This is a genomic window from Desulforamulus aquiferis, assembly GCF_030577015.1.
Classification (GTDB): Bacteria; Bacillota; Desulfotomaculia; order Desulfotomaculales; family Desulfotomaculaceae; genus Desulfotomaculum; species Desulfotomaculum aquiferis.
Genome location: NZ_JARPTC010000010.1, coordinates 1 through 57,671, shown reverse-complemented (window position 1 = coordinate 57,671; position 57,671 = coordinate 1). Strand labels below are relative to the sequence as shown.

Here is a 57,671-nt window from a genome sequence, read left to right as displayed (position 1 = left end):
AAAATCATTTTCCCTATGTGGATATCGAAAAAATGTCATCTGTAATTGGGTATCTGGCAAATAATGCCTCTATTCCGGTGGGATTGCATCTGGATAACGGGCAAAGCATTGCAGCTATAATGAAGGCTATAAGAAGGGGTTTTACCTCTGTTATGTTTGACGGTTCCAGACTGCCCTTGGCAGAAAATATGGCCAGGACAGCTGAAATAGTTAGATTTGCCCATGCGGCGGGTGTAGCTGTGGAGGGCCATATAGGCAAAATTTCTGAAGTTGGTAATGAGAATCTGGAACAAACTGATCCATCGAAGGCAGCTATGTTTGTTCAAGCAACGGGGATAGACGCCCTGGCCTTGGATTTTCAAGCCTCTGGCAGTGTTATCTTTCCAAAGATTAATATAAACCTAGAGTTAATTAAAGAAATCTACGACTCAACAGGAATTCCCCTTGTACTAACAGAAGGGTCTGGGTTAGGAGACAACGACATTAAGGCTGCAATTAGACATGGAGTTAGGAAGATTAATATTTATACAGACCTCTCGCGCCAAGCCAACAAAGCCATACGACAAGAGCTGGCAGAGGATCCTGAGCTTCCTTATGTGGAGATCAAAACGGTGGCCCGTATGGGCATGGAGAAGGTGGTTATGGATAAAATAAAAGTATTTGGTAGCTGTAGAGTTTTGAACTAATTAAAAATTTCAAAACAACAACCCGTTGTTAAATTGACAACGGGTTGTGCTAGTTCAAATATTAATTTGGCTTGTTATCATGCATATATCTAATTGCTAACTTTAGATGGTGAAGTTCCTCCTCAGACAATTGGCAGCCACAATTATTACAAAAGATAGTTTCTTTTTCAAGGATGTCACTTGTACCGATGGAAAAAGTTTTATCGCAATCAGGGCAAGTAAACTCTACATTGATTTCGTTCAAAGATTACACCTCCGCGGAACTATTAACATGCTTTGGCCTTAGATTTTTTGGAGCTGGTTTTTTGTTTATTTGGGCTCAGTCTTATGAATCTACAATATAGTGAAAAACAAAATCCAAATACTCCCACTGACAATATTAAGGGCTCCCATTGATAATGGGTTGAATCCAATAGGATTCTATCTAGGAAGACAATTGTTGATACGATTAAAATACAAGCGGACCAACCCATTAGGATAACAGGTAAATTGCTTTTTGGCGGTTTATATATCTTAATACCCAATAAAAATATGACTGTTACAAGACTCCAAATCCAAGGGGCTAGCATAATAAGTTTCTCCTGCATTCAAATGTACTATGTTAATTATAGCCCGCCTGTCAAACTTTGCAAGTCTGCAAATGATATAATCACCTTGAGAAGGATTTCTATAGGGGATCAAAGAATCTAATTAAGTATAATGATTACTGTTGTACGAGGAGATTTACCTATGGATTTTTTTGATCCTGAAAAAGTATTAGCAAACATAAAAATTAAGTCTAACGTTGATACAAATCTTAGGGAGAATACTAACCAGCACTTGGTTAAATGTAAAAAATGTAATGACTGCGGTATCTACATGGAAGGTGAATTTGCCGTTCCATGCACCTGCATTGCTCAAAGTTCCCTGGATAAAAAGTTTAAAAACTGCCAAATTCCCAGGTCTATGCTGGCACATTCCTTCGAAAATTTTAACTTCAAATATTACTCAGCCCAAATTAAAGAACCAAATTCAAAGAGAAGCTACCTGGAGATTGCCAAAAAGACTTATAGGTATGCCCAGGAGTTTGCCTTTGATTTTGTCAAAGGTGAAATCAAGGAGGGCCTGTTCATTCAAGGACCCATTGGCTCGGGGAAAACCTTCTTAGCCTGCTGCATAGCAAACCACATTATCCGTCGCAGTAATAAGGCGGTGCTCTTTGTTGTGGTACCAGATTTACTGGAGAAAATAAAGGCCAGTTATTCTAATGCAAGTAATTATACTGAATATAGTTTGGTTGAGGCGGCCAGTGAAGTACCTCTTTTAATTATGGATGATTTAGGCGCACATAACTATACTGAGTGGACAAAAAATAAAATCTACAATATTATTAATTATCGCGTAAATAACGAACTCCCAACCATTATTACCACAAACCTTGATTTATCAGGTGAATTATCTAAATTACTGGGCGAGAGAACTGTATCCCGTATAGAGCAAATGTGCTATCCCCTTTGGTTAATACGTGAATTTGATATTAGGGAAGTAATTAGACAAGAAAAGATTAACCAACATATTTCTGGATTACGCAATGGAAGTTAGAAATATTTTCAGCATTACTCAAAAAATGTAAAGGAAAATGAAAATGAAAGAACAAGGGTAAAAAGCTGTGAAATAAAGAACTATTGAAAAAAAACGAAAATCTATTGACCTTTGTTTGGTTTCCGGTATAATGAATACAACAACGGTGGGGGTTATTAACTGCATATGTTGCGGTTTAGCTCTTGCCTACACACAACTTTAAAAAAGCCCACATTTATGTGGGCTTTTTGTTTTTAGTTGAAAGGTATCATTCTTGAGATATTTTCCTGTTATGCTATAATTACCTTTTAGGAAAGCAAATCAGGAGGAATGACAGTATGACCGAAGCAGCAGCTTTAAAAACAAGTGATAAGGTAATTGTTGGGGAAATCATTTCCACCGAAAGGCATCCCGATGCGGAAAAACTCACTGTATGTACTGTTAATGTTGGACAGGAGGAACCTTTACAAATAATATGCGGGGCCAGCAATGTTGCCCCTGGAATTAAGGTGCCGGTGGCCCTGCACGGGGCAAAATTGCCTGGTGGTAAAAAGATAAAAAAAGGAAAACTAAGGGGCGTTCTAAGTAACGGCATGATTTGCGCCCAGGATGAGTTGGGCTTTGACGGGGAGATTGAAGGCATATGGATACTTGACCCTGAAGCTCAGATAGGAACTGCGGTCCCCTATAGAGAAATTGAAAATGAAGGGGAAGCTGACAAATAAAACCCCCAACGGGGGTTTTCAGATTGTCGAGAAACTACCTATATTCGGGTTTAAATAATCCCTCACGACTCCTCTCTCCGCAGTGGACAGCGCTAATCCCTTGCTTCGGGCGAAAATGGGCCGCCTTCGAGTAAACATCGTGTTTACCTCAGGCTTTCACGGACATCCATGTCCGCTCACCCATTTTCGCATCCTCAGCTTCGCGAAGCGCTGTTTCCACTGCTTCGAATGTCGCTGTTCGGGATTATTAAAACCCAGTTGAATCTTTTTCAACAGGCTGAAAACCCCCAATGGGGGTTTTAAAATTACTTTGATTGTTTCCTATGTTTAACTGATAACATAGAAGAACCACACGATCATGAGCAGCTGGACCGATAGTTTTAATAAACTCCCACCCAGGAAACCAACCAGTGTGCCGATACCTGCCCTGACTGCCTGATCGGCTTTTTTATAGGCAATTAATTCCCCAACCACGGCACCCAAAAAAGGACCCAGAATAATACCCAGTGGTCCGAGTACAAAAATGCCTAGGACAGCTCCGATTAAAGAGCCGTAAATACCATGCTTAGAGCCTCCGAATCTTTTTACACCCCAAATTCCCGCTAGATAATCCACCCCGAAAACAAGGAGTACTAGAATAAACTGACCTAAAAAAAACTGCCAGGTCAAATTTGCGAACTGTTCGAAGAAACCGTAGATCAACATACCAATTAAGATTAAGGGTGCCCCAGGCAGAACAGGTAAAAAGGTACCCAACATACCGGCTGCAAAAAAAATGCCTGCCACAATCAGGCCTGGTATAGACATTTTTGCCACTCTCCTAAATAAGTTATGCAAATAGAGGATTTCACTATTTATAAATAGATACAATTAACTCTTCATGTAATATATTACCATATATTGCAGCCCTGGTTTATCTAAAATTACAATAAATAAATGTATGTTGACGGATTAATGACACAGAGATATAATCTCCTGGTAGGAAAAGGCATTAGAAGTTTATAGGAGCAATAAACTCATTAAAGTTTAGTGGCCTTGGGAAAAGGGAAAACTGGCTATTAATGTTAGGAAAACGGTGGAGAATATGAAAATTAGACTTACTTTCGCTTTGCTGGCGGCTAAAATAACCGCCTTCGTTAGCCAAAGATTTGGTTGGAAAGGCTCCTCCCTACCTGGGATGATCGCTAGAAGAATATACCCTGGCGTCCTTAGGGACTTGGCAGGACAAGCTCGCCAAGGTGTAATTATGGTAACTGGCACCAATGGAAAAACAACGACAAATAATATGATTGCCTCAGTACTTCAGGCAGCAGGATTCAACATAGTGATAAATCAGGAGGGGGCAAATCTAATTACAGGTGTAACCACTGCCTTCATTAAAAAGGCTACCTGGTATGGGCGGATTGACACTGATATTGCCTTGTTGGAGGTAGATGAAGCTTCCCTCCCACGGGTTATTAAAGAGGTAAAACCAAAAATTGTAGTAGTTAATAATTTTTTCAGGGATCAGCTAGACAGGTATGGTGAATTGGATACCACTGTTCGCCTGGTTAAACAGGCCCTTAAATCAACAAAGGATGTTCATTTGGTGTTAAACGCCGATGATCCTTTAGTGGCTCAATTGCAATTGGGCACCGGACATAAGGCAACATTTTTTGGTATGGCGGATCAGCAAAGAACCGAGGTAGGCAGCAAGCAAACCAGAGAATCCAGGTTTTGCCCAGACTGTGGGATGGAACTGGTATATGACTACTACCAATACAGCCAGTTAGGCTCCTACCATTGTTCTGGTTGCGGCTTTAAGCGACCAAATCCTGATGTATTGGCCTATGACACTGATACCCTAGGCATAGCAGTTAGGTGCAGAGTTCGCTATTCGGAAGGTGATGCAGTTATTTCAATTAATACCCAGGGCTACTATAACCTATATAATGCCCTGGCTGCCTTTGCAGTGGGAACACTATTAAAGGTAGACCCTGAAACTTCCCTTAGGGGCTTGGCACAATATAAACCTGGCATTGGTAGAATGGAAAAGTTCTATTATCAAGAAAAGCCAGTGTTTTTAAATCTTGTTAAAAACCCAACCGGCTTTAATGAAGGACTAGTTACAGCTTTAAACATTAGTGGGAGTAAAAATGTGTTCATGGCAATTAATGATAACGATGCCGATGGTAGGGACATTTCATGGCTTTGGGATGTTGATTTTGAATATTTGGCAGAACAGCATCAAAGGGTGAATAGCTTTGTTTGCTCTGGGCTTAGGGCTGAGGAAATGGCCCTTCGACTTAAATACTCAGGAATCCCAACCGACAAGATTAAGGTGGTAAATGATATGGAAGAGGCTGTTAGAGAAACCCTTGATGGTGCCGGGGAACTTGCCTATCTATTCTCTACCTATACAGCCCTCTGGCCAACACAGAAGATATTGTTAGGATTAGCGAAGAAGGAGGACCCTGTTGATGTTGAAGGTATGCCATCTGTATCCTGATCTCCTAAATCTATATGGGGACAGGGGTAATGTCATTGCCTTCACTCAACGCTGTGGCTGGCGAGACATTCCCACTGAATTAATAGAAGTTAACATTGGAGAAAAGATTGATTTTCGTGAAATGGATTTTTTGTTTTTAGGCGGAGGTTCAGATAGGGAGCAAAATATTATGTCCGCTGATTTATTGTTGCGTAAGGAGTCCCTTAAGGAAGCCATAGAGGAAGGATTGGTGGTCCTGGCCATCTGCGGTGGCTATCAAATGCTGGGTCAATACTATTTAACCCAGGAAGGCAAAAAAATCCCAGGATTAGGAATCCTTGATTTGTACACCAGGGCAGGAGAAAAGAGACTCATTGGCAATGTGATCATAGAATCTGAAATTGAGGGCGAAATAGTAAAAGTTGTGGGTTTTGAGAATCATTCAGGACAGACATTTATTAATGATTTAATGCCCTTGGGCAAGGTGCTGGCCGGCTATGGCAATAATGGGCAAGATGGTATGGAAGGAGCTAGATATAAAAATGTTTTTTGTTCCTACCTGCACGGGCCCCTTCTGCCTAAAAATCATAGACTCACGGATATGCTAATTGAGCTAGCTTTAAAAAGGAGAAGTATTATAAAAGAGGTAAAAGTACTGGATGATACCTTTGAAAAGGCTGCGGTTAATGTAATGGTAAACAGGCTGCTAAAAAATAAATAATCTGAAATTCTAGAAATACGTTGTCACCCACCCGACTATTTGATAAAATAGTCACAACCAGTAATACTGTATACAAGATACGGGGGTGGGATTAATGCAATATTTGCTAACCTGGATCGAAGGGGAAGAAGTATGTTACCGTATTGTTCCAGATTTAGAGTTTGACCACTCACTGATGCAGGATAAAAATTTAATTATTACAAAAATACCAAATTAGAATTCTACAAAAAATATTACCAATAGAAAAATATTAACATCGCTAAAGGGCGGTGTTTTTTGTTTTATATGACTTTTTTCTCAAGTCACCTTTTTGTTAGTTAAGAATAGAATGTTTGAAAACTAACTTGTGCATTTTTTACATTAGATGGGAAAAAATGATAACAAGTTCATTAATGCAAAGGGATTAAAGGATATGGCAGATTTCTGACACATGACGTCTTTAAAGGAAATTGGGAGGATTGTTACTTTTAGTACAAACCTTCTTTTTAACTTTCAAACGGCATATATTATCTAGTAAGTTTATTGGCTACTAGATTGTCTGCGCGAAAAGGAGTGATAAATGCGTGGAGTTTTTAAAACGCTTGGATGAATTTCGTTCGAAGGAAAAGAGTTTGGTATGGGAAGGCACATTTCAGGATTACCTATCCATTATTAAGGAAAAACCCTATGTAACTCAGTTAGCCCATGCACGCATCTATAACATGATTAAAGAAGCCGGATATGAAGAAACAGAAAGGGGCAAAACCTATAAGTTTTTTTCTAAAGAGATATTTGGTTTAGATGGACCCCTTGAGAAGCTTGTTGAGGAATACTTTCACCCTGCTGCAAGAAGATTGGATGTACGTAAACGAATTCTTTTGCTTATGGGGCCTGTCAGCGGTGGCAAGTCTACCCTGGTGTCTATGCTAAAGCGGGGCTTGGAACAGTTTAGCTGGGCAGACAAAGGGGCCATTTATGGTATCAAAGGTTGCCCTATGCATGAGGAGCCGCTGCATTTAATTCCTAAAGAATTAAGGGCAGAGTTTGAAAAGGAATATGGAGTATATATCGAGGGCGAGCTTTGCCCCTCTTGTAGAATGAGATTGGAAACTGAGTATCATGGGAAGATTGAAAACTTCCCGGTAGAAAGGGTCTTCCTTTCGGAAGATAACCGGATTGGCATAGGGACATTTACCCCCTCGGATCCAAAATCCCAGGATATTGCTGACCTTACCGGAAGTATTGATTTTTCTACCATTGCTGAATATGGTTCAGAATCTGATCCCAGGGCCTACAGATTTGATGGTGAGTTAAATATATCAAACCGGGGTCTGATGGAGTTTCAGGAAATGTTAAAGTGTGATGAAAAATTTCTCTGGAACCTACTATCATTGTCCCAGGAAGGTAACTTCAAGGCGGGAAGATTTGCCTTAATCTATGCGGATGAAATGATCATCGCCCACACCAACGAAAACGAATACCGGACCTTTATCAGCAACAAGAAAAATGAAGCCCTGCAGTCAAGGATTATTGTCATGAAAATCCCTTACAATCTTAGAGTCAGAGACGAAGTAAAGATATATGAAAAATTAATTAAACAAAGTGATTTAAGCTCAATTCATATTGCGCCCCACGCCCTGAGGGTGGCCAGTATATTCTCAGTATTATCACGTCTTAAGGACTCTAAGAAACAGGGTATGGATATAGTCAAGAAAATGAAGCTGTATGACGGAGAAGATGTGGAGGGCTTCAAGCAAAAGGACATTAAAGAGTTATTAAATGAGGTTGTTGATGAGGGGATGAGTGGTGTTGATCCTAGATATGTAATTAACCGCCTCTCTTCAGCCTTGATTAGAACTAATACCCAGTGCATTAATCCCTTGGACGTTTTACGTGCCATAAAGGATGGACTTGACCAGCACGCGTCTATAACGCCAGAAGAAAAGGAAAGACTGCTTAACTTCATATCAATAGCTAGAAAAGAATATGATGAAATGGCCAAAAAAGAAATACAGAAGGCCTTTGTATATTCCTTTGAAGAATCAGCCCGGGTATTGTTTAATAACTACTTAGATAATGTAGAGGCATTTTGCAATGGTGTCAAAATTAAGGATCCCATCACCGATGAGGAAATGGATCCCGATGAAAAGTTAATGCGCTCAATTGAAGAGCAGATTGGCATTTCTGAAAATGCTAAGAAAGCATTCAGGGAGGAAATTTTGATCCGTCTGTCAAGCTATGCCAGGAAGCAAAAGAAATTTAACTATAATAGCCATGACAGGCTTAGGGAAGCCATCGAGAAGAAACTCTTTGCTGATTTAAAAGATATAGTTAAAATTACAACCTCCAGCAAGACCCCCGATGGGGAACAGCTAAAACGTATCAATGAAGTAAGTGCAAGACTAATTGCCGAACATGGCTATTGTCCTGTTTGCGCTAATGAATTATTAAAGTATGTTGGCAGTCTGTTAAGCCGCTAGGAGTGAGGACTGTGGAATATTCTTTTACCATAACAAGGGAAGACTGGTCCCTGCACCGGAAAGGGGAAGTGGATCAGCAGAGGCATAAAGAAAAGGTTAGAGAAGCCATCAAAAAAAATCTGGCTGATATAGTAACTGAGGAAAGTATTATCCTCTCTGACGGACGAAGGGTGGTTAAAATACCCATTCGTTCCCTAGAACAATATCGCTTTAGGTATGATAGCAGGAAGCAAAAGCATGCTGGGCAGGGAGACGGTAAAAGTCAAGTTGGAGACGTTTTAGGCAGTGAGCAACAGCCAGCCCCGGGTAAAGGACCAGGGGCCGGTGAGCTGCCGGGACAGGATTACTACGAGGCAGAGGTTACAATAGACGAAGTAGCACAATTACTATTTGACGATTTGAGCCTGCCGAATTTAGAAGAGAAAAAGAATAAAAAATTAGCCTCTGAAACAGTAGAGTTTAGAGATGTGCGGAAACACGGTATCCAAAGCAATATTGATCGAAAAAGAACCATCCTGGAAGTCATAAAAAGGAATGCCTTAAGCGGCAGTCCTGGATTACATGGTATAACCCCCGAGGATTTAAGATATAAAACTTGGGAAATTACGCCAAAGTTTGAATCCAGTGCCGTGGTACTTGCCATGATGGATACATCTGGCTCAATGGGACCCTTTGAAAAGTATATTGCCAGAAGCTTTTTCTTCTGGATGGTAAAGTTCCTGCGCACTAAATATGAAAGTGTGGAAATTGTTTTCCTGGCTCACCATACTGAGGCCCGAGAGGTGACAGAAGAGGAATTCTTTACTAAAGGAGAGAGCGGAGGCACCAGGTGTTCCTCAGTATACAAGCTGGCCCTGGAATTGATAGATAACCGCTATCCCTTGCAGGACTACAATATATACGCTTTTCATTTCTCAGATGGAGATAATTTAACAAGCGACAATGAACTCTGTATTCGCTTGATTGACCAACTGCTGCTTAGGTGTAAATTAGTGGGCTATGGAGAAATTGAGGGGCCCTATTACTATACCAGTACCCTTAACTCCTATTTCAAAAGAATAACAAACTCACGCTTTGTTAGTGTAAGTATAAGGGATAAATCGGGTGTCTATCCTGCTTTAAAGTCATTCTTTAAAAATCCCGACCCAAAGGGAGGCTAGCCTATGACCACCCAGGCCTTGCAAGAATTACAACAGCTTGAAGAAGCGATTCCCAAAATATTAGAAATCGCCAAGGGGTTTGGTCTGGATTTTTATCCAATGAGATTTGAAATTTGCCCCGGTGATATTATCTATACCATTGGTGCCTATGGTATGCCGACACGTTATACCCATTGGTCCTTCGGTAAATCCTACCACAGGATGAAAACCCAATATGATTATAATCTCAGCAGAATATATGAGATGGTGGTAAACTCAGATCCATGCTATGCATTTTTGCTGGAGGGGAATACAATAATTCAGAACAAGATGGTAGCAGCCCATGTTCTAGGACATTGTGATTTTTTCAAGAATAACACCTACTATTCTGCAACCAATCCTAAGGATATTATTGAATCTATGTCTGTTGCTGCGGATCGATTTCGCAGATATGAAATGTCCCAGGGACAGAGAAAGGTAGAGGCCTTTATAGATTCTGTAATGTCCGTTCAGGAACATATAGATCCCCATCGCAAAATAAAGAGAAAAGAAACTAGAAATGCTAGAAGTAAGGGCTGCTGTTCTCATGATAAGCTGGAAACTCCCTATGACGATTTATGGGATTTAGATAAATCAAAGCACCAATGCAGCTGCAGTGGAGGGTGTACTAAGAAACATGCCAAGACTCCTGAACAACCCGAAAAGGATATCCTGCTATTCATCATGGAAAACTCGAAGGATCTTCAGGAGTGGCAGTTGGATATCATTTCAGTACTGAGGGATGAGATGCTATATTTTTGGCCCCAAATGCAAACAAAAATAATGAACGAGGGTTGGGCCACCTACTGGCATTTGCGAATAATGAGAAATTTGGATTTGTCCGAGGCAGATGCCATAGAATTTGCAAAGATGAATGCCGGTGTAATAATACCCTCTAGAAATAGTATTAATCCATATTTCCTGGGTCTAAAAATGTTTGAAGATATTGAAAAGAGATGGGATAAAGAATTTGGTGAGGGAGCAGGAAGGGAAAAAATATTTGAAATAAGAGAGATGGATAACGATACGTCCTTCCTTAGAAATTACTTAACTAAAGATTTAGTTGAAGAACTGGATTTATATCTTTACAGGAGAATCGGCAATGAATGGAAAATTGTTGAAAAGAATTGGAAAACAATTCGGGATCACTTGGTATCCAGCATGACAAATGCCGGATTTCCTGTAATAGTTGTGGAGGACGGCGATTATGGAAGGCGGGGGGAACTCTATTTACGGCATGCCTTTGAAGAAAGGGAGCTTGACATCAAATATTTGGAAAACACACTGTCCCATGTGTTTAATCTATGGAGCAGGCCGGTACACCTAGAAACAAAAATTGACAATAAGCCAGTTCTTTTTACCTTTGATGGGGAGAAGAGCGGTAGGAAGTTTATTTAAACCCGAATATAGGTAGTTTTTCGAAATACTGAAAACCCGGATTTTTTCCGGGTTTTAATATGTTTATATACCGGGGGTATAATAAATAAAAAAACAACGGAGTGGTTGTTATGAGGCCTTTGTGGAAAGGGGCAGTAAGTTTTGGACTGGTCTATGTGCCGGTTAAAATGTATGCTGCCACAGAAAAAAAGAATATAAAGTTTAATTATCTCCATGAGAAATGCAAGACCCCTATTCAGTACCGACGTTACTGCCCTTATTGTGATGCTGAGGTGGAAAATGAGCAAATAGTGAAGGGCTATGAGTATGAAAAGGGAAAGTATGTAGTCATTAGGGATGAGGATTTTGAGCATATACCAGGAGAGGCCACCAGGAGTATAAATATTATTGACTTTGTTAACTTGACCGATATTGACCCATTGTTCTTTGATAAGGGCTATTATTTGGCACCAGGGGATGGCGGACAGAAGGTATATGAGCTGCTAAAAAAATCCATGGATGAGACAGGAAAAGTAGCCATTGCCAAGGTGGTCATTCGTAATAAGGAGTCCCTGGCGGCCTTAAGAATAGCTGATGGGATACTGACCATGAGCACAATGTTTTACCCGGATGAAGTGAGAAAACCCACGGGTATTCCAGAACTAGACTACAATGTGTCAATCCATGATAATGAGTTGAAAATGGCCGTTAATTTAATCAATAACCTATCAGCTGCCTTTCAGCCGGAAAAATATACCGATGAATATAGACAGGGACTGATGGAAGTGATTCAAGCTAAAGTTGCCGGTGAAGGAGTAGAGGTGGCTGCTGTGCCTCAAACGGAAAAGGTTGTTGATTTAATGGCTGCTCTAAAGGCCAGTATAGAATTAGCTGAACAGGAGCGGGGTACGGTTAAAAAGAAGGGGACAAGAAAGAAAGCTGCGGGGGCCTAGGGGGTGTGGTTATTGGACCAATTACCAAGGATCAAACCAATGTTGGCCACTACTGCGGAGCCCTTTGACAGTCAAGACTACCTTTATGAAATCAAATGGGATGGTTACCGGGGGCTTGCCTATTTGGGTCAGCAAACAACTATTCTATCAAGGAATCAGTTGGATTTAACACCCAGGTTTCCCGAGCTCCAGGGATTGCATTTAAGGGCAAGAGAAAAACCAACCATCCTGGATGGCGAAATTGTAGTTTTAAAGGAGGGTAAACCTTCCTTTAGCTCATTACAAGCCAGGGGTAAAATAAGTGATCCCCTCCGAATAAATAGACTAGCCAGGCAGTTACCGGCTATATTTATTGCCTTTGATATACTATATGTGGCCGGCAGGGATGTTACCAGACTTACTGTAACTGAACGCAAGGAAATTCTAGAACGAATAGTTGAGCAGGGACCTGAATTGATTATTTCCCAATCAGTTATAGGGTCGGGAGTACAATTCTTTAAGCAGGTAACAAAGTCAGGGTTAGAAGGAGTTATGGCCAAAAGAATAGACAGCCCCTATTTGCCAGGAAAAAGATCCGGTTATTGGAAAAAGATTCGGGTAATAAAAAGTGCCGATTTAGTAATCTGTGGGTGGGAGAAGGGGGAAGGCAAAAGGCACCTTGGCTCTCTTATACTTGCGGGCTATTTCAAAGATGGCTGGTATTATAACGGCAAAGTAGGTACAGGTATGTCCCGCAAGGAAGAGCTTTTGTTGCTGGAGAAATTAAAGCCCCTGGAAATTAGCAAACCGGTATTTGACCCGCCAAGGGGTGAGTTTAAACAGCCATACTGGGTTAAACCTGTATTGGTTTGTGAGGTAAATTATTCCGAAATAAGCCCGGATAATAGATTAAGACACCCAAGCTATAAAGGTTTAAGACATGACAAAAGTCCTGCTGACTGTAAACCACTAGAGTTTAAAACCACAACTCAAGTATAGGGTTGTGGTTTTATTAGCTAAAGCTTTATTTGATACTTTTGGGCTCTGTATAGCAGGGCTGATCTGGTTATACCAAGGAGCTGAGAAGCCTTTGTCTGGTTGCCGTTGCTTTTTTCTAAGGCTTTTAAAATTAGTTCCTTCTCGACACCCTCTAGGGAAATACCTTCTTCTGGAAAATTTATTATAAGATCAGAACCACTCTCCACTGGTGGAATATCTTTCTTTTGTATTTCTTTTGGTAGATGATGAGCTTTTATTTCCTGCCCCTGGGATAGGATTACTGCCCGTTCAATAATATTTTGTAATTCACGAATATTACCGGGCCAATTATAGGAAAATAATAGGCCCATGGCATCTGGAGAAATGGGTTGCTCTTGTCCCGGATTAAACTTATTTAAAAAATGCATTACCAGCAAGGGGATATCATCTAACCTATCCCGCAGAGGAGGAAGATGAATCGGTAATACGTTTAATCTATAATATAAATCTTCACGCAAAGTACCGGTTTTAATACATTCCACAGGGTCCCGGTTGGTAGCAGCTATGACCCGTACATCAACTTTGATGCTTTCACTTCCACCCACCCGCTCAAACTGTCTTTCCTGAATTACCCTAAGGAGCTTAACCTGCATGGATAGGGGCATCTCAGTGACTTCATCAAGAAACAGTGTTCCTCCGTTGGACAATTCAAAACGACCAAGTTTCCTAGCCACCGCACCGGTAAAGGCCCCTTTTTCATGACCAAATAATTCACTTTCTAATAATGCTTCTGGCAGGGCTGCACAATTTATTGGTACGAAGGGTTTATCACGGCGGGAACTTAGATGGTGGATAGAAACAGCAGCAACTTCTTTACCAGTTCCGCTCTCACCGGTAATTAGAACAGTGGCATTGCTGTCAGCAACCTTCTCAATAAGTGTGCAGACCTCTTGAATTGCTTTGCTATTACCCACAATGCGTCCATATTTTTTTGTCAGTTCTGAGCGTAAGAAGGTTACCTCTGTTTGAAGCTGACTAACCATTAAGGCCTGCTTTACGACTAACTTTAATTCATCTAAATCGAAGGGCTTGGTTATATAATCAGTTGCACCAAGCTTCATGGCCTCGATGGCGGTATCAATTGTCCCATGAGCAGTTACCATAATGACGGGAAGCTTAGGTAGTATGTCTTTAGTTTTTATTAACACTTCAAGTCCGTCCATCTCAGGCATTTTTAGATCTAAAATAACCAAAGAAGGGGTTTCGTTTTTAATTAATTCAAGACCTTGATGCCCTCTGGTAGCAGTTAAAACCTGATAACCTTCTTGGCGCAGTCCCTTTTCCAGGGCCCAACACATATGCTCTTCATCATCGATAACAAGAATTTTATTACTCAACGCCAATCAGCCCCCTCCCGCTTTGTGGAAAACTAACACTAATCACAGTTCCTGCCGAGGAAGTATTTGAAACCCATATATTGCCTCCGTGGAGATGGACTATCTGGTGAGAAATTGATAATCCAAGACCGGCACCATCATCCTTGGTTGTATAAAAGGGATCAAATATTCTCGGCAAATCATGATCTTTAATTCCTGTACCTGTATCACTGAAATCAATTTGTACGGAACTACCCTGGGTTGTGGTACTAATACTGAGCTTTCCTCCTTTAGGCATAGCTTGCACGGCATTAAGAATTAGATTAACAAACACCTGCTTTACCCTGTCCGAATCAACATCTGCCAGGGGTAAGTCGTTATTTAGAATTTTTTCCAATGCTACATTATTTTGCCTCAGCATAGGTGAGGTGAAGGTTAGCACCGACTCAACTAACCTATTGATATCCGTTGGACTAACGATGGGTTTGCTAGGTCGGCCAAAATCTAATAGTTCCTGAATAACTTTATTGCCTCGGTTAATTTGTTCACAAATCACCTTGGTATAGTCATTAATGCCGGGTAGCTCTTTGTACTCTCCCTCCATAACTTGGATAGTGGCTTTCACAATACCCAAAGGATTTCTTAATTCATGGGCAACGCCAGTTACCAATCTTCCCAAAGCAACCAGTCTCTCTGAACGCCTCAATTCTTCCTCTAATCTCTTCTTTTCTTTTAGAGAATCTGCCATATTATTAATGGCCTGTACAACTTCCCCAATCTCCCCAGGCATAGGTGGGAGTCTTTTGTTAATATCATCCTCCATACCTAAAAGTCCTTTTTTGATAACCTGGACTTCAGTGGCCAGATTGTGAATTACATAAAGGGTTGCTCCCATGCCAAAAATTAATCCTAGTAGAGTAAGGTATCTGGCTATTAAACTAAATTTTCTACTTTGTGCAAAAACCGGGTGCACCAGTTCATCTGCCCAGGCTACGGCTATGAGCTGATCATTATGAATGACTGGCATTAGATATTCAAAGGTCTGGTCTCCTAGGGAACTGGTGATGCTGGAATAGGGTTTCATTGTTGCTTCCACTGCCAGTAGGCCGGAAGAAGCTTCACTAAAGATTCTTCTTTCCCTTTCTATTATTTCCTCCGGAGACAAGTGACGATATTGATGTAAATAACCAAAGACAAATTTTTCATCATTTTGAGGAAAATAAAGCCCTAGCCGTACCCCTGGATTTGTATCAGCCAGGGGTTTTGCTGTTAGTTCGAAGGCGGTACCTAACATCCTAATGTTCTCATGGGAGAGCGTGAATTCCTCATTTTGAGGTAAATCAATTAAATAATTGTCCAGGCCCCTGACTGTGGTTTTAACAATTGTTTCAAGACGCTCCTGCTTTGTCTGTAGAAGCATTTCATCCTTGGCGCTGACAAAGAAAATATCGTAGACCATAACAAGAATGGGAATCAGCAAAATAGCTGAGACAGTAACCATTATTTGAACTGACAGAGAGAATTTTTTCAATACCCTAAGCATAGGCCCTCCCTAAATGAATATTATCAAACAGTTAAGGTAATAAAGTGCATAAAAACAAACAGTCAATTAATATTCCAAATGCAAAGGCTTAAAAGGCAGAGAATATAGAAAAAATAAAATTTAGAAAGGTGCGATACAGCGAGAGTGCATAATATCAGACAATAACCATGATTTAAATTATGCAAATAACAATAAATTGTATTGGCATGATAATTGCGAGTAGTTAATTACAAAATGACTAAGTACCTTATATTTATTGCTTAATAAAAGAATTATATCACAAATTGCGGAGGTCTTAAATTCTTATTTCGGAAGTGGGGGAATGTCTAAAAACAAACACGTTCTTGTATAAGGGATTGTTAGGAGGGAACGGTATGACAAACGATCAATTTGCAGAATGGGCCCAGGAAAAAATGGATTCTTGTAATGTATTTAATGAAATAGAAACAGGGAAAGTAATCGTCGAGATTCTTGAAAAATATTTTTCTTTGGAACGGAAAGGGGAAGAAAGCTAGAATCCGCCATTTTACCCGCCTAAAAGGAGTGTGGGTGCTGGATGACAGGAAGCAAAGAAAAAAAGGTAAGGGATATAATGGTTCCTTTACAGGATTATTCCACTGTATTTTCGGAGAACGCCCTTAAAGATGCCATCTTTATTCTGAGAAGTACTTTTAATTCGGGTTGTGCAAACGGTTCCCAGGCACATAGATCAATATTGGTGTTTGATAATAGCAAAAGGTTAGTAGGTACATTGAGTTTTCGAGATATATTGGGAATACTCCAATTAAATGGTGAGATGCCAAAGCATTGGGATGGAGTCTTTACTAGGCTTTGCTTAAATCAGGCCAATAAAAAGGTGAAGGATGTAATGAATCCCATTGGTCAATTAAGTGTAAATTCCGAGGATAGTATTTTAGATGCTGTTTATTTGATTGTTAATAATGAATTAGAGCTAATACCGGTATTGGATAAAGGTAATGTTATTGGCATGGTTAGAACGGTAGAAATCTTTTATGAAGTTAGCCAGTTAGTAGAGGAGCATGTTTTCTAAGGGGGAGTGAATGAATTTGTTAGAGGCAAGGAATTCGGACGAACAATATTGTGACAGTTCAGTATTTTTAGAATTAATAGAATGGTTGGAAGCCAATATTAAACCTGAATATCACTCCCTTATTCAAAAGAATATTCTACAGTCGCTGCAAGCATGCCAAATGGCAAGTGTTTATCCACATGTCGATAATAATGTCGTTAAGATTGGCGCACTGCTTCTTCCCTTTATAGAAAATGATTATCTTACCTGTAAAAAGGATATGGAAGTGATATTGGATTTGCTGAAGGATATGGAACTGGAACAACGATTAAGAATTATTGATGTGTTGTTTCAATCCAAAACCGGCTTTCCTACTGGAGAGGCGAAAATAGTGCAGTATTACTATCATTAATGGGGTGATGCTTTATGAGGAAAAAAACTCAAAAGAGAGAGCACAACCATTCCCGCAACTTAAAGATCGTCCTACGAGAATTACAGAGATATAACGGGCTGGGTGGTATTTCTTTGGAGGACTTAGCTTTTAAATGCGGAGTAAGCAACAGGCAAATTTACAGATATTTAAATGAACTTCAGAGTATGGGTTTTGAAATTATCAAGACCACTAATTATGATGCAAGTTCCCGTGGTAGATACAGTATTAACGATGATGAAAAAAGCGAAGATGAAATAACCCTACCGTTAATTAATCTTCTAGAATTTATGGATAGTTTTAAAAATGAGATATTAGCCGCCAGATTGTTTATTAGGGAAGTGCTTTTAAGAAACTGGTTGATGCAGCAGGGTATAATCTTGCCCTTGCACTATCCTATAGTATCCTACGATTTGCAAGATGCCATCACAGTTCATCGTCACACCTATATTGTTCCTGAACAATCTGAGGAGATTAAGGAAGAAATTAGAATTAAGGTTTCACCTAAGATTGTAAACAATGTCCTTAGAAGTTTAGCCTCAGAGGTATCTGGTCGACAGAGGCAAAGGGATGGTAGTTATATATTTCAAATCACAACCAAAAGAATTAGGGATATGGTAGGCTTATTAACCCAGTGGGGAAGTGGTGTTGAGGTCATTCAACCTAGTTGGCTTCAGCACAAATTGCTCGAAAATTGCAAAGCCATATTATGCGCCCACAGGCAGAGAAAGTCTTCGAAGGCAGGGAATTGTGTAATTGATGGCTATTTTCGAATGGGGTAGAAAGACTTGTCGTTTATTTTATTCAAAGGATTTCGCTAAGCACCTTGGATTGAGAAACAACATGTTTTTATTTTTTTAGCCTTTGATGCTCCAAGTTTCACAATCCCAATTATTAAAGCATTGCAACCTTAAATAATTTTTGTTTGGGGGCTAAAATATGAGTATCGGAAAATTTATCCCTATTGTGGATACTATAAGAACCTACGACAAAAAGGACCTTCGATTTGATTTTATTGCAGCCATGACGGTTGCTGTTGTAGCGCTGCCTCAGTCAATGGCCTATGCTATGATTGCGGGTGTAAACCCTGCCTATGGCCTTTATTCTGCCATTGTTTTAACCATTTTAGGGTCAGCCTTCGGTAGTTCCAATCACCTTGCTACTGGTCCAACCAATGCTATTTGCCTGCTCATTGCCAGCTATATGGCAATATATGCCGGTCAAGGGGATTTTTTTGCGACACTGTTTTTACTTACCTTTATGGTTGGGGCTATACAATTTATCATGGGAACCTTTAGACTTGGCTCGCTAGTCAATTATGTATCACATGCCGTGATTGTGGGTTTTACTGCAGGTGCCGGTATAATAATTGCGATGGGTCAACTGAACAACCTGCTTGGAGTTAAACTACCTGATGGTCATCTCTCCAGTATCGGAAAGGTGATAGCTTGTTTTGAAAACATAGGTACAACAAACTTAGTGGCCCTTGGTCTTGGATTATTTACCATAGCAGTGATATTGCTGTGCCGTAGGATAAATAAAAATCTACCAGGTGCTCTGCTTGGAATAATATTTTCTGTCATGCTTGTAATGCTTTTTGATTTGGAAAAGTACGGTTTGAAAATGGCAGGGGACATCCCGCAGGCTATTCCCCCCTTGAGCATGCCAAATTTTAGTCTTTCGGCAATAACAGATCTTGCCAGTGGGTCAATAGTTATAGCCATCATCGGCTTAGTTGAGGCTGTGGCTATATCAAAGGCTATTGCGTCAAGAACCTTGCAAAAAATTGATCCGAATCAGGAGTTCATTGGACAAGGTATAGCTAACATGGGCGGAGCATTTTTGAGCAGTATTGCCGGTTCTGGCTCCTTCACCCGTTCAGCAATTACCTACCAAAATGGTGGAAAGACCAGGTTAGCCGGTGTGTTAGTTGGTATAATCATCCTTATTGTCCTGATTTTCTTTGCTCCCTACGCAAAGTATATTCCTAATGCCAGCCTAGCCGGTGTAATAATGGTGGTGGCCTATTCCATGGTTGATAAAAAAGCCCTGGTGAAAGTACTAAAAACAAACTTTAATGATGCCGTTGTTTTACTGGTTACAATGTTTACTACTATATTTGCTCCCCACCTAGAACAAGCAATCTATGCCGGGGTAGCTACATCTTTACTATTATATTTAAAAGACTCAGGAGTTGCAGGTGTCAGAACCCTTGCTCCAATCCAGGCAACTGACGGCAGGTTTGTTGAGCAGGAAATTAATGGAGAGAGGCCATCCATAGCCATAATTCAACTGGAAGGGAGTCTGTATTTTGGCTCTGCATCGGATTTAGAAAAGAAATTAAGTGAAGCCTATGGAGAATCCAAGGTTTATTTAGTCAGGTTTAAGGGTGTATCTGTTATCGATATTACCGCCCTTGAGGTTATTGAAGCTTTTATCAATAGGGGCATGGCTGATGGTAATAGGGTTATTTTATCCGGGGTAACACCCAAGATTCACAGGATGTTGGAGAGAATGCATGTTATTAAACATATAGGTGAGGAAAATATATTTACTCAAGAGGATGAGGTATTTGCCTCTTCTGGAAAAGCCCTTGAAGAGGCTAACTCCTTTGTTAGAAGCGTTAGTTACAGTGTTAAAGAGAGACCAATTCAAATATAAAGACAAGAAAGTATGCATGAAAAAATAATTATACTAAATAATGACTATATTGACAATAAAATGTGGAATATTATAACGGAGAAACTAATTTTTAAAAAGCAGGAGCTAAAATGCTCGGTGAATGATTCATCGGGCTTTTTAGATCCCGCTTGTAGTGACAAAAAAGTTTTATTCTTAGTAATATTGAGTAAATGTATTAAAACAAGAGCTAGAGCAAATTAAATACTTAGAACAACCCAAAATACCTCTGTACAAAATTATCAGAAAAAGATACTTTAAGACAAAGTAAAATGTCACCACATATGAAGCCTGGCAGGCAAAGTGCGAAGAGTCCCTTGGCATTGGGTAGGCCAGCATGATGTTCGAAATTATTTCGTGCGATCATGCTGGCCTTGTTTAGTTTGGGGTATAATATTAAGGAGGGGGAATGGATGATGGGTGGAAATTCAAGATGTGGTACCTGTATTAAACGAGAATCTTGTGATATTAGAAACAATCTTAATGTCATAATCAATAATGCAATAAAAAATGCTGAGGCAGAGGTTCGCAAGCTGTCACCGGCAGAAATTGAATATATGCTAGTCACTGATATTGCTGTAATACCAACCAGTTGCCGCAATTACGAAGGAATTGAAAAGAACCCCGAGAAAAACAAAGCAAAGGTGGAAGACGGCCTATTTTTTCTAGGTAGGAAATTAGCCCCCACAGCTATCTAAATAATTATAACAGGCCCTTTCTGTAGAAGGGGCCTGTTTTTTATGATGAATGTGAATAAAAAAACAAAATCATGAGCTAGCTATATATATCAGAAGAACAAGGGAGAAACCTTGTGGAATTGTCATTAAACCCTAAAAAATGAGGCTGTACAGAATTATAGTAAATCTGTAAGGTTAAGACAATAAAAATTGTCACTACAAATATATATTCTTTGTCATATTGAAACAAGTGTATAGAGGCTTTCCCGGGAAATATATCCATGACTTTATAGCAGGGTGCGGGAAATAGTTTTATAAAAATATTTGTCATCGCACAACCTACCTTGTGTCAAAAAGAACAATTGGAGGACCTTTTTCTGAGGGGGGAGTTGGCATGAGTCAGCAGCAAATTTTAGAAAAACAAATTTGTGAAGCCTTTATAAAGTTTCACCGGGAACTTGTGGGTAGGGGACCAGAAACTACAAAGGCAATGATATGTAGAGACATGGTTATTGTACGCTCAAAGGGTGTTCTGACCAAGGAAGAAAAACATGTGAGCAATACACAAAAGGGCCGAGCCCTGGTAAAACAATTGAGGTTAGAGCTTAGGGAATCTTATATGGAAAGAATTGAAAATATAGTATCTGAGATATTAAAGTGTCAAGTTATCAGCAGTCACGGTGATATAAGTATAAGAACAGGAGAGCAAATTGACGCCTTTATTTTAAATGTAGATTTAGAGAAAAAATTTAGAATTAACTAACTGGCCTACAGCTTTAAGAGGTTGTGGTGCGAGTTATCTTAATTAGAGCGGTTGGTAGACCAAATACAGAGCCTTATGGCTTGGTATTAAGTAAACCAACGTTATTCTGGCTATTTATGGCCTGAATTGCGTTGGTTTTTAGTTTTCAAGGGGGTGAGGGCGCAAAGAGATTAACCTAAGAATTTCTTGAAGAATAATTAGCACCTTAACAGAACTTAATTTATGTCATTGATAAATAGAAAGAAAAAGCACCTTTATTCTAATAAACGAGGTGATTGGCATGAGCAAAGAGATGAAAAGATATTTCTTTATCGCCCTGGGATTTGGTATGCTGCTATTATTCTATTACATGCCTCCCCTGGCCCCGGCCATTGATCCCATGGGAAAATCCTTTGAATTAACACAAGCAGGTAAAGCAGGGTTGGGACTATTTCTCCTTGCTGGGATTTGGTGGGTATTTGAGGTTATACCTATCGGAGTAACAAGTATTGCCATTGGTGTTCTTCAGCCGGTATTTGGCATTAGACCTGCCAAGGAAGCTTTTCGTGATTTCATGGACCCCACTGTAATGTTCATCCTAGGTTCATTATTGGTAGGCTTAGCCTTTACCCAATGTGGAATAACCAAAAGAGTTGCTTATAAAATGTTAGTTGTTGTTGGTGAAGATACCAGAAAGATTCTTTTAGGAGTTTTTGTTTTAACTGCCCTATTGACCCACGTAATGGCACACACAGCAGTGGCTGGTGCCATGTTCCCAATTATGATGTCTATCCTAGCCCTTTATGGTGGTGATCCCGAAAGACCAAGTAAATTTGGTAAGGCCTTATTTATGGGTATGGCCTTTGCAGCTGGAGCAGGTAGTATCTGTACACTGATGGGTGGCGCTCGCAACCCGGCAGCTGTAGGGTTTTTCAAGGAATTTACTGGTCAAGATGTTAGCTTTTTACAATTCTCTGCTGCATTAGCTCCCTTTGGCTGGCTGGCAGTGTTTATGGTCTTCATATTGATGATTACCGTATTTAAACCAGAAAAACTAGTGGTTCCTGGGTTGCGTCAGCGGGCTCAAACAGAGCTTGATAAGCTGGGCCCAATAACAAAACAGGAGATATTTGTTTTATTAGTGGTAGCTATAGCCCTTTGTACCCTTATCTTCCAAAAGTTTATCCCAGCATTACAAGGTTTAGATCGTTCAGTTCCGCTACTTGTGGCAGGTTTGATATTCTTTATTACCAAGGTACTTACTGTTAAAGAACTGGAAAAATCTATTCCCTGGAATATTGTACTGTTATTCTCGGGTGCTATGAGTATCGGCTTTGCCCTCTGGCAGACAGGTGCCGCTGAATGGATGGCCGTAAGTTGGTTGTCAATCATTAAAGACGCCCCTTGGTTGTTATTCCTGTTAGGTATTTCCTTCTTGGTATTAATATTAACCAACTTTATTATGAACGTTGCAGCAATTTCCATTTGTTTGCCAGTTGCACTGGTTATTGCGAAGTATTTAGGAGTAAATCCTGAGATAATTCTTTACTCCTCAGTAGCAATGTCAGGCATGCCATTTCTGCTCCTGATTGGTGCTGCCCCTAATGCTATTGCCTATGAATCAAAGCAGTTCACCACGGGAGAATTCTTCATGACAGGTATTCCTGCCAGTGCAGCCATACTGGCAATGGTGGCTATCTTCTCATTAACCTTCTGGCCAATTATAGGTATACCTGCCCTAATGCACTAAAAACCATACCCGGGCCTGTTATGGGCCCGGGTATATATCTTTTGCAGTACTCGTTAATGATATTATTTAGGAGTGATGAAAAATAGATGGCAATAAAAGCCCTTTCGAAACCAACTAGACGGGGCAGACACAATCATGCGGAAAACTTAAATAAAGTATTGGAACAGCTTAAATCAAATAATTTGGATGAAGGGGTTACCCTTCAACATTTGGTAGAAGTATGTGGTGTAAGCAAAAGACATATTTATCGTTATTTAAATGAATTGGAGCAATTGGGTATCGAAATAGAGAGGCCTAAGCAATATCAGGGGATAAAAGCAGGTGTAGGAAAATATAAGCTGAAGGAACTAGCCAATGAACACTTTGGCGAAGCTGCTCTCATTGTCTCTATTGAAGGTATTTCTCAAGAAATAGAAGATTTTCAGTCTCAGGTTATTTATATTAAAAAATTTTTACTGCTAGGGTTGCTTGCCCGGTATGGGTTAAGCCTTCCCCATAATTATTTAAGGTAAAGTGTAATAGCTCGGCTAATGCCGGGCTATTATATTTAACGTAGCGGAAAGCTTTCGATGTGCCTAAGGGCAACAATTACTTCTTTAATATTAACTACTTTATATGGAAGGAATCTTGTTGAAAAAGGTGAGAGACATGCTAATGGCTAAAGATACAGAGGTGTCCATAGAGGGTAAAAATGTAAAACTTACTAATTTAAACAAGCTAATGTGGCCGGAGGGGTTGACCAAGGCCCATTTGTTACAGTATTATACGGACATTGCCCCATACTTATTGCCATTTATTGAGGGACGACCGCTGGTTATGAAAAGGTATCCCAATGGCATTCAAGGGAAATTCTTCTATCAAAAGGAATGTCCAAGCTATGCACCGGAATGGGTCAAGATTCAACCCATATCCCATTCCGAGAAGACTATAAATTATATAGTCTGTGAGGATGTGGCAACCCTTGTTTGGCTTGCCAATCAGGGTTGTATTGAAGTTCATGCGTTACTTTCAAACAAAAATAATTTAGAGTGCCCTGATTTATCCATTATAGATTTAGATCCTGGAGATGAAGCCACCTTTTTCGATGTATTAAAAGTTTCCAAAGTTGTTAGACAGGCTTTGGAGCAGCTAGGGTTAAAGGGCTTTCCTAAAACATCCGGTGCCAGTGGCATACATATATTTGTGCCCATTGAACCAATTTATAATTTTAAAGAAGTCACTAAGGCCATGGGTTTTATTGCAAAACTGGTGACACAGGCTTATCCGGAAAGGGCGACCATCGAAAGAACCCTGGGAAAGAGGGCAAAGGATAAAGTCTATGTAGATTATCTTCAGAACACCAGAGGGAAAAGTATGGCTTGGACATATAGTCTAAGGCCACTTTCTGGGGCACCTGTATCTACTCCCCTAATATGGGAAGAGATAGAGAAACTTGACATTATTCCTGAACAATTTAATATAAATAGTATTTTTAACAGGTTGAAGTTATTTGGTGAATTACATCGAGAAATGTTTACTTTAAAGCAATCATTAAGAAGAATTTTAGAAATGACAAATTAGTTTTATCAATATGGAAGGAAAAACCAGATGTCACCCCGAAAGTGGTAGGACTTAAAGGGGTTGGTTGTTTGGATACTCGTAGATTTTGGTTATACTGGCAACTACTTCTACCCGGTTCAGGCCGATTGGTATGGCAAACCATTGATTATTTTGGTTCTCCCAGGAATGCTTGGCTGGCCTCTGAATCAGAATTAGCAACGGCACCGTTTTTGGGTCCGAAGAAGGCTAAGGTGCTTGCCAAAAAGAGGGAAAGTCTCCCTTTAGAGATTATTATTAAATACCTGGATGAGATAGAGTGTTCTGTAATCACAGTTGTTGATGAGCAGTATCCGGCTATGCTAAAGAATATATACGATCCTCCACCGGCAATATTTGTTAGAGGAAAGCTGCCAAGGAGTGACAAGGCCCATTTAGCTGTTGTTGGATCGAGGGTGGCCACCCCCTATGGAATTGCTGCGGCGGAAACCTTTGCTAGTGAATTAGGTCAAGCCGGTATAGTGATAGTAAGTGGGCTGGCTAGAGGAATTGACACTGCTGCTCATCGGGGGGCACTAAAGGGCAGAGGACAAACCCTTGCTGTCCTTGGCTGTGGGCCGGATATAATATATCCCAGGGAAAATAAAAAATTAATGCTTGATATAGTTAATAATGGTGGGGCGGTTATTACTGAGTTTCCACCGGGAGCAAAACCATTGCCATGGCATTTCCCATGTCGAAATAGAATTATAAGTGGTTTATGCCAGGGGATACTAGTTATTGAAGCCGCAGAGAGAAGTGGAGCTCTAATAACTGCAGATTGCGCCCTCGAACAAGGAAGAGAGGTATTTGCACTGCCGGGTAATGTTACAAGTAACAAGAGTGCCGGTACTAATAAACTTATCAAGCAGGGGGCTCATCTTGTGACCTGTTCACCAGAAATATTGGAAGTGCTAGGCCTGGGTGAACTGGCAGTTACTTTAACTCCTAAAGGAATTGATTCTTTAGGCTTGAACAAGACAGAGCTAGCTATTTGGTCAATCCTGTCCTATGATCCAATTGACATGGATCAGATTATTAAAAGGGTTGGACTACTTCCCCAAGAAGTAGCGGCGAACGTCACGCTGTTAGAAATTAAAGGTTTAGTTAGAATACTTCCAGGAAAACTATATGTTCGTTCTAGCATCTAAGAAGAGTAGTTCTAAATATCCTAGGTACTTTATAGATATAAAAAAACAAGGACAGTAATATTAGCTAATATGAAGTCCTGGTGACAAAGGAAGCAAATAGGGCTTTCAGTAATGTGGGGTGTACCAATTTGAGTAAAACATTAGTAATAGTTGAGTCTCCAGCCAAGGCCAAGAGTATTGGTAAGTATCTTGGGCGAAACTATACGGTTAAAGCCTCAATGGGCCATGTTCGTGATTTACCCAAAAGCCAGTTCGGTGTAGACGTAGACCAGGAATTTTCTCCTAAATATATCACCATTAGAGGCAAGGGTGACATTATCAAGGATTTACGTCTAGCTGTTAAAAAGGCTGATAAAATATTGCTGGCATCTGACCCTGACAGGGAAGGAGAGGCTATTGCCTGGCATTTGGCTAAACTCCTTGAAATTGATGATAAAAGCGCCTGCCGCATTGAATTTAATGAAATTACAAAAAACGCCATTCAACAGGCTGTTAAGGACCCTAGACCAATTGATTTGGATAGGGTAAATGCTCAACAGGCCAGAAGAATACTAGACCGTTTAGTAGGTTATAATCTTAGCCCCCTGCTTTGGCGCAAGGTGAAAAAGGGTCTTTCGGCAGGAAGAGTTCAATCAGTTGCAGTTAGGCTAATTTGTGACAGGGAAGAAGAAATACAAGCCTTTGTTCCGGAAGAATATTGGTCCCTGACGGGGAAGTTTACAAAACCAGGGAAAAATGCCTTTGAGGCTAAGTTGAATAAATATAAAAATAAGAAAATAGAGATACCTAATCAAGGGGCCATGGATAAAATATTGGCTGAACTTAAGGGTATTTCTTATGTTGTCTCAAATGTAACCAAGAAAGAGAAATTGAGAAATCCTGCAGCCCCCTTTACTACAAGCTCTCTGCAGCAGGAAGCCTCTAGAAAGCTTAACTTTACCTCCCGTAAAACAATGGTGGTAGCCCAACAGTTATATGAAGGTATTGAGCTTGGTAAAGAAGGGCCTATGGGTCTGGTTACATATATTCGTACAGATTCAACCAGGGTATCTGAAACAGCTGTGGAAGAAGTGAATAAATTTATCATGGATAGGTTTGGTCCTGCCTATATTCCTAAGCAATCAAAGCAAATTGCTGCCAAAGGAAAGGTACAGGATGCCCACGAGGCCATCAGACCTACTTCGATAAGTCATGAACCAGAAAGTATAAAACAGTTTCTTACCAATGATCAATTCAAGCTTTATCGTCTAATTTGGTCAAGATTTTTAGCCAGCCAAATGGCACCGGCAATAATTGATACAACCAGCCTGGATATTGCTGCCGGTGATGACTATATCTTCAGGGCAACGGGATCAATTGTAAAGTTTCCTGGTTTTATGCAGGTTTACATTGAAGGTACAGATGATGATTCCAAGGAAGAAGAAAGAATTCTTCCTGAATTAAATCAAGGTGACCGATTGGAGGCAAAATCCCTCACTCCCAAGCAGCATTTCACACAACCGGCACCACGTTATACCGACGCAACCCTGGTAAAGGCATTGGAAGAAAAGGGCATTGGAAGGCCTAGTACTTATGCTCCCATTGTGGAAACCATACAAAAGCGTGGCTATGTGGTAAGGGAGAAAAAGCAGTTTTATCCCACGGAGCTGGGAGTAATTGTGGTTGATATGTTAAAAAACCATTTTCCGGAAATTATTAATATTGAGTTTACGGCTGATATGGAAGAGAAACTAGATAAAATTGCCGAAGGGGATGAAAAGTGGGTTGGAGTATTAAAGGAATTTTATCATCCCTTTAAGGGAACCTTGGAAACAGCCGAAGAAAAAATTGGCAAGGTTCAAATAGCCGATGAAGTTACTGAGGAAATATGCGAGCAATGTGGTAAAAACATGGTGATTAAATTGGGAAGATACGGAAAGTTCCTAGCTTGCCCTGGTTTTCCTGACTGCCGCAATACAAAACCACTTTTGGAGCCTACTGGTGTCGGTTGCCCAAAATGTGCAGGTGAAATGGTACTGCGCAGGAGTAAAAAAGGTCGCAAGTTTTACGGTTGCAGTAAGTATCCAGATTGTGAATTTGTGACCTGGGATGTTCCCACTAAGGAAAAATGTTCCCATTGCCAGGGAATGCTGGTAGAGAAAAATAGCCGTGGAAATCAGAAAAGTTTACACTGTGTAAATGAACTATGTCCAAGCAAACAAGAAAACCCAAAGGATATGGGGAATAAAATAAACGCTAAGGGCAAGAAAACTACTACTGATAGTTCGAGCAAGAAAAAAAGTGAAAAGCTCAAGACAGTCAAAGGCAGAGGAAAAAGTAAGGTGTAGACCGCTGCTCAATTAGGAGGCAAACAACAATGTCTGTTACAGTAATTGGGGCTGGCCTAGCGGGCTCTGAGGCCGCCTGGCAACTGGCTCGCAGGGGTATAGAGGTTAATTTATTTGAAATGAGACCTCATAAGAATACACCGGCCCATCATACCCAGAATTTTTCTGAATTAGTATGCAGTAATTCTTTAAGAGCGGCAGCCATCGAAAACGCCGTGGGTTTGTTAAAAGAGGAGATGCGGCGTCTGGGTTCTTTAACAATGCTTGCGGCAGATAAACACAGGGTGCCTGCGGGCGGTGCTCTGGCAGTTGATCGGGAAGGGTTTTCCCGGGAAATAACTGATCTTCTTGAAAATAATCCACTGGTTAATATTCATAGGGAAGAGTTAATAACAATACCAGAGGAGGGTATTGTTATTATTGCTACAGGGCCATTAACCTCACCGGATTTATCACAAGCTATTGCTAGATTAACTGGTGAAGGTTATCTCTATTTCTATGATGCCGCTGCCCCCATAGTATCTTTAGAATCTCTTGACTTAAACAAGGTATTTAGGGCTTCAAGATACGGCAAAGGGGAAGAAGCTTATCTCAATTGCCCAATGACCAGGGAAGAGTATGATGTTTTCTACAATGAACTGATTAATGCCGAGCGTGCACCAATAAAGGATTTTGAGAAGCAGGTACATTTTGAGGGCTGTATGCCGGTTGAGGTCCTTGCCACAAGGGGTAGGGATACTCTTCTTTATGGACCCTTAAAACCTGTTGGGCTTACTGATCCTAGAACGGGCAAAAGGCCCCACGGAGTAGTGCAGCTGAGGCAAGATAATGCCGAGGGCACCCTGTATAATCTTGTGGGCTTTCAAACAAACCTTAAATGGGGGGAGCAAAAGAGGGTTTTTAGCTTAATTCCTGGCTTAGAAAAGGCAGAATTTGTGCGCTATGGGGTAATGCACCGCAATACATATATTAACTCTCCGGAGCTTCTTGAGCCAACCTTGCAGTTAAAAAGTGATGAAAGAATATTTTTTGCCGGTCAAATTACCGGGGTTGAAGGATATGTTGAATCAGCCGCCGCAGGCCTAGTGGCAGGAATGAATGCAGCACTGCTTGCATTAGACAAAAAACCCGTGATGATGCCCAGAGAAACGGCCCATGGCTCATTATTACATTATATTACCACCGCCCCGGGTGGGAATTTTCAGCCAATGAATGTAACTTTTGGCTTGTTTCCTGAGCTGCCAGTAAAGATAAAGGGAAAAAGGGAGCGGGGTAAGGCTCAGGCCGAGAGGTCTGTTCAAATTTTAGAACATTGGATGGAACAAGAAAAGACAATTCAAATTTAAATTGTCAAAAGGTAGTTGCAATTTCAATCCTGTATATGCTATATTTTGTTTGATATCATATCAAGATATTGTGGTGTATATAAATGTATAATTTGGTAGACCATTTCATTCATTATTTAAAAATAGAAAAGAACTATTCTGAACTGACAATAGAGGCCTACCAGAGGGATTTGTTTGCAGGAATCGATTTTTTTTCCACAAGACTCGAAGTATCCCAGGAAATGTTACTCCCGTCACAAATTGACAGCAAACTATTTAGACAATTCCTGGCTTTTTTAAAGCAAAAGGATTTAAGCAGGGCCTCAATTGCCAGGAGATTGGCAGCCTGGAGATCGTTTTTTAAACATCTGTATAGAGAAGGTATACTAATGGGGAGTCCAATAGCTAAGATGGTAAATCCTAAGCAGGAGAAAAGACTCCCGAGGTTTCTCTATCAGGAAGATACAAAGAGACTCATTGAGGCACCCGATAGCACCCCCTTGGGTATTAGGGATAAGGCTCTGCTGGAAATGCTTTATGCTACAGGTATTAGGGTATCTGAGTTGGTTTCTATGGACCTCTCCAATATGGAGCTTGATAGGGGATTTATCAAGGTATGGGGCAAGGGGTCAAGGGAACGACTTATACCGATTCATGACCAGGCTATTTATACTATGGAAGTTTATTTGTCAAAGAGCAGGCCTTTGCTGGCAAAAATAGATTGCCCGGCTGTATTTGTGAATTATAAAGGTTCAAGACTTTCTGACCGAAGTATAAGAAAAATAGTAACTAAATACTGCCAGCTGATAAACCTTAAAAATAGAATTAGTCCCCATGATATACGGCATTCCTTTGCCACCCATTTACTTGATAACGGGGCAGATTTACGTAGTGTTCAGGAATTACTTGGTCATATATCCCTGTCCTCTACACAGATTTACACCCATATCACCAAACAAAAACTTAAAAAGGTCTATCGCTTGGCCCATCCCAGGGCTTAGGGAAATAATAAAGAGGAAGGGATGTTAATGTTTCACGCAACTACCATTGTTGCAGTAAAAAAAGGAACAGAAGTTGCAGTGGCCGGAGATGGTCAGGTCACCTTTGGACAGAATACTGTTATGAAACATACAGCCCGTAAAGTTAGAAGACTACATCAAGGCCAAGTAATTGCAGGCTTTGCAGGTTCTGTGGCAGACGCCTTTACCTTATTTGAAAAGTTTGAAAAAAAGCTTGAAGAATACCATGGCAATCTTATGCGGGCGGCAGTTGAACTTGCTAAGGATTGGCGCACCGATAAGCACCTGCGTGCCCTAGAAGCAATGTTGATTGTGGCAAATAAAGAGCATCTCCTGGTTTTATCAGGTAATGGTGAGGTTATTGAGCCGGACGAAGGAGTAACAGCCATAGGCTCAGGAGGGGCATATGCTTTGGCCGCTGCCCGGGCACTGGTTAAACATACAGAACTACTGCCTAAAGAGGTGGTACATGAGGCCCTTAGTATTGCAGCAGACATATGTGTTTATACCAACCATAATATTGTGGTGGAAGAAATATAACTACGGATTCTAAAGGAGTGGAGCCTATGAAGGCCCTAACACCGAGGGAAATTGTAACTGAGCTGGATAAATATATCGTAGGACAGGAACAGGCCAAAAAGGCAGTGGCAGTAGCTTTAAGAAATAGATACCGCCGCAGTAATCTGCCCGAGGAATTAAAGGATGAAGTTGTACCTAAGAACATTTTAATGATTGGACCAACCGGGGTTGGAAAAACTGAAATTGCTAGACGTTTAGCCAAACTTGTTAAAGCCCCCTTTGTAAAGGTTGAGGCCACAAAATTTACCGAGGTTGGCTATGTGGGCCGGGATGTTGAATCCATGGTCAGGGATCTGGTTGAAACCGCAATCCGTATGATTAAACAGGAAAAGCTGGAAGAGGTTCAGGAACGGGCAAAGAAGATGGCCGATGAGAGAATTATTGAATTACTGGCGCCAATGCCCAGCAAACCTTCACCAGTAAAAAATCCCTTTGAAATGCTTTTTGGTGGTGTTCAGGAAAAGCCTGAGGAAGATAAGACCTGGGATCAGCAGAACAGCAGGATAAAATTTGAAAGGGAGACCCTAAGGGAAAAATTAGCCCGTGGGGAGTTGGAAAAGGAGTATTTGGAAATTGAAGTAGACGACAACCATACTCCCATGCTAGAAGTCTTTTCTAATAGCGGTGTGGAAGAGATGGGTGTAAATATGCAAGATGTCCTCGGTAATATTTTCCCTAAAAAGAAGCGTAAAAGAAAGGTAACTGTAAGTGAAGCCAGGAAACTCCTAATCAATCAGGAAGCACAAAAATTGATTGACATGGATGAAATAAATTCTGAAGCAGTTAAAAGGGCCGAGAATCAAGGGATCATATTTCTTGATGAAATAGATAAAATTGCTACCCGGGAGGGAGCTGCCGGTGGCCCGGATGTATCTAGGGGAGGCGTTCAGAGGGATATCCTGCCAATAGTGGAAGGATCAACAATTATGACCAAGTATGGACCTGTAAAGACAGATCATGTATTATTTATTGCTGCAGGTGCCTTCCATATCTCTAAACCTTCTGACCTTATCCCAGAACTTCAAGGGAGATTTCCCATCAGAGTGGAGCTGGAAAGCTTGAGCCGGAGTAATTTTGAACAAATTCTGGTAGAACCAAGAAACTCTTTAATCAAGCAATATACAGAACTCTTGAAGACTGAAGGCCTTAATATTGAATTTTCAAAAAATTCACTTGTCGAAATTGCTGATATAGCTTATACTGTAAATGAACAAAATGAGAACATAGGTGCCCGCAGGCTTCATACTATATTGGAGAAACTTCTAGAGGATGTTTCTTTTGAAGCTCCGGAATTGGAGGGACAGTCACTCACTATAGATAGTGAATATGTTCGTGAAAAATTAAGCAATGTTGTAGCAAATCGAGATCTTAGCCGCTATATTCTTTAATACACAAGGAGAGTGACAAAGGTGAACAACCTACTAGACAGAACTAGAACGATTAATAAACTGTTGCAAAAATCTGCTGGCTACCCTGTTGATTTCGGCGAAATTGCTGAAGTATTATCACAAAATATTGAAGCTAACTGCTATATAATTGACCGCCGGGGCAGGGCTCTGGGCTATAATTTTATGCCCCAGTTTGCCTGCGGCATTATGCGTGACATTGTTGAAGGGTCCAAGAGGTTTCCGGAAGAGTACAATGAAAGACTACTTGACATTAATGAAACCCACGCAAACTTTTGCCAGACAGTAAATGCTTGTGTTTTTTTCAACGAAGAAGGATGCAAGCACATGAACAAAGTCTCCACAGTTGTTCCCATCGTTGGCGCAGGTTCCCGCTTAGGAACTCTGGTGCTGGCTAAGTTCAACCAAAGCTTTACTGACGAAGATTTGATCCTTGCTGAATACGGTGCAACCGTTGTGGCCATGGAAATTCTCCGGGCAAGGGCGGGCAGAATGGAAGAAGAAGCCCGCAAAAAAGCAGCGGTACAAATTGCCCTGGGAACCCTATCCTACTCCGAACTGGATGCCGTTCAACATATATTTGAACAGCTGGAAGGTGACGAAGGGGTTCTGGTTGCCAGTAAAATAGCAGACCGTGTAGGAATCACCAGGTCAGTTATCGTGAATGCACTGAGAAAATTTGAAAGCGCTGGAGTAATCGAATCCAAATCCTTAGGCATGAAGGGTACCTATATACGGGTGCTTAATGACAGGCTAATAGAAGAACTGCAGAGATTAAAGCACAACTAAAGATTATTATTGAGGGTCCTGTTTAAAAGAACAGGACCCTCTGACTGACTGTAAACGAAAGCTACAACTGGGTTTTAATAATAGCATAAATTGAGTACTAATTGCTCTTGCGTCAAACATCTTATTATGCTAAAATATGCCTTGGTGTTAATTACACACGTTGTCGGATTCGGGCAAGGTTGCCTTTCTTTGAAAGGTCTTGTCGAAAATGATGGTAACGGAGGATTAAAAACATTTGAGAGGGGAGGTGTAACTAGCTATGGCAGTTATCTCCATGAAACAATTGCTGGAAGCAGGTGTTCATTTCGGACACCAGACACGTAGGTGGAACCCAAAAATGGCACCCTACATCTTTACTGACCGTAACGGTATTTACATCATTGATCTGCAGAAAACCGTTCGCAAGGTAGAAGAGTGCTATGATTTTGTTAAGCAGCTTTCCGTTGAAGGCGGTACCATTATGTTTGTAGGTACCAAGAAGCAGGCACAGGAGGCTGTTAAGGAAGAAGCCGAGCGTTGTGGCATGTATTACGTTAACCAGCGCTGGTTGGGTGGTATGTTGACAAACTTCCAAACAATCAGACATCGTATTGATAGACTGCACGAACTGGAGCGGATGGAAGGTGACGGCACCTTCGAGGTTTTACCTAAGAAAGAAGTAGCTCAACTTCTACATGAAAAAGAGAAGCTGGATAAGTTCCTAGGTGGAATCAAGAACATGCGTCGTCTGCCGGGTGCCCTATTCGTCATTGACCCACGTAAGGAGCGCATCGCAGTGGCCGAAGCTCGCAAACTGGGTATTCCCATTGTAGCCATTGTTGATACAAACTGTGATCCTGACGAGATTGATTATGTTATTCCCGGTAACGATGACGCTATTCGGGCAGTAAAACTGCTTACCGCAAAGATGGCTGATGCCGTTCTGGAAGGCAGGCAGGGTGAACAACTCGCAGAGTAGAAGTTTAGGTAGAGGGCGTCTTGTATTACTGGAGGCCCCTACCTTTTTTCATGTTTGTTAAGGGAAGAATTTGGTTATAATAGCACAAGATTAACTGGATTTCCTAATTAAAGGGGGATAAAGTCATGGCGGAAATTTCTGCAAGCATGGTTAAAGAGTTGAGAGAACGCACCGGGGCCGGTATGATGGATTGCAAAAAGGCCTTAGCTGAAGTTAATGGAGATATGAACAAAGCTATTGAATTTTTACGTGAGAAAGGTCTGGCTGCCGCTGCTAAAAAGGCAGGTCGTATTGCCGCAGAGGGCATCGTTGAATCATATATTCATGGTGGCGGAAGAATTGGTGTTTTAGTAGAAGTTAACTGTGAAACAGACTTTGTGGCTAAAAACGAAGACTTCCGTGGATTGGCCAGAGATATTGCTATGCAGATAGCAGCTGCTAAGCCCGAATATGTTCGTAAAGAAGAAGTGCCCAGTGAGGCTATTGAAAAAGAGCGCGAAATATTAAGGGCTCAGGCCTTAAATGAAGGCAAACCTGAGAAGATTGTTGATAAAATGGTTGAAGGACGTATTGAAAAATATTATAAAGAGGTTTGTCTCTTAGAGCAGCCCTTTATTAAGGATTCTGATAAAACTGTTCAGCAAGTAATCAATGAGGTTATTGCTAAAATAGGTGAAAAGATTGATGTTCGCCGCTTTACACGTTACGAAATGGGCGAAGGTTTACAAAAACGCTCAGATGATTTTGCTGCAGAAGTAGCTGCTCAAATTAAGTGTTAATAGGCAATAGTTATTTTTTGCAGGAATTTTTTAAAGGTTGTAGAATTACAGATCTACCAGACTGGAGGACACCCACATGGTAACTCCCAAGTTCAGGAGGGTAATTCTGAAGTTAAGTGGAGAAGCCCTGGCAGGAACTAAAGGCTATGGAATAGACCCGGAAGTAGTTTACTCAATTGCAAGCCAAATTAAGGATGTAATTGAATTAAGGGTCCAATTAGCCATTGTTGTGGGCGGCGGCAATATTTGGCGAGGGATATCAGGTAGTACTAAAGGAATGGACAGAGCCACTGCTGATTATATGGGTATGCTGGCAACTGTAATAAATTCTTTGGCACTGCAGGATGCCTTAGAAAAAATTGACGTTGACACAAGGGTTCAAACTGCCTTCGAAATGATGGCAGTGGCAGAGACCTACATCAGACGTAGAGCCATTAGGCATATGGAAAAGGGTAGGGTTGTAATCTTTGCTGCCGGCACCGGAAATCCATACTTCTCTACAGATACAACAGCTGCCCTGCGTGCTGCGGAAGTTGAAGCAGAGATTATTCTTATGGCAAAGCAGGTAGATGGGGTATATGAGGCTGATCCCCTTAAGAATCCCGAGGCTAAGAAGTTTGAACAACTAACATACATAGATGTTTTGCAGAAGGGTCTTCAAGTAATGGATTCCACTGCTGCCTCCCTTTGTATGGATAATCGGATTCCACTGCTGGTTTTTGACTTAAATAAAGAAGGCAATATCAAGAGAGCAATATTAGGGGAACGGATAGGTACCTTTGTTGGGGGGGAATAAAATGCTTAAAGATATTATTTCTGCTGCTGAAGATAACATGAAGAAGTCCGTGGAAGTGGTTCGTAAGGAATTTGCATCACTACGTGCCGGTCGTGCAACCCCTGCCTTGTTAGATAAAGTTACAGTTTCTTATTATGGAACTCCTACCCCATTAAATCAACTTGCGAACATCTCTGTACCAGAGCCTCGTAGCCTTGTGATTCAACCCTGGGATAAGAGTGCTATGCCTGAAATCGAAAGGTCAATTCTTAAATCTGATTTGGGTATTACTCCTACCAGTGATGGCACAGTAATTCGTCTGACCATACCCCAATTGACTCAAGAACGCAGAACAGAGCTGGTTAAAGTCATTAAGAAAAAAGCCGAAGAAGGACGAGTTGCTGTTAGAAATATTCGTCGTGATGTTAATGATAGCATCAAGGCAAAACAAAAGGACGGGGTACCAGAGGACGAGGTAAAACGGGGTCAGGACGACATGCAAAAAATCACTGATAAATTTATTAAAGAAATCGATGAAATGTTAAAATCTAAAGAGCAGGAGATCTTGCAGGTTTAGATGGGTATACCTGATGTGTTAGGTTTTCTGTTGGATGATGCAGTGCCCCTTCTCAGAAATGCCGGTTATGATGTATCTGAGGTCATTTCCAAACCACCTAAGGGAAACCCGGAAGGGCTAAAACGTGTAGTAAGGGTACGGCCTGCTGGTCCCCAAGAAGTAGTAATTACGGTGGTTTGTGAGGAGAAAGGGAAAGGAGGTGTACTAAATGGCCTTTAAAATCACAGATGAATGTCTGGCCTGCGGTACCTGTTTGGATTCCTGTCCCAATGGAGCTATTGAGGAGGGCGAAATATTTAAAATAACCACTGCATGCGAAGATTGTGGAACGTGCGTGGATATGTGCCCTACCGGAGCTATTATTGAAGAGTAATGCATTGAACCCCCTTCATATCCGGAAGGGGGTTGTTATATTGGAGGCTCTGAGATGTTTAAAAGGATAACAGGTCTCTTCAGTAAAGAAAGGATTTCTGAAAATGAGGAAACACTGCTGCAGGCCGTAGATATTAGCAGGTTGCCTAACCATATCGCCATTATCATGGATGGAAACGGTAGGTGGGCCCAGAGGCGAGGTATGCCGAGATCCTTTGGGCATAAGGCTGGAGTAGAAGCCTTAAGAAATGTTGTTAAGCTGTGCTCTGAATTAGGAGTAAAGGTACTGACCTGTTATGCTTTTTCTACTGAAAATTGGAAAAGGCCCCAGGATGAAGTAAGTATGCTTATGGACTTACTGGTGGAGTATTTAGATAAAGAACTAAAAGAATTACATAGAAATAATGTTAGAATAAATGCCCTGGGTCAACTCAACGAATTACCCCAGGCACCAAAGGATGCTGTTCTCAGAGCTATTGAAGAAACAAAGGATAATTCAGGCTTGATTTTAAATATTGCTTTGAGTTACGGTGGAAGAACAGAAATAACAATGGCAGTTCAGAAAATCGCTCAAATGGTTAAAGACGGGGAAATTGAAGTTTCTGAGATAAATGAAAAACTCATAGGTAATAAATTATATACGGCGGGGATGCCCGATCCCGATTTGTTAGTAAGACCTTCGGGAGATTATCGAATTAGTAATTTTCTATTATGGCAATTGGCCTATACTGAATTCTGGTTGTCAAATGTAATGTGGCCAGATTTTAAAAGAGAGCATTTGTTAAAGGCCATTATTGATTATCAGAGGCGAGAGCGTCGTTTTGGGGGACTAAAGAAAAAATAGGTTGGTGGATCATTTGCTGCACTTGCGAGTGCTCAGTGCCTTGGTGGGCATCCCGGTAATATTACTGGCTGCCTGGTACGGTGGCTGGGCCCTATGGCTATTAACTACTACAATATTCCTAATAGCAAGCCTGGAAATAACCATAATGTTAAAGGGCCTTGGTTTAAAGCCTTCCAGAGAGATTATAATTTCAGGAGGCTTATTTTTGCTGGTGGCTGCATATTTATATAAAGATGATTTACTTGCGCCGGCATTGGTTTTAATCATATTATATAATTTATTAAGTATGGTGTTGCTATATCCAAGGACAACACCCCTTGATGTATTTGGAAATATGACTGCTACCTTTTACATAGGGAATATCCTTTTCTTCTTTTTGATTAGAGATTTACCGGATGGCTGGTTTTGGATTATATTACTACTTACCGCCACCTGGGCCAGTGATACCTTTGCTTATTTTACAGGTAGGGCCTTTGGTAAACATAAACTGGCCCCGCTGCTAAGCCCTAAAAAAACCATTGAAGGAGCAGTGGGTGGAGTTCTGGGATCAGTACTCCTATGCTATATATTTTCCCTTTCAGTTCAGAGTTTTAATACCATACCACTCATATTAATAGGAGTATTAATCGGTGTTGCTTCCCTATTGGGAGATCTTATGGAATCAGCCATTAAACGACAAGCAGGTGTGAAGGATTCAGGCCAGATTATTCCTGGACATGGTGGTTTCCTAGATCGCTTTGACAGTTTGCTATTTACAGCACCCCTGGTATACTACACAGTTAAAGTGTTTATAATTTGATTATAATTATAATGAGGTGAACAAAATTGCCCGCTTGGCTAAAGACCGCCCTAAATATCGTATTGGCCGGTCTGCTTCTTTTACTGGCATTATTTATAATTGACCATGTATCAGATTACGTTTTACGTGGACTGGCCTTTATAATACCACTGATAATTCCATTTCTAGTGGCGATATTTATTAGTCTGTTGCTGGAGCCTATGATTGCTGTTTTGCAAACCCATGCCCGTATGGGCAGGGGAGCTTCAGTTGCCTTATCAATGCTCCTCTTATTCAGTTTTTTTGGTACAGTTATAACTTTACTGCTACTAAGATTAGTAACAGAACTTATCGATTTATCTAAGAGTCTGCCTACGGTTGTCAGGGAAGTCCAAATCTGGGTAGAGCAGGCACTGCCAAGATTACAAAGACTCTATGGGGAGCTTCCTTCTGCGGCAACAATTTATATTCAGGATTCCTTTGGCAACATTGCGGCTACTTTACAAGTGTTTTTAACAAGAACGGCTGAATCAATATTACAGACCTTTTCGGCCATTCCCGGTATAATTACCTTTATAATTGTCAGCCTCCTGGCGACATATTTTATTAGTAAGGACCGGAGAATGCTGGCAGTACATTGGCTCTCACTTATGCCCGCACCCTTTGGTGAAAGAAGTCTTCATGTGTTAAAAGCTGTATTTGGGGCCTTTTTGGGTTATATAAGGGCCCAGGGGATTTTAGTAAGTATAAGTACCTTTATAAGTATTCTTGGTTTATATATAATTGGGGCTGAATATGCCTTAACAATGGGTCTATTAATTGGATTTTTTGATATTATTCCTGTGTTGGGACCAAGTACAGTCATCTTACCCTGGGTAATCTGGTCGTTAGTTTCCGGTTCGACCCTGTTCGGTATCAAGCTATTAATACTATGGGCGATAATTATGGTTGCAAGACAAATGCTGGAGACAAAGGTGGTTGCAAGTAATCTTGGACTTCACCCTCTGGCAACTCTTGTAGCTTTGTTTATAGGTTTTAAAATTTTAGGCTTTATTGGCATGGTTGTGGGACCAATACTTCTAATTGCTGTACAGGCTGTTATAAAAGCAGGAATTCAGACCTCTAAGGTGAATTAAAATATCTGAGGTGCCATAGATATGAAAAAATTTGCAATACTAGGCAGTACCGGTTCAATAGGAAGGCAAGCCCTAGAGGTTGTAGAAGCATTTCCTGATGAATTAAAGGTTGTTGGGATGGCGGGCGGTAAAAACCGCGAGTTGTTTTTAAAACAATGTTTATCCCATAAGCCCATGATAGTTTCCCTGCAAGATAAAGAGGATGCCAGCTGGTTGAAGGCTGAGCTGTTGAAAAATGGCTTAAAGGTTGAGGTCTATTACGGGACTGAAGGTCTGATTGCTGTTGCAACCTGTGAGGAGGCATCAACTATTCTAACAGCCTTAAGTGGGGCTGTAGGACTATTGCCCACCTGTGCAGCCATAGAAGCAGGAAAAGATATTGCATTGGCTAACAAAGAAACCTTGGTGGCAGCAGGGGAATATGTAACTCTACTAGCTGAGAAAAACAATATATCCTTGCTTCCGGTGGATAGTGAGCATTCAGCTATATGGCAGTGCTTAAAGGGAGAAAATAAGAGCAGTGTAAGGAAGCTTATACTAACAGCTTCCGGTGGTCCATTTCGTCAAATGGATCGGTCAAACCTTGAGGGTGTAACACCGCAGATGGCTTTAAAGCACCCTAATTGGTCCATGGGAGCTAAAATAACCATTGATTCCGCCACTCTAATGAACAAGGGGCTTGAAGTTATTGAAGCTAAGTGGCTTTTTAACTTAGACTTTGATGATATTGAGGTGGTAATTCATCCCCAGAGTATTATCCATTCTATGGTTGAGTATGGTGATGGCTCTTTTATTGCTCATTTAGGACAGCCTGACATGAGGATACCTATTCAATATGCCCTTAGCTATCCCCACAGGTGGTTTAATAATTTTCCAAAACTAAATCTTAAGAGCATTATGGGATTGACTTTTGAAGCACCTGATACAACGCGATTCCCGTCTTTAGCCCTGGCCTATGAAGCAGGAAGAGCAGGCGGGACAGCCCCGGCAGTATTAAATGCGGCTAACGAAATTGCTGTTCACACATTTTTACAAGGGAGCATAAAATTTCTAGAAATACCCTTAGTTGTTCAGAAAACCCTAGATAAGCATAGAGTTGTCAAGCCTTCCTCATTGGAAGAGGTTATTGAGGTTGATATATGGGCAAGAAAAGAGGTCACCAGAATATTAAGTAACTTATAGAGGTGAAGAAATGCAAACATTTATCGCTTCGGTTGTTGTATTTGGTCTGCTAATATTTTTTCATGAGTTGGGACACTTTCTTGTAGCTAAAAGAGTTGGTATCCTGGTGCATGAATTTAGCTTGGGCTTTGGGCCTAAGGTTTTTGGCTTTAACTGGGGGGAAACCAGATACAATCTTCGCCTGCTGCCCCTAGGTGGCTTTGTTCGGATGGCTGGCATGGACCCCAATGAAGAGGACGATAAAGGGATACCAGAGAATAGGGCTTTTAATAGAAAAACAGTTAGTCAAAGGGCATCGGTAATCATTGCAGGGCCTCTGATGAACTTTATATTGGCAGCATTATTGTTTGCCTTTATTTTTATGTTCCAAGGTATTCAATTTGCTACCACCAAGGTGGGAGAGGTAATAGATGGATTTCCGGCTCAAAGGGCTGGTATCCAGGCAGGGGATCAAATAACTGCCGTTAATCAGAAACCAGTTGAGGACTGGAATGAGCTGGTCGAAGAGGTCAGCAAATTCCCGGGAGAATCGGTAAATCTTTCAATTGTAAGGGATGGCCAGGAATTGCAAGTGAATGTAGCCACCCAAAAGGATGAAACCGGTCAATATAAAATTGGTATAAAACCATCCGAGACCGATACTGTGATTAAAAAGCTAAACCCAGTATCAGCCCTGATACAGGGTGGGCAGTTTACAGTACAATTATCCTGGCTCATACTCTCATTTATTGGGCAAATGTTTACCCAACAGGCTCCGGTGGATTTGGGAGGGCCTGTAAGGATTGTTGGTGAAATAGGCAAGGCTGCTGAATTTGGGGTCTTTCATGTGTTACGATTGGCAGCTTTTCTAAGTATAAATCTCGGTCTGTTTAATCTATTTCCAATCCCAGCCCTGGATGGCAGTAGGGTACTATTTTTAATCTGGGAAAAAATTGCTGGTAAACCTGTAGAGCCATCCAAGGAAAGTTTTATTCATCTGGTTGGTTTTGGGCTGTTACTTTTGTTAATGGTGGTTATAACCTATAATGATGTAGTTTCCTTAATGTTTGGGCCTAGATAGCGGAGGTAACAATGGTAAAAAGAAACACCCGGCCGGTTATGGTGGGCAATATCCAAATCGGTGGCGGGTCACCTGTAATTGTACAATCCATGACTAATACAGACACCAGGGATGTAAAGTCAACTGTTGAGCAAATAACCGATTTGACCCAGGCGGGATGCGAAGTTGTTCGGCTTGCCGTGCCAGACAGAGAAGCTGCCGAGGTGTTGTCTGATATTAAAGCAAAGGTTAGCATACCTTTAATTGCCGATATTCATTTTGATTATCGACTGGCACTTTTGGCCCTATCAGGGGGGATAGATGGACTTAGAATTAACCCAGGTAATATTGGGGGAAAAGCTAAGGTCAAAGAAGTTGTAGCTGCAGCCAGGGAAAAGTTAGTTCCCATACGTATAGGTGTCAATGCAGGCTCTTTGGAAAAGGAGCTACTGGATAAATATGGAGGGGTAAAGGCGGATGCCCTGGTTGAGAGTGCCTTAAACCATATCAATATTTTGGAAGAACTTAACTATAGGGAAATAAAGGTATCCCTTAAGGCATCTAATATTCCTCTCATGTTGGAAGCCTATCGCAAATTATCCGGACTGATAGACTACCCTATGCATATAGGAGTTACAGAGGCAGGAACAGTCAAGAGCGGTACAATCAAATCTGCTGTTGGTATTGGCGCCCTTCTGGCTGAAGGAATAGGTGATACTGTCCGGGTTTCATTAACTGGTCACCCAAGACATGAAGTCTTTGTAGCTTTTGAAATTCTCAAAGCCCTGGGGTTGCGCCAGCGGGGAGTGGAACTAATTTCATGTCCTACCTGTGGCCGAACTCAGATAAACCTTATAGAAATTGCTGAACAGGTGGAACAAAGGCTAGTAGGTCTGGACAAGCCAATAAAGGTGGCGGTCATGGGTTGTGTGGTTAATGGACCGGGAGAGGCTAGGGAGGCAGATGTGGGTATTGCCGGTGGCCGTGGCGTGGGGCTGATTTTCCGAAAAGGAGAAGTAATAAGGAAGGTTCCAGAGAAAGAATTAGTTGAAGAGTTAATCAGAGAAATAGAATTACTTTAATTTATAAGTACATTTAGACCTAGATTCAGGAGGGGCGATATATGCGTACAAGTCAAATGTTAATTCCCACTTTAAGGGAGGTGCCTGCCGAGGCGGAGGTAATTAGTCATCAATTACTGCTAAGGGCTGGGTTTATTAGAAAATCAGCTTCGGGCATTTATACATATTTACCCTTGGCCCATAGGGTATTAAAGAAGATTATGCAAATTGTTAGGGAAGAGATGGACCACCAGGGTGGACAGGAACTATTAATGCCTATTGTCCAGCCTGCTGAAATGTGGTTGGAGTCTGGTCGCTGGCATGTATATGGTCCAGAACTGTTCCGTTTAAAAGACAGGCATAACAGGGACTTTTGCTTGGGACCTACCCATGAAGAGGTTATTACTATTCTAATCAGGGGCGAAGTACGCTCATATAAGCAACTGCCTCAGCTTCTATATCAAATCCAAAGTAAATTCCGTGACGAAAGACGCCCCAGGTTTGGCCTGATGAGGGGCAGGGAATTTATTATGAAGGACTTATATTCCTTCGACAAGGATGAAGAGGGCTTAGAAGTCAGCTATCAAAAGATGCATGCAGCCTATACTAATATCTTTACCCGTTGTGGGGTTCAATTTAGGCCTGTGGAGGCTGACTCGGGAGCCATTGGAGGAAGTACTACCCATGAATTTATGGTTCTGGCAGACTCAGGGGAGGCAGCTATTCTCTACTGTTCCAGTTGTGATTATGCAGCCAACAACGAAAAGGCAGCAATTCCTGCAGCCGGGCTAGATCCTTCCATTGAAAAACGTGCACTGGAGGAAGAAATCACTCCCGGGCAAAGGTCCGCTGAGGATGTTGCAAAATTCTTGGGAATTACCACCCAGCAAGTTATTAAAACCATGATTTACAGAACAGATAAGGAGTTGGTTGCAGCCCTAGTAAGGGGTGACCGGGATGTGAATGAGATTAAACTCCTTAATGCTTTAGGTGCACTAACGGTTGATTTGGCCAGTGAGGAACAGGTTAAAGATGTTTCAGGAGCCCCCCTCGGATATGCTGGGCCGGTTGGTATTAAGGTTCGTATTGTAGCAGATCATGAGGTTATGGCTATGGTTAATGGGATCTCCGGTGCTAATAAGGTAGACGCACACCTTATTAATGTAAATCCAGGAAGAGATTTTAAGGCTGACCTTATAGAGGACATTCGTATGGTACAGGCCGGTGAACCATGCCCAAAATGTGGGGCTCAGTTACAAGAGGCCAGGGGTATTGAAGTTGGGCAGATATTTAAATTAGGAACAAAATATAGTAAAGCTCTAGGGGCCACATTCCTAGATGAAAACGGGAAGGAAAAACCTATTGTTATGGGCTGCTACGGAGTTGGCGTAAGTCGCACCATGGCTGCAGCAATTGAGCAAAACCATGATCAGGATGGTATTATTTGGCCCGCCAGCATAGCACCCTATCAGGTAATCGTTATTCCTGTATCTGCAAAAGACGCAAAACAAATGACCATAGCAGAGGAATTGTATAATGAGCTTTCAAAGCTAGGTATTGAAGTTGTGCTGGATGATCGTCCGGAGCGCCCGGGGGTAAAATTTAAGGATGCAGACTTGATCGGCTTCCCCCTCCGTGTGGTGGTTGGTGGAAAGGCAACGGATGAGGGAGTTGTTGAAATCCGCCAACGTAGATCAGGGCAAACGGATTTGATTCCGATTTCCGATGTTATTAAATATGTAAGAGAAATCTTACCGATTTTATAGGTGTAAAAATATGATTCTAAGCAAAGTCCTGATTTTATCTGTTTCGGCCGGGGAAGGCCACATGAGGGCAGCTGCTGCCTTGAAAAGTGAGCTATACCGGAGAAATCCTCAAACTGAGGCAATTATATTAGATACTTTTCGCTATGCCAGCCCACTACTTGAAAAGGTAGTTTTAGGGACATATATGGAGATCATTAAAATGTCCCCAATTATTTATGGCTATCTATATCGACAGGCAGAAAAGGAAAAGCCCTTATCAGGTTTTGCTAAGCACGAATTTAATCGAATAATGAATAGGCTTGCAGCCCCAAAGCTTGTTTCCTATATCGAGCAAATGCAGCCCCAGGCTATAATTTGCACTCACCCCTTTCCTTTAGGGATTTTAGCCGAGCTACGAGGTGCAGGAAGATGCAATGTGCCTATTGTAGCTACCATTACAGACTATACGGTTCACCCCTTCTGGCTGTTTGAACATGTTGATTGTTATATGGTGGCTGCGGATGGCCTTGTCAAAGCCTTTGCAGAATTTGGCATTAGGCCCGAAAAAATCAAAGCAACGGGTATCCCCATAGAACCAGAGTTTAGCAAGGTAAGGGATAAGGACAAGTTAAGGGACAACTGGAAATTAGATAGAAACCTACCCACCATTTTAATTATGGGTGGGGGATTAGGCATGGGACCCATGGCAGAAGTAGTTAAAGGATTAGGGGCAGCAGGGTTACCTTGCCAGCTGGTTGTTGTTTGTGGACACAATGAAACTTTGAGATTAAAGCTAATGAAGCAATTGCCAAGTCTGCAGGGTAAAATCCAGGTTCATGGTTATATAAGAAATATCCATGAACTGATGGCCGCCTGTGATTTAATGGTGGGAAAGGCCGGTGGATTGACAGCCTCAGAAGCGATGGCCAGCAAACTACCCATGTTTATTACCGATCCCATTCCTGGCCAAGAAGAAAGAAACGCAGAGTTTTTACAAAGGGCTGGAGCAGCCAAATTGGTCAGGGGTACTAAAGATTTAATTTTGCAGGTAAAGGATTATTTAAGAAATAAATCTGTGCAGATTAGAATGTCAGTAGCTGCAGAGCAAATTGGCAGGCCTCAATCAGCCATGACTGCTGTTAATATTATTGAGGATTTGGTAACACAATTTACTGAGATTGAAGATGCCCGGTAAGAGACAAAACAAATTGATCTACCGTCTGGTAAATATGGAGGACTAATATTGACTGTTACTCTATTAGATACCGTTGGTACATACATTTCTGATAACGAGCTTCAGCAGCTATTAAAGACTACCTGTATTCTCAGGGTGGTTGTAAATATTAAAAAGAAAAGCTGGAAGCTTACCTTAAAGCCCCGCAAATTGTTGACCAGTGATGAATTCGCCCGTCTTAAGAAGGCCCTGGTTTCCATTACTCCGGGGCCTGTTCTATTAGAACTTGAAATTCAGGAAGATGGACCTCAAAGGTTAAAGAAGGAAAGGCTAGATCAAGAATATCTAAAGGCAAAATTATTGGAACAATTCCCGGCCTCCCGTGGGTGGCTAAACCAATCCCATTTTCAATGGGAAGGGGATTCCCTGACAATACATTTGCCTGATGAGCTTAGTCTTGATCTGTTCCGCAGTCGAAATTGTGATGACTTTCTTCGGCAGGTAATTAGAGATTTTTCTAATAATGAGCCTAAAATATTACTTGAGGTATGTCATACTGAAGAATCCCAGGAGAATTGGAACTGTCGCCAGGAACAGCTTGAGCAGGAGCTTCTTGAAAAACTTACTACAGAGCAAGGGGTAAAAACAAGTGAAAAGTGTCAAGAAATAAGTACCAACGAACTAATTATTGTAGGTAAAGAGATAAAGGGAAATAAAATATTAATTAAAGATATCCTGGAAGAAGAGAGAAATGTAGTCACCCAGGGTAGAATATTTGACCTTGAAAGCAGATTATTAAAATCTGGAAGACAGATCCTTACCTTTAGCCTAACTGATAATTCCGATTCCATAGATGTAAAGAAATTTTTAGAAGAAAATGAAGCTGGCGTAGGGGATAGGTTAAAGAATGGCCAATGGGTAAAGGTACGTGGGCCGGTTCAAGTGGATAGGTTTACCCAGGAATTAACACTGATGGCTTATGATATAAATGTGATTAATGCTCCGGCAAGATATGATGTGGCTTCGGAAAAGAGGGTTGAGCTGCATTTGCATACCAAGATGAGTTCTATGGATAGTGTATGTAGTGCGGCTGATGTGGTGCGTCAGGCAGCTGCCTGGGGTCATCCGGCAGTGGCAATCACAGATCACGGCGTGGTACAGGCATTCCCAGAGGCCTATTCTGCTGCAAAAAAAGCTGGAATAAATCTTATTTATGGAGTAGAGGGTTATTTAATAGATGATGGTATAACAACTCTATTCAATTATAAGCAAAATCAACCCTTAAAGGATCTTGAATATGTAGTTCTTGACTTTGAAACCACGGGATTCTCTCCCCGGACAGATACAATTATTGAAATCGGTGCAGTTAAGTACTCTGAGGGCACCGAGGTAGACCGCTATGGCACCTTGGTTAATCCTGGACGAGAAATACCCCACGAAGTTACGAAGTTAACGGGCATTAATAATGAGATGGTCAAAGATGCACCTGCTCCCCAAAAGGCCCTAGCTAAATTAAAGGAATTCGTAGGCGAAGCTCTAATAGTAGCTCATAATGCGGCTTTTGACTTTGGTTTTTTAAAAACTGGCTTCCGGGATAATCTCCAGCAAGAAGCTAACTATCAAGTAATAGATACCCTTGGTGTAGCAAGGGTACTATTGCCCCAACTTAAAAATCACAAACTCAATACCCTAACCAAAGAGTTTAAAATTGATATTGGCAACCATCACCGGGCCGTTGATGATGCTGCTGCCACGGGGAAAATATGGCAAATACTTTTAAACAAGATTACGGAACGGGGAATTCATGACCTAGAGGGACTTTCTGTCCTGGGCAAAGGAGCAAGCCAAGAAAAGCTGAGATCCCGACATGTTACCCTTCTTGTTAAGGATGAAATAGGGTTAAAGAATCTATATGGTTTAATCACACTTTCTCATCTTAAATATTATTACCGGCAACCCAGAATTCCTAGACAAGAGTTAATAGGACATAGGGAAGGACTACTGATTGGCTCTGCCTGTGAGGGAGGGGAATTATACCAGGCCCTTTTAAACGGAGCATCCCAAGAGGAATTAGAAAATATTGCAGCCTTCTATGATTACTTAGAGATACAGCCCTTGGGCAACAATGAGTTTCTGGTTCGTAATCATCAAGTACAGGGATTTGATGACTTAAGACAGCTAAACCAACGCATAGTGATGTTAGGCAGTAAGCTAAATATCCCGGTTGTTGCTACAGGGGATGTGCATTTTTTAAACCCGGAGGATGAGGTTTATAGACGTATTCTAATGGCCGGTAAAGGTTTTGATGATGCAGATAATCAAGCACCCCTATATTTTAAGACCACGGTAGAAATGCTTGAGGAATTCTCCTATCTTGGAGAAGAAACTGCCTTGGAGGTTGTGGTCAAAAACCCAAGAATGATTGCAGAGCAAGTTAAATTTATGAAGCCTATCCCAGACCAACTTCACCCGCCCTATATTGAAGGAGCGGAGGAGCAAATTACTGATATGACCTTAGACCGGGCCCATGAATTATACGGCAAGCCGTTGCCCGAGATAGTTCAAAAAAGGGTTGATAAGGAGCTAAAGTCAATTATTGGCAACAAATTCGCTGTATTATATTTAATTGCCCATAAATTAGTAAAGAAGTCAATGGATGATGGATATTTGGTGGGTTCCCGAGGTTCGGTAGGGTCTTCCTTAGTGGCTACCCTTACAGGTATTACAGAGGTTAATCCCCTGCCTCCACACTATAGATGCAAGGGTTGTAGGGGTAGCGAGTTTATTAATGACGGATCGGCTGGCTGCGGTGCGGATTTACCTGATAAAATATGCCCCAATTGTGGACAGCCCTATGAAAAGGACGGGCACGACATACCCTTTGAGGTATTCTTAGGCTTTGAGGGAGATAAGGTGCCTGATATAGACCTTAACTTTTCAGGGGATTACCAGCCCAGGGCCCACAAATACACAGAAGAATTGTTTGGCAAGGATAATGTATATCGTGCCGGCACCATTGGAACCATTGCCGAAAAGACAGCCTTTGGCTTTGTTAAAAACTATCTAGATGAAAGGAATCAAAAAAAGAGGAATGCAGAACTAAAAAGATTGGTATTAGGCTGTGCTGGTGTTAAAAGAACCACGGGGCAGCATCCAGGGGGCATTATGGTAGTACCAAGGGATGCAGATGTCCATATGTTTACTCCGGTTCAACGTCCTGCCGATGATGTAAAATCCGATACCAGAACTACCCATTTTGATTATCATTCCATCCACGATAGCTTGGTAAAGCTGGATATATTGGGTCATGACGATCCCACGGTTATTCGTATGCTGGAAGACTTAACAGGGCTGAACGCCAGAGAGATACCCCTGGATGAACCAAAAACCATGAGCTTATTTTCATCCACAGTAGCCCTGGGGGTTGAACCGGAGGATATTCGCTCCCAGGTGGGAACCTATGCTATACCGGAATTTGGTACAAAGTTTGTACGTCAAATGCTGGTGGATACAAAACCTACAACCTTTTCTGAATTGGTTCGTATCTCGGGATTTTCCCATGGAACTGATGTATGGTTAAACAATGCCCAGGATTTAATTAGGGCAGGTACCTGCAAGCTATCCGAGGCTATTTCTGCTAGGGATGATATTATGGTCTACCTCATTTATCAGAACCTTCCACCCAAACTGGCCTTTAAAATTATGGAGGGTGTTAGAAAGGGAAAAGGAGTTAAGGAGGAAGATGCAGAAGTTATGCGAAGCCATGGGGTTCCCAAGTGGTATATTGAATCCTGCAACAAAATTAAGTATATGTTTCCCAAGGCCCATGCCACTGCCTATGTTATGATGGCTTTTCGCATTGCCTGGTTCAAGGTTTATTATCCAGAGGCATTCTACTGCACTTATTTTTCTGTAAGGGCAGATGACTTTGATGCTGATCTAATGGTTCAAGGACCAAATAAATTAAAGCAGGTTATTCAGGAAATAGAGGAAAAGGGTAATGCTGCTTCCCAGAAAGAAAAAAACCTCCTCACAATTCTAGAGGTGGCCTTAGAGATGAATTACCGGGGCATAAAACTTTTACCAGTTAATCTTGAAAAATCCGATGCCACTAAGTTTTTGATTACCCAGGATGGTTTATTATCTCCCTTTGGCGGACTTCAGGGTGTTGGAAGGGCAGCAGCACAAAGTATTCTTACGGCCAGGGAGGCAGCTCCCTTTACTTCCGTGGATGATTTGAGAAATCGTGCAAAGATATCTAAAACAGTAGTGGAGGTATTACAAAACCACGGTTGTCTGAATCAACTGCAATTATCTGATCAGATGGCACTTTTTTAGTGATTTATGACCATGAAGCCCTGGGGCATATAAGAGATTAACCAATCTAGGTCCTCTTGCTCTAAGTAATAACAGCTATAGGTTTTGGGAATACCCAATTGGCTGTGATTGTCTGCGGTACCCTCTGGTAATGAGTGAAGCAGTATGTCGGCATTTAACCAAATCCATTGATCTTGCTTGGAGTTTTTATTGCTTGTGGTGCTGCGATTTTGCTCATACAGGGTTCCAGTGGGTGCGGCAGGACGTGACTTTTGGGTTATGGTCATGGTGCGGATTGTTTTCTTTCCCTCCATTACCCAAAGCTTAATAGAGCTACCAGACTTAATCTCAAGCCATCTGCTGCTGCCTAGGTTAGTAGTTATAAAGTCATAGCTGTAGTTAAGGATTTCATTACTTTTAGAAACTAAGCGTGCCGTGACTTTATAATGGGTATTGGGGCTCAGCACTCGATTAGGTAAATAATCAACTCTATTGCCATCAATACGGCATACTCCTGGCAGATCATTAATGGATATCTCCGCTGTCTTTAAATCCTGATTAGCTGTAATAAAAATATTCCGTGTTAACCAAATACCACTTGACCCTGGGCGGGGATTTGATTCCAAGATGAGGAATTCCGGTGTGGTGGTAAATTGTGCCTCTATATTTGAGGTAAGCTTCCCTCCATTCCGGGAAGGCAAGCCCTCGGCAATATGTATTGTGTAATCCTGAGTATTATTTAGTTTGCTTTCGGGCCAATATTGCCATCTGCTATAATCCTCCAGGTAACCCTCGGGGGAGAAGTACTTAACTGGTTCGAGCCTCCCGGGTTTTGGCCCTTTAAAATGGGCCATTAATTCCCCAGGGTTAACCTCTGTGTTAAACTGAATAATTACAGGACCCTTAGAAGGAACCGAATCCCGGTTATCTATTCCTACAAAACGTAAGGGCACCTTTGCCTGAAACTCCCCCGAGGCCCATACCCAAAGGGGCCAAATCATAGCTGATGCAGTATTGAATTTATAACGGTATTTTTGCCCCCTGGGGTATTCATTTTCTGCAAATTCAACCCTTAGGGTGCTAGCTGTAAGCCAGTTATAATTAAATGGAACAATTGTGCCATCCAAAACCCGTTCAATGACTAAATCTTGAGGGGAAGTTTCCCTCATGGGAGCATGGAATTTAAAAACTACTACTACTTTTCCCTCTGGAGAATTTTCTAGATACTGACCTACAAATGTTCCTATGCTAAACCATAGAGCAAGCAGTAGAATAAACATGCCCATGAAAATTCTTAAACGAAATTTACTAATATGAATAATCATCCAAACATGTCCTCCAGCAAAAAAACAAAGTGATTCCCGTAGTTATATATTTGCATTTAGGTACTATTATGACTATAATTCCAAATAAAGGCTATGATGGATAATATTATAAATGGAGGCCAAGGTAATGTTTATAAGTACAAAGAAACTATATGCTACGGTAATATTTGCTGCTTTTTTAATTGTTGGAACAGTAATATTACTTTATCCCACCGGTTCTAATGAACAGATTGTAGTTGATTCTGACAAGGTGCAGGCATTAAGTGACCATCAGCCAAGTACTGATGATTTTGGGACTACCGAAACAGATGAAGATAACTCACCAGTGGCAGAGGATAATATGGTAGAGAATGTACCATCCCAGAGTGCTTTACCTGATGAACAAAAGTCAGTGGAATCAACTGCGGTTAATAATAATAAACTAAGCTGGTATTATATGCCCAATAAAGAACATCGACTGCCAGAGGTTAACTCAATGGGTAAGGCCCTATTGAGTGAATATGACGGCATATATCACGGGGATATAAATAATAAAGTAATATACCTCACCTTTGACGAGGGCTATGAAAATGGTTATACTCCCAGAATACTTGATGTACTAAAGGAAACAGAGGTAAAGGCAGCCTTCTTTATTACCGGCGATTATTTAAAGAAAAATGAAGAATTGGTAAAGAGAATGTTGGCTGAAGGTCATATTGTGGGCAATCACACCCAAAATCACCCCAGCCTTCCTGATTCCAGCGATAGTGCTTTAAAGTCTGAAATTAGCACACTGGCAGATTCATACAATAATATCACCGGGGGTCAGATGAAATACCTACGTCCTCCCATGGGTGAATACAGCGCCCGTTCATTAAAGATTACCAGGGAAATGGGCTATATCAATGTCTTTTGGAGTGTAGCAATGGCTGACTGGGTACCGGATGCCGGAACCCCCGAGCAAAATAAGAAAACAGTTATGGATAGATTGCATGACGGAGCCATCATTCTACTCCACGCGGTGAATCAACCAAACGCAACCATGCTTCCTGATCTAATAAACGAATGCAAACAACAGGGCTACCGCTTTGGTACCCTGGATGAAATAAAATAACCCGTGTCTGAACTGCACTACAAAAAAGAAATATCCAACAGCCAAGACGAGACCTAATAGGAATACCAACAAGCCATAGGTCCAGAACTTTCCTTTATACATATCTACCCGATTAGTTTACAATATAATTTGTCTAATTAATTGATTGAGGTGGAATATGTACGATTACTCTGGAGTAGTTCATATACATTCTTGTTATTCTGACGGGTCCAGCAATTTTGAGGGAATATCCAGAGCGGCGAGTCAGTCAGGGGCAGAGTTTGTATTAATTAATGATCATGATACCCTTAATGGATTATATAAAGAGGGTGAAAAGTATTTAAACGGTGTACTAATGCTGGTAGGGCTTGAGGTAACACCGAAAAGAAATCACTTTTTGTGCTATGATGTGGAATCAGTTCCCAGCAATAGGTTAAGACCTGAGGAATATGTGGGCAAGGTTTATCGGGATGGTGGCTTTGGTTTTTTAGCTCACCCAGATCAAAAGGAAAATTGCCTTTTTCCTGCTAAGATGCATTGGGACAACTGGGATTTAGATCAACCCTATGGGGTAGAGATTTGGAATTATTTTTCCCAGTGGATGAGTAGCTTCAAAAATAAAACAGAATTATTAAAGAGCGTCTTTTTCCCTAAGGCCTGCTTACGACCACCGGAACCAGAGACTTTAATGAAGTGGGACAAGCTTGGTGAGCACAGAAAGGTTCCTGCTATAGCAGGGATAGATGCCCATGGGGGTAGGCAATTTAGCTGGATTCCTACAATTTTAAGTAGCTATAAATACCAATTTAGAACATTGCGAACCCATGTAGTTACCAAGGAACCCTTAAAGGGAGATTTGCACCATGATAAAAGGCTAGTTCTATCTGCCATAAAAAACGGCCAAAGCTATCTCGTTAACTATTGTGCCGGAAAGATTAAAAATTTTTCCTTTTTTGCACATAGTGGTCAGAAAAACTGGTTGATGGGTGAGGAAACTATCTACTCAAAGGATTTAAATCTATCTGTAAAGCTCCCGTCAAAGGCGCATATCAAATTAATTAAAGATGGTAAGATGTTTGCAAAATGTTTTGGCAGCAATCTAAACATTTCTGATCCAGGACCAGGTGTCTACAGAGTAGAAGTCTACAAAGGAAATATTTGGCCCCGTCCTTGGATTTTTTCTAATCATATTTATTTGAGAACACAACTAGGATAGTATCTTCCAAAACAGGAAAACTGTGTTGCCACGCCGAATAATAATCCTGGAGGTGTTGGTAATGCAGTTTTATTTTGCCATTGCTACTCTATTTTCTATTACTGTAGCTATATTTGCCACTCAAAACTCTGACCAGGTCACCATTAGCTTTTTATTATGGCAACTTCCAAGTATTCCTCAGGTTATAGTGATACTTGGGTCGGCTTTAGCTGGAATGGTGGCAGCTTTATTTTTTGGTCTATCCAGGCAATTCAAGTTATCCAAAGAGTTAAAGGAAGCTTTAGTGAGAATAAATACATTGGATAATGAATTGGCAAAGCTAAAAGCTCCAGTGGAAGTAAAGAAAATTGATCTAGAGCAGAAGAATGAGACCAATAAATAAATTTTTTATGATGTATACATTTTAGGTCTTTGGGGATCATACCTGTAAAGAATTGACTATAAAGTCATTACCCTTGTCAAGAAATTGTTTCCATGATATACTTATTATGTTTTGAAGTACGGTGTAGGTGTTAAGCAACTTTTTTGCTTTGGAGAGGAGTGGGTATTTCCCACTCTTTCGCGTTACTTTAGGGGAATTTTAAAGGGAGGACTTTGTTTGGCTAAGACTAATGTAGAAACTATTAAAGCTGCAATCGAACCTGTTATTAATGAATTAAATTTAGAATTAGTTGATGTTGACTATGTCAAAGAAGGTGGAAACTGGTATTTAAGGGTTTTCATCGATAAGCTTGGGGGTGTCGATCTGGATGACTGTCAGACTGCATCAGAAAAGGTTGATGTGGTACTGGACGAATTAGATCCCATTTCCCAGGCCTATTTTTTGGAAGTATCCTCGCCTGGTATTGAGCGCCCCCTGAAGAAGCCTGCTGATTTTGAAAGATTTAAAGGACATTTGATAAACGTTACTACTTATGCACCTATTGATGGAAACAAATCTTTTAAAGGGAAACTGATAGGTTACTCGGAAAACGGGGTTGAAATGGAAGTAGAAGGCAAATCGGTTCTTTTGCCTGCGGAACAGGTGGCAGGAGCACGTTTAGCAGTGGAATTTTGAGTTTTATAATGGGAGGAGCAAAAAGTGAATAGCGAGTTTTTAGAAGCCTTAAAGGATTTAGAGAAGGAAAAAGGTATTGCAGTTGATGTACTATTAGGTGCCATCGAAGCAGCATTAATCTCTGCTTATAAAAGAAATTTTGGATCCATTCAAAATGCCAGGGTTCATATAGACAGGAATACCGGAGATTTTAAGGTGTATTCCCAGCGTAATGTAGTGGATGAAGTTGAAGATGAACGTTTGGATATTAGCTTGGAAGACGCCAGAAAAATTGACCCGAGGTTTAACGTGGGGGATATTGTAGAGAATGAGGTAACACCACGAAACTTTGGAAGGATTGCTGCTCAAACTGCAAAGCAGGTCGTTGTTCAAAGAATTCGCGAGGCAGAAAGAAATATTATATTTGAAGAATTTGCCAATCGCGAGGGTGATATACTTAATGGCACTGTTCAGCGCATAGAGAATAAAAATATCTTTATCGAGCTAGGGAAAACTGAGGCTATCCTGGCACCCTCTGAGCAAATGCCCGGGGAAGATTATAAACACGGGGACCGTTTAAAGACTTACATTGTGGAGGTTCGTAAGACTACAAAGGGGCCACAAATTTTAGTTTCCCGTACTCATCCAGGTCTGCTAAAGCGTTTATTTGAATTGGAAGTGCCCGAATTACAGGATGGTGTAATTGAGTTAAAATCCATTGCCAGAGAGGCAGGACATCGCTCAAAGATCGCTGTGTACTCCAAGGATGAAGATGTGGATCCCGTTGGGGCCTGTGTTGGACCCAAGGGGATGAGGGTACAGAATATAGTAAATGAACTTAACGGTGAGAAAATCGACATTGTTAAGTGGAATCAAGATGCCTCGAAATTTGTAGCATCTGCTTTGAGTCCTGCCAAGGTGGTGGCTGTGGAAGTATGGGAGGATGAAAAGGTTGCCAGGGTGATTGTGCCTGATTATCAACTATCATTAGCCATAGGTAAGGAAGGGCAGAATGCCCGCTTGGCGGCAAAACTTACAGGTTGGAAAATTGATATTAAGAGTGAATCTCAAATGGCAGAAATCTACCCCGAGTACAACCAGCTTGAACAGGGGGATAGTAATATAGATGTTTCCGACAGCTACTCAACAGAGGCAGACATATTTCAAGAACAATATGATATCACTGAACCAGTGAGTATTACAGAAAATAAAGAGGAAAAGTGAGGAGGTTAAGCAGTGCCCAGAGTAAAAAAGGTTCCGCTAAGGATGTGTGTTGGATGCCAGGAAATGAGGCCCAAGCGCGAACTGAAACGGGTGGTGCGGACTCCCCTGGAAACTGTTGAGATAGATCCTACTGGTAAGAAAACCGGTAGGGGTGCTTATATATGTCCTAACCCGGAGTGCCTGCAAAAGGCTATTAAGGGTAAAAGATTGGAACGGGCATTAGAATGTTCAATTTCTGCAGAAGTAATCGAAAGTCTGAAGCAAGGAATGGTGGACTAAGTGCATGGACCAGTAATGCATCTGTTGGGTTTGTGCCAGCGGGCAGGAAAGGCCGTGTCTGGGGATTTTGCTGTAAGGGCTAACCTTTCAAAGGGAAAGGCAAAAGTAATGATTATTGCTACCGATACTTCTGAGAAGATACAGAGAGAGTATATTCAACTAGGTAAGGCCAATAATGTTCCAACTATATTGGCCCTTACAAAACAGGAATTAGGGCTAGCTTTAGGAAAATCTAGCCGTGCAGCAGTAGTAGTATTAGATAAAAACTTTGCCCAGGGAATAGTAAAATTACTGGACAGGAGTGATGTTTAATATTGCCGCATATATTTTGGAGGTGAACAAATGGTAAAAAAACGGGTTCATGAGTTGGCAAAGGAGCTCAACATTGAAAACAGAGAGCTTTTAAATAAATTAAGTGATTTTGGAGTAACAGTTAAGTCACATATGAGTACTCTAGAAGATAATGATGTCCAAAAGGTTTACTTAGAATACCAAAAGAAAACAAATTCCAGTGATAATAAAACAGATAATCAAGCTGACAAAACAAAACAACATGAGCGGAGTAGGGGGCAAGGAATGGACGGTAAGAAAGAAAAAGATTTTTTATTTAGACCAGATAACCAAAAGGGACCCGGAGTTGTTGATAGGGTTCCTAATAGACCGCCTGATAGGAGATATGAGGACAGACCAAAACCCCCACAGAGACCTGCACAGGATACCAGAGGCACTAAACCGCCGGCACCAAGAACACAGAACAATGAGCTGCAGGACGGTCAAAAGGATCAAAATACTGAAGTGCCCAAGGAAAACACTCAGGCACCTCAAATAATAGAGGGTAATCGCCCACCGAGAACACAGGTTGATAATAGAGTTCCTCAAGGTGAGCGCCCTAGGGGTAATCAAGGAAGACCTGGCTACGGCGACCGCCCTAACCAGGGGCAGGGAAGACCAGGCTACAATGATCGTCCTAACCAGGGACAGGGGAGACCTGGCTACAACGATCGTCCTAACCAGGGACAGGGAAGACCTGGCTACAACGACCGCCCTAACCAGGGGCAGGGAAGACCAGGCTACAATGATCGTCCTAACCAGGGACAGGGAAGACCTGGCTACAACGACCGTCCTAACCAGGGACAGGGAAGACCGGGCTACGGCGACCGTCCTAACCAGGGGCAGGGAAGACCGGGCTACGGCGACCGTCCTAACCAGGGGCAGGGAAGACCAGGCTACGGCGACCGTCCTAACCAGGGGCAGGGAAGACCGGGCTACGGCGACCGTCCTAACCAGGGGCAGGGAAGACC

The 57,671-nt window shown here is 41.3% G+C and carries 56 protein-coding genes (1 of these 56 running past the window's edge); 51 read left to right on the top strand and 5 right to left on the bottom strand.

Annotated features, from left to right (window positions below; genetic code table 11):
* Positions 1-686, top strand: the 3' portion of a protein-coding gene (locus tag P6N53_RS07635; protein ID WP_304542238.1) for a class II fructose-bisphosphate aldolase. 151 nt of this gene lie to the left of the window's left edge; only the last 686 of its 837 coding nucleotides appear in the window; its start codon lies beyond the left edge, outside the window; it ends in the stop codon at positions 684-686.
* Positions 687-747: 61 nt separating this feature from the next.
* Here the strand turns inward: P6N53_RS07635 and P6N53_RS07630 are convergent, their stop codons facing one another.
* Entirely contained in the window at positions 748-930 is a 183-nt protein-coding gene (locus P6N53_RS07630; RefSeq protein ID WP_304542237.1) for a hypothetical protein, read from the bottom strand.
* Between the two features lie 485 nt (positions 931-1,415).
* Between P6N53_RS07630 and P6N53_RS07625 the strand changes: the two genes are divergently transcribed.
* Both P6N53_RS07625 and ytpR read left to right on the top strand, forming a co-directional pair.
* Positions 1,416-2,267, top strand: coding sequence for an ATP-binding protein (locus tag P6N53_RS07625; protein ID WP_304542236.1), 852 nt, complete (start codon positions 1,416-1,418; stop codon positions 2,265-2,267).
* Between the two features lie 317 nt (positions 2,268-2,584).
* The gene (ytpR, locus tag P6N53_RS07620; protein ID WP_304542235.1) at positions 2,585-2,971 is read left to right on the top strand and encodes a YtpR family tRNA-binding protein; all 387 of its coding nucleotides are present in this window, start codon (positions 2,585-2,587) and stop codon (positions 2,969-2,971) included.
* A 327-nt stretch (positions 2,972-3,298) separates the two neighbouring features.
* On the opposite strand, the gene P6N53_RS07615 is transcribed toward ytpR, so the two are convergent.
* Positions 3,299-3,778 (bottom strand): DUF456 domain-containing protein, encoded by a 480-nt coding sequence (locus tag P6N53_RS07615; protein WP_304542234.1) that lies wholly within the window; start codon positions 3,776-3,778, stop codon positions 3,299-3,301.
* 277 nt (positions 3,779-4,055) lie between these two features.
* Here P6N53_RS07615 and P6N53_RS07610 point away from each other — a divergent pair, with 277 nt between their 5' ends.
* The 8 genes from P6N53_RS07610 to ligD (P6N53_RS07575) all read left to right on the top strand — a co-directional run bounded on the left by P6N53_RS07610 (position 4,056) and on the right by ligD (P6N53_RS07575) (position 13,104).
* A complete protein-coding gene (locus tag P6N53_RS07610; protein ID WP_304542232.1) occupies positions 4,056-5,459 on the top strand; it encodes a MurT ligase domain-containing protein in 1,404 nt (467 codons plus the stop codon).
* Complete coding sequence (locus tag P6N53_RS07605; protein ID WP_304542231.1) at positions 5,431-6,159, top strand: type 1 glutamine amidotransferase; 729 nt, start codon at positions 5,431-5,433, stop codon at positions 6,157-6,159. The genes P6N53_RS07610 and P6N53_RS07605 overlap by 29 nt, the downstream gene beginning before the upstream one ends.
* A 94-nt stretch (positions 6,160-6,253) precedes the next feature.
* A complete protein-coding gene (locus tag P6N53_RS07600) occupies positions 6,254-6,376 on the top strand; it encodes a hypothetical protein (protein ID WP_304542229.1) in 123 nt (40 codons plus the stop codon).
* Between the two features lie 346 nt (positions 6,377-6,722).
* Positions 6,723-8,618, top strand: a complete 1,896-nt coding sequence (locus tag P6N53_RS07595) for a PrkA family serine protein kinase (protein ID WP_304542227.1) — start codon at positions 6,723-6,725, stop codon at positions 8,616-8,618.
* 11 nt (positions 8,619-8,629) lie between these two features.
* Positions 8,630-9,778: a sporulation protein YhbH gene (yhbH, locus tag P6N53_RS07590; RefSeq protein ID WP_304542225.1), complete on the top strand. Its 1,149-nt coding sequence runs from the start codon at positions 8,630-8,632 to the stop codon at positions 9,776-9,778.
* 3 nt (positions 9,779-9,781) lie between these two features.
* Complete coding sequence (locus P6N53_RS07585) at positions 9,782-11,194, top strand: SpoVR family protein (protein ID WP_304542223.1); 1,413 nt, start codon at positions 9,782-9,784, stop codon at positions 11,192-11,194.
* Positions 11,195-11,304: 110 nt separating this feature from the next.
* The gene (gene ku / locus P6N53_RS07580; protein WP_304542221.1) at positions 11,305-12,126 is read left to right on the top strand and encodes a non-homologous end joining protein Ku; all 822 of its coding nucleotides are present in this window, start codon (positions 11,305-11,307) and stop codon (positions 12,124-12,126) included.
* A gap of 12 nt (positions 12,127-12,138) precedes the next feature.
* Positions 12,139-13,104: a non-homologous end-joining DNA ligase gene (ligD, locus tag P6N53_RS07575; protein ID WP_373323021.1), complete on the top strand. Its 966-nt coding sequence runs from the start codon at positions 12,139-12,141 to the stop codon at positions 13,102-13,104.
* A 17-nt stretch (positions 13,105-13,121) separates the two neighbouring features.
* Here ligD (P6N53_RS07575) and P6N53_RS07570 read toward each other — a convergent pair whose 3' ends face one another.
* Both P6N53_RS07570 and P6N53_RS07565 read right to left on the bottom strand, forming a co-directional pair.
* Positions 13,122-14,480 carry a sigma-54-dependent transcriptional regulator gene (locus P6N53_RS07570; RefSeq protein WP_304542219.1) on the bottom strand — a complete coding sequence of 453 codons (1,359 nt, stop codon included), beginning with the start codon at positions 14,478-14,480 and terminating at the stop codon, positions 13,122-13,124.
* Positions 14,473-16,002, bottom strand: a complete 1,530-nt coding sequence (locus tag P6N53_RS07565; RefSeq protein ID WP_304542217.1) for an ATP-binding protein — start codon at positions 16,000-16,002, stop codon at positions 14,473-14,475. Before P6N53_RS07565 ends, P6N53_RS07570 begins: the two co-directional genes overlap by 8 nt.
* Before the next feature lie 374 nt (positions 16,003-16,376).
* On the opposite strand from P6N53_RS07565, the gene P6N53_RS07560 reads away from it, so the two are divergent.
* The 32 genes from P6N53_RS07560 to P6N53_RS07405 all read left to right on the top strand — a co-directional run bounded on the left by P6N53_RS07560 (position 16,377) and on the right by P6N53_RS07405 (position 50,239).
* Complete coding sequence (locus P6N53_RS07560; RefSeq protein ID WP_304542215.1) at positions 16,377-16,517, top strand: hypothetical protein; 141 nt, start codon at positions 16,377-16,379, stop codon at positions 16,515-16,517.
* 41 nt (positions 16,518-16,558) lie between these two features.
* On the top strand, positions 16,559-17,053 hold the full coding sequence (locus P6N53_RS07555; protein ID WP_304542213.1) for a CBS domain-containing protein: 495 nt from the start codon (positions 16,559-16,561) through the stop codon (positions 17,051-17,053).
* A gap of 10 nt (positions 17,054-17,063) precedes the next feature.
* The gene (locus tag P6N53_RS07550; protein WP_304542211.1) at positions 17,064-17,444 is read left to right on the top strand and encodes a hypothetical protein; all 381 of its coding nucleotides are present in this window, start codon (positions 17,064-17,066) and stop codon (positions 17,442-17,444) included.
* 14 nt (positions 17,445-17,458) lie between these two features.
* Complete coding sequence (locus P6N53_RS07545; RefSeq protein WP_304542210.1) at positions 17,459-18,244, top strand: WCX domain-containing protein; 786 nt, start codon at positions 17,459-17,461, stop codon at positions 18,242-18,244.
* A gap of 157 nt (positions 18,245-18,401) precedes the next feature.
* Positions 18,402-20,123 (top strand): SulP family inorganic anion transporter, encoded by a 1,722-nt coding sequence (locus P6N53_RS07540; RefSeq protein WP_304542208.1) that lies wholly within the window; start codon positions 18,402-18,404, stop codon positions 20,121-20,123.
* Between the two features lie 431 nt (positions 20,124-20,554).
* Positions 20,555-20,839: a hypothetical protein gene (locus tag P6N53_RS07535; protein ID WP_304542206.1), complete on the top strand. Its 285-nt coding sequence runs from the start codon at positions 20,555-20,557 to the stop codon at positions 20,837-20,839.
* Positions 20,840-21,212: 373 nt separating this feature from the next.
* Positions 21,213-21,581 carry a Na-translocating system protein MpsC family protein gene (locus tag P6N53_RS07530; RefSeq protein ID WP_304542204.1) on the top strand — a complete coding sequence of 123 codons (369 nt, stop codon included), beginning with the start codon at positions 21,213-21,215 and terminating at the stop codon, positions 21,579-21,581.
* Between the two features lie 280 nt (positions 21,582-21,861).
* Positions 21,862-23,310 (top strand): SLC13 family permease, encoded by a 1,449-nt coding sequence (locus P6N53_RS07525; protein WP_304542203.1) that lies wholly within the window; start codon positions 21,862-21,864, stop codon positions 23,308-23,310.
* A gap of 86 nt (positions 23,311-23,396) precedes the next feature.
* Complete coding sequence (locus tag P6N53_RS07520) at positions 23,397-23,822, top strand: HTH domain-containing protein (RefSeq protein WP_304542201.1); 426 nt, start codon at positions 23,397-23,399, stop codon at positions 23,820-23,822.
* 136 nt (positions 23,823-23,958) lie between these two features.
* Positions 23,959-24,870, top strand: a complete 912-nt coding sequence (ligD, locus tag P6N53_RS07515; RefSeq protein WP_304542292.1) for a non-homologous end-joining DNA ligase — start codon at positions 23,959-23,961, stop codon at positions 24,868-24,870.
* 68 nt (positions 24,871-24,938) lie between these two features.
* Positions 24,939-26,036, top strand: coding sequence for a DNA-processing protein DprA (gene dprA / locus P6N53_RS07510; RefSeq protein ID WP_304542200.1), 1,098 nt, complete (start codon positions 24,939-24,941; stop codon positions 26,034-26,036).
* Positions 26,037-26,164: 128 nt separating this feature from the next.
* Entirely contained in the window at positions 26,165-28,363 is a 2,199-nt protein-coding gene (topA, locus tag P6N53_RS07505; protein WP_304542198.1) for a type I DNA topoisomerase, read from the top strand.
* 29 nt (positions 28,364-28,392) lie between these two features.
* Positions 28,393-29,709 (top strand): methylenetetrahydrofolate--tRNA-(uracil(54)-C(5))-methyltransferase (FADH(2)-oxidizing) TrmFO, encoded by a 1,317-nt coding sequence (trmFO, locus tag P6N53_RS07500; protein WP_304542196.1) that lies wholly within the window; start codon positions 28,393-28,395, stop codon positions 29,707-29,709.
* A gap of 83 nt (positions 29,710-29,792) precedes the next feature.
* Positions 29,793-30,689, top strand: a complete 897-nt coding sequence (gene xerA, locus P6N53_RS07495; RefSeq protein WP_304542194.1) for a site-specific tyrosine recombinase/integron integrase — start codon at positions 29,793-29,795, stop codon at positions 30,687-30,689.
* 27 nt (positions 30,690-30,716) lie between these two features.
* Positions 30,717-31,247: an ATP-dependent protease subunit HslV gene (gene hslV, locus P6N53_RS07490; RefSeq protein ID WP_304542192.1), complete on the top strand. Its 531-nt coding sequence runs from the start codon at positions 30,717-30,719 to the stop codon at positions 31,245-31,247.
* A gap of 26 nt (positions 31,248-31,273) precedes the next feature.
* A complete protein-coding gene (gene hslU / locus P6N53_RS07485) occupies positions 31,274-32,674 on the top strand; it encodes an ATP-dependent protease ATPase subunit HslU (protein ID WP_304542190.1) in 1,401 nt (466 codons plus the stop codon).
* A gap of 21 nt (positions 32,675-32,695) precedes the next feature.
* Entirely contained in the window at positions 32,696-33,481 is a 786-nt protein-coding gene (codY, locus tag P6N53_RS07480) for a GTP-sensing pleiotropic transcriptional regulator CodY (RefSeq protein WP_304542188.1), read from the top strand.
* A 259-nt stretch (positions 33,482-33,740) separates the two neighbouring features.
* Positions 33,741-34,439: a 30S ribosomal protein S2 gene (gene rpsB, locus P6N53_RS07475; RefSeq protein ID WP_304542187.1), complete on the top strand. Its 699-nt coding sequence runs from the start codon at positions 33,741-33,743 to the stop codon at positions 34,437-34,439.
* 125 nt (positions 34,440-34,564) lie between these two features.
* Positions 34,565-35,218 carry a translation elongation factor Ts gene (gene tsf / locus P6N53_RS07470; protein WP_304542185.1) on the top strand — a complete coding sequence of 218 codons (654 nt, stop codon included), beginning with the start codon at positions 34,565-34,567 and terminating at the stop codon, positions 35,216-35,218.
* Between the two features lie 76 nt (positions 35,219-35,294).
* A complete protein-coding gene (pyrH, locus tag P6N53_RS07465; protein WP_304542183.1) occupies positions 35,295-36,014 on the top strand; it encodes a UMP kinase in 720 nt (239 codons plus the stop codon).
* Position 36,015: 1 nt separating this feature from the next.
* Complete coding sequence (gene frr / locus P6N53_RS07460) at positions 36,016-36,570, top strand: ribosome recycling factor (protein ID WP_304542181.1); 555 nt, start codon at positions 36,016-36,018, stop codon at positions 36,568-36,570.
* Entirely contained in the window at positions 36,571-36,789 is a 219-nt protein-coding gene (locus P6N53_RS07455; RefSeq protein ID WP_304542179.1) for a PASTA domain-containing protein, read from the top strand.
* Positions 36,779-36,943: a 4Fe-4S binding protein gene (locus tag P6N53_RS07450; protein WP_304542178.1), complete on the top strand. Its 165-nt coding sequence runs from the start codon at positions 36,779-36,781 to the stop codon at positions 36,941-36,943. The genes P6N53_RS07455 and P6N53_RS07450 overlap by 11 nt, the downstream gene beginning before the upstream one ends.
* Before the next feature lie 54 nt (positions 36,944-36,997).
* Positions 36,998-37,786, top strand: a complete 789-nt coding sequence (uppS, locus tag P6N53_RS07445; protein WP_304542176.1) for an undecaprenyl pyrophosphate synthase — start codon at positions 36,998-37,000, stop codon at positions 37,784-37,786.
* 13 nt (positions 37,787-37,799) lie between these two features.
* The gene (locus P6N53_RS07440; RefSeq protein ID WP_304542175.1) at positions 37,800-38,585 is read left to right on the top strand and encodes a phosphatidate cytidylyltransferase; all 786 of its coding nucleotides are present in this window, start codon (positions 37,800-37,802) and stop codon (positions 38,583-38,585) included.
* A 26-nt stretch (positions 38,586-38,611) separates the two neighbouring features.
* Complete coding sequence (ytvI, locus tag P6N53_RS07435) at positions 38,612-39,700, top strand: sporulation integral membrane protein YtvI (RefSeq protein WP_304542174.1); 1,089 nt, start codon at positions 38,612-38,614, stop codon at positions 39,698-39,700.
* Between the two features lie 21 nt (positions 39,701-39,721).
* Positions 39,722-40,882: a 1-deoxy-D-xylulose-5-phosphate reductoisomerase gene (locus P6N53_RS07430; RefSeq protein ID WP_304542173.1), complete on the top strand. Its 1,161-nt coding sequence runs from the start codon at positions 39,722-39,724 to the stop codon at positions 40,880-40,882.
* 10 nt (positions 40,883-40,892) lie between these two features.
* Positions 40,893-41,942 (top strand): RIP metalloprotease RseP, encoded by a 1,050-nt coding sequence (gene rseP, locus P6N53_RS07425; protein WP_304542172.1) that lies wholly within the window; start codon positions 40,893-40,895, stop codon positions 41,940-41,942.
* 11 nt (positions 41,943-41,953) lie between these two features.
* On the top strand, positions 41,954-43,003 hold the full coding sequence (gene ispG, locus P6N53_RS07420; RefSeq protein WP_304542171.1) for a flavodoxin-dependent (E)-4-hydroxy-3-methylbut-2-enyl-diphosphate synthase: 1,050 nt from the start codon (positions 41,954-41,956) through the stop codon (positions 43,001-43,003).
* Between the two features lie 41 nt (positions 43,004-43,044).
* Positions 43,045-44,748 (top strand): proline--tRNA ligase, encoded by a 1,704-nt coding sequence (locus tag P6N53_RS07415; protein ID WP_304542169.1) that lies wholly within the window; start codon positions 43,045-43,047, stop codon positions 44,746-44,748.
* Positions 44,749-44,758: 10 nt separating this feature from the next.
* The gene (locus P6N53_RS07410; protein ID WP_304542168.1) at positions 44,759-45,922 is read left to right on the top strand and encodes an MGDG synthase family glycosyltransferase; all 1,164 of its coding nucleotides are present in this window, start codon (positions 44,759-44,761) and stop codon (positions 45,920-45,922) included.
* Between the two features lie 48 nt (positions 45,923-45,970).
* Positions 45,971-50,239, top strand: coding sequence for a PolC-type DNA polymerase III (locus tag P6N53_RS07405; protein ID WP_304542167.1), 4,269 nt, complete (start codon positions 45,971-45,973; stop codon positions 50,237-50,239).
* On the opposite strand, the gene P6N53_RS07400 is transcribed toward P6N53_RS07405, so the two are convergent.
* Positions 50,236-51,543 (bottom strand): Ig-like domain-containing domain, encoded by a 1,308-nt coding sequence (locus P6N53_RS07400; protein ID WP_304542166.1) that lies wholly within the window; start codon positions 51,541-51,543, stop codon positions 50,236-50,238. The two genes, P6N53_RS07405 and P6N53_RS07400, sit on opposite strands and share 4 nt — an antisense overlap.
* 127 nt (positions 51,544-51,670) lie before the next feature.
* Here P6N53_RS07400 and pdaA point away from each other — a divergent pair, with 127 nt between their 5' ends.
* From pdaA to P6N53_RS07360, 8 genes are all read left to right on the top strand, one after another.
* Positions 51,671-52,636 carry a delta-lactam-biosynthetic de-N-acetylase gene (gene pdaA, locus P6N53_RS07395; protein WP_304542165.1) on the top strand — a complete coding sequence of 322 codons (966 nt, stop codon included), beginning with the start codon at positions 51,671-51,673 and terminating at the stop codon, positions 52,634-52,636.
* Between the two features lie 157 nt (positions 52,637-52,793).
* The gene (locus tag P6N53_RS07390) at positions 52,794-53,831 is read left to right on the top strand and encodes a PHP domain-containing protein (protein WP_304542164.1); all 1,038 of its coding nucleotides are present in this window, start codon (positions 52,794-52,796) and stop codon (positions 53,829-53,831) included.
* A 61-nt stretch (positions 53,832-53,892) separates the two neighbouring features.
* Positions 53,893-54,213 (top strand): LapA family protein, encoded by a 321-nt coding sequence (locus P6N53_RS07385; RefSeq protein WP_304542163.1) that lies wholly within the window; start codon positions 53,893-53,895, stop codon positions 54,211-54,213.
* Positions 54,214-54,429: 216 nt separating this feature from the next.
* Positions 54,430-54,888: a ribosome maturation factor RimP gene (gene rimP / locus P6N53_RS07380; RefSeq protein WP_304542162.1), complete on the top strand. Its 459-nt coding sequence runs from the start codon at positions 54,430-54,432 to the stop codon at positions 54,886-54,888.
* A 24-nt stretch (positions 54,889-54,912) separates the two neighbouring features.
* On the top strand, positions 54,913-56,091 hold the full coding sequence (gene nusA / locus P6N53_RS07375) for a transcription termination factor NusA (protein WP_304542161.1): 1,179 nt from the start codon (positions 54,913-54,915) through the stop codon (positions 56,089-56,091).
* A 12-nt stretch (positions 56,092-56,103) separates the two neighbouring features.
* A complete protein-coding gene (rnpM, locus tag P6N53_RS07370; protein ID WP_304542160.1) occupies positions 56,104-56,370 on the top strand; it encodes an RNase P modulator RnpM in 267 nt (88 codons plus the stop codon).
* The gene (locus tag P6N53_RS07365) at positions 56,371-56,682 is read left to right on the top strand and encodes a L7Ae/L30e/S12e/Gadd45 family ribosomal protein (protein WP_304542159.1); all 312 of its coding nucleotides are present in this window, start codon (positions 56,371-56,373) and stop codon (positions 56,680-56,682) included.
* Between the two features lie 30 nt (positions 56,683-56,712).
* The coding region (locus tag P6N53_RS07360; RefSeq protein ID WP_304542158.1) for a translation initiation factor IF-2 N-terminal domain-containing protein at positions 56,713-57,671 on the top strand (959 nt) is incomplete at its 3' end.

Excerpts from the sequence above, each read along its gene's own strand:
- P6N53_RS07625 (WP_304542236.1), top strand. The coding sequence starts at position 1,416 with ATGGATTTTTTTGATCCTGAAAAAGTATTAGCAAACATAAAAATTAAG.
- ytpR (WP_304542235.1), top strand. The coding sequence starts at position 2,585 with ATGACCGAAGCAGCAGCTTTAAAAACAAGTGATAAGGTAATTGTTGGG.
- P6N53_RS07615 (WP_304542234.1), bottom strand. The coding sequence starts at position 3,778 with ATGTCTATACCAGGCCTGATTGTGGCAGGCATTTTTTTTGCAGCCGGT.
- P6N53_RS07610 (WP_304542232.1), top strand. The coding sequence starts at position 4,056 with ATGAAAATTAGACTTACTTTCGCTTTGCTGGCGGCTAAAATAACCGCC.
- P6N53_RS07605 (WP_304542231.1), top strand. The coding sequence starts at position 5,431 with ATGTTGAAGGTATGCCATCTGTATCCTGATCTCCTAAATCTATATGGG.
- P6N53_RS07600 (WP_304542229.1), top strand. The coding sequence starts at position 6,254 with ATGCAATATTTGCTAACCTGGATCGAAGGGGAAGAAGTATGTTACCGT.
- P6N53_RS07585 (WP_304542223.1), top strand. The coding sequence starts at position 9,782 with ATGACCACCCAGGCCTTGCAAGAATTACAACAGCTTGAAGAAGCGATT.
- ku (WP_304542221.1), top strand. The coding sequence starts at position 11,305 with ATGAGGCCTTTGTGGAAAGGGGCAGTAAGTTTTGGACTGGTCTATGTG.
- P6N53_RS07565 (WP_304542217.1), bottom strand. The coding sequence starts at position 16,002 with ATGCTTAGGGTATTGAAAAAATTCTCTCTGTCAGTTCAAATAATGGTT.
- P6N53_RS07560 (WP_304542215.1), top strand. The coding sequence starts at position 16,377 with ATGACAAACGATCAATTTGCAGAATGGGCCCAGGAAAAAATGGATTCT.
- P6N53_RS07555 (WP_304542213.1), top strand. The coding sequence starts at position 16,559 with ATGACAGGAAGCAAAGAAAAAAAGGTAAGGGATATAATGGTTCCTTTA.
- P6N53_RS07550 (WP_304542211.1), top strand. The coding sequence starts at position 17,064 with ATGAATTTGTTAGAGGCAAGGAATTCGGACGAACAATATTGTGACAGT.
- P6N53_RS07545 (WP_304542210.1), top strand. The coding sequence starts at position 17,459 with ATGAGGAAAAAAACTCAAAAGAGAGAGCACAACCATTCCCGCAACTTA.
- P6N53_RS07540 (WP_304542208.1), top strand. The coding sequence starts at position 18,402 with ATGAGTATCGGAAAATTTATCCCTATTGTGGATACTATAAGAACCTAC.
- P6N53_RS07535 (WP_304542206.1), top strand. The coding sequence starts at position 20,555 with ATGATGGGTGGAAATTCAAGATGTGGTACCTGTATTAAACGAGAATCT.
- P6N53_RS07530 (WP_304542204.1), top strand. The coding sequence starts at position 21,213 with ATGAGTCAGCAGCAAATTTTAGAAAAACAAATTTGTGAAGCCTTTATA.
- P6N53_RS07525 (WP_304542203.1), top strand. The coding sequence starts at position 21,862 with ATGAGCAAAGAGATGAAAAGATATTTCTTTATCGCCCTGGGATTTGGT.
- P6N53_RS07520 (WP_304542201.1), top strand. The coding sequence starts at position 23,397 with ATGGCAATAAAAGCCCTTTCGAAACCAACTAGACGGGGCAGACACAAT.
- ligD (WP_304542292.1), top strand. The coding sequence starts at position 23,959 with ATGCTAATGGCTAAAGATACAGAGGTGTCCATAGAGGGTAAAAATGTA.
- trmFO (WP_304542196.1), top strand. The coding sequence starts at position 28,393 with ATGTCTGTTACAGTAATTGGGGCTGGCCTAGCGGGCTCTGAGGCCGCC.
- xerA (WP_304542194.1), top strand. The coding sequence starts at position 29,793 with ATGTATAATTTGGTAGACCATTTCATTCATTATTTAAAAATAGAAAAG.
- hslV (WP_304542192.1), top strand. The coding sequence starts at position 30,717 with ATGTTTCACGCAACTACCATTGTTGCAGTAAAAAAAGGAACAGAAGTT.
- hslU (WP_304542190.1), top strand. The coding sequence starts at position 31,274 with ATGAAGGCCCTAACACCGAGGGAAATTGTAACTGAGCTGGATAAATAT.
- rpsB (WP_304542187.1), top strand. The coding sequence starts at position 33,741 with ATGGCAGTTATCTCCATGAAACAATTGCTGGAAGCAGGTGTTCATTTC.
- tsf (WP_304542185.1), top strand. The coding sequence starts at position 34,565 with ATGGCGGAAATTTCTGCAAGCATGGTTAAAGAGTTGAGAGAACGCACC.
- pyrH (WP_304542183.1), top strand. The coding sequence starts at position 35,295 with ATGGTAACTCCCAAGTTCAGGAGGGTAATTCTGAAGTTAAGTGGAGAA.
- frr (WP_304542181.1), top strand. The coding sequence starts at position 36,016 with ATGCTTAAAGATATTATTTCTGCTGCTGAAGATAACATGAAGAAGTCC.
- P6N53_RS07455 (WP_304542179.1), top strand. The coding sequence starts at position 36,571 with ATGGGTATACCTGATGTGTTAGGTTTTCTGTTGGATGATGCAGTGCCC.
- P6N53_RS07450 (WP_304542178.1), top strand. The coding sequence starts at position 36,779 with ATGGCCTTTAAAATCACAGATGAATGTCTGGCCTGCGGTACCTGTTTG.
- uppS (WP_304542176.1), top strand. The coding sequence starts at position 36,998 with ATGTTTAAAAGGATAACAGGTCTCTTCAGTAAAGAAAGGATTTCTGAA.
- P6N53_RS07430 (WP_304542173.1), top strand. The coding sequence starts at position 39,722 with ATGAAAAAATTTGCAATACTAGGCAGTACCGGTTCAATAGGAAGGCAA.
- rseP (WP_304542172.1), top strand. The coding sequence starts at position 40,893 with ATGCAAACATTTATCGCTTCGGTTGTTGTATTTGGTCTGCTAATATTT.
- ispG (WP_304542171.1), top strand. The coding sequence starts at position 41,954 with ATGGTAAAAAGAAACACCCGGCCGGTTATGGTGGGCAATATCCAAATC.
- P6N53_RS07415 (WP_304542169.1), top strand. The coding sequence starts at position 43,045 with ATGCGTACAAGTCAAATGTTAATTCCCACTTTAAGGGAGGTGCCTGCC.
- P6N53_RS07410 (WP_304542168.1), top strand. The coding sequence starts at position 44,759 with ATGATTCTAAGCAAAGTCCTGATTTTATCTGTTTCGGCCGGGGAAGGC.
- P6N53_RS07400 (WP_304542166.1), bottom strand. The coding sequence starts at position 51,543 with ATGATTATTCATATTAGTAAATTTCGTTTAAGAATTTTCATGGGCATG.
- pdaA (WP_304542165.1), top strand. The coding sequence starts at position 51,671 with ATGTTTATAAGTACAAAGAAACTATATGCTACGGTAATATTTGCTGCT.
- P6N53_RS07390 (WP_304542164.1), top strand. The coding sequence starts at position 52,794 with ATGTACGATTACTCTGGAGTAGTTCATATACATTCTTGTTATTCTGAC.
- P6N53_RS07385 (WP_304542163.1), top strand. The coding sequence starts at position 53,893 with ATGCAGTTTTATTTTGCCATTGCTACTCTATTTTCTATTACTGTAGCT.